At 71.4% G+C, this 56737-nt stretch carries 51 protein-coding genes (2 of these 51 running past the window's edge); 29 read left to right on the plus strand and 22 right to left on the minus strand.

What is annotated here, in order from left to right; genetic code table 11:
• From hisF to OG574_RS33220, 3 genes are all read left to right on the plus strand, one after another.
• On the plus strand, positions 1-143 hold the end of the coding sequence (gene hisF, locus OG574_RS33210) for an imidazole glycerol phosphate synthase subunit HisF (RefSeq protein ID WP_100592253.1). 613 nt of this gene lie to the left of the window's left edge; 143 of the gene's 756 nt are visible here — the last part of the coding sequence; its start codon lies beyond the left edge, outside the window; it ends in the stop codon at positions 141-143.
• Between the two features lie 165 nt (positions 144-308).
• Entirely contained in the window at positions 309-896 is a 588-nt protein-coding gene (locus OG574_RS33215) for an ArsR/SmtB family transcription factor (protein WP_326776196.1), read from the plus strand.
• Between the two features lie 14 nt (positions 897-910).
• Positions 911-2158: an MFS transporter gene (locus OG574_RS33220; protein ID WP_326776197.1), complete on the plus strand. Its 1248-nt coding sequence runs from the start codon at positions 911-913 to the stop codon at positions 2156-2158.
• 7 nt (positions 2159-2165) lie between these two features.
• Here OG574_RS33220 and OG574_RS33225 read toward each other — a convergent pair whose 3' ends face one another.
• Positions 2166-2801, minus strand: a complete 636-nt coding sequence (locus OG574_RS33225; RefSeq protein ID WP_326776198.1) for a TIGR03085 family metal-binding protein — start codon at positions 2799-2801, stop codon at positions 2166-2168.
• A 138-nt stretch (positions 2802-2939) separates the two neighbouring features.
• Here OG574_RS33225 and hisI point away from each other — a divergent pair, with 138 nt between their 5' ends.
• The 11 genes from hisI to lgt all read left to right on the plus strand — a co-directional run bounded on the left by hisI (position 2940) and on the right by lgt (position 11814).
• Positions 2940-3314 carry a phosphoribosyl-AMP cyclohydrolase gene (hisI, locus tag OG574_RS33230; RefSeq protein ID WP_100592257.1) on the plus strand — a complete coding sequence of 125 codons (375 nt, stop codon included), beginning with the start codon at positions 2940-2942 and terminating at the stop codon, positions 3312-3314.
• A gap of 75 nt (positions 3315-3389) precedes the next feature.
• The gene (locus OG574_RS33235) at positions 3390-4871 is read left to right on the plus strand and encodes an anthranilate synthase component I (RefSeq protein ID WP_326776199.1); all 1482 of its coding nucleotides are present in this window, start codon (positions 3390-3392) and stop codon (positions 4869-4871) included.
• 22 nt (positions 4872-4893) lie between these two features.
• A complete protein-coding gene (locus OG574_RS33240) occupies positions 4894-5550 on the plus strand; it encodes a TIGR02234 family membrane protein (RefSeq protein WP_326776200.1) in 657 nt (218 codons plus the stop codon).
• 141 nt (positions 5551-5691) lie between these two features.
• On the plus strand, positions 5692-5934 hold the full coding sequence (locus OG574_RS33245; protein ID WP_100592260.1) for an HGxxPAAW family protein: 243 nt from the start codon (positions 5692-5694) through the stop codon (positions 5932-5934).
• Between the two features lie 93 nt (positions 5935-6027).
• Positions 6028-6498, plus strand: a complete 471-nt coding sequence (locus OG574_RS33250) for a DUF2752 domain-containing protein (RefSeq protein WP_326776201.1) — start codon at positions 6028-6030, stop codon at positions 6496-6498.
• A 145-nt stretch (positions 6499-6643) separates the two neighbouring features.
• Positions 6644-7453: an indole-3-glycerol phosphate synthase TrpC gene (trpC, locus tag OG574_RS33255; RefSeq protein WP_326776202.1), complete on the plus strand. Its 810-nt coding sequence runs from the start codon at positions 6644-6646 to the stop codon at positions 7451-7453.
• Positions 7454-7462: 9 nt separating this feature from the next.
• A complete protein-coding gene (trpM, locus tag OG574_RS52790) occupies positions 7463-7609 on the plus strand; it encodes a tryptophan biosynthesis modulator TrpM (RefSeq protein ID WP_199841672.1) in 147 nt (48 codons plus the stop codon).
• A 141-nt stretch (positions 7610-7750) separates the two neighbouring features.
• Complete coding sequence (gene trpB, locus OG574_RS33260) at positions 7751-9040, plus strand: tryptophan synthase subunit beta (RefSeq protein WP_326776203.1); 1290 nt, start codon at positions 7751-7753, stop codon at positions 9038-9040.
• Positions 9037-9852, plus strand: coding sequence for a tryptophan synthase subunit alpha (gene trpA, locus OG574_RS33265; protein WP_326776204.1), 816 nt, complete (start codon positions 9037-9039; stop codon positions 9850-9852). The genes trpB and trpA overlap by 4 nt, the downstream gene beginning before the upstream one ends.
• A 93-nt stretch (positions 9853-9945) precedes the next feature.
• Complete coding sequence (locus tag OG574_RS33270; protein WP_326776205.1) at positions 9946-10725, plus strand: DsbA family protein; 780 nt, start codon at positions 9946-9948, stop codon at positions 10723-10725.
• A gap of 90 nt (positions 10726-10815) precedes the next feature.
• Positions 10816-11814, plus strand: a complete 999-nt coding sequence (gene lgt, locus OG574_RS33275; RefSeq protein ID WP_326776206.1) for a prolipoprotein diacylglyceryl transferase — start codon at positions 10816-10818, stop codon at positions 11812-11814.
• Positions 11815-11888: 74 nt separating this feature from the next.
• Here lgt and OG574_RS33280 read toward each other — a convergent pair whose 3' ends face one another.
• The 7 genes from OG574_RS33280 to OG574_RS33310 form a co-directional block, all read right to left on the minus strand.
• Positions 11889-12725, minus strand: a complete 837-nt coding sequence (locus OG574_RS33280) for an HpcH/HpaI aldolase/citrate lyase family protein (RefSeq protein WP_326776207.1) — start codon at positions 12723-12725, stop codon at positions 11889-11891.
• Positions 12722-13930: a CaiB/BaiF CoA transferase family protein gene (locus tag OG574_RS33285; RefSeq protein WP_326776208.1), complete on the minus strand. Its 1209-nt coding sequence runs from the start codon at positions 13928-13930 to the stop codon at positions 12722-12724. The genes OG574_RS33280 and OG574_RS33285 overlap by 4 nt, the downstream gene beginning before the upstream one ends.
• On the minus strand, positions 13927-15342 hold the full coding sequence (locus OG574_RS33290; RefSeq protein ID WP_326776209.1) for an ADP-ribosylglycohydrolase family protein: 1416 nt from the start codon (positions 15340-15342) through the stop codon (positions 13927-13929). The genes OG574_RS33285 and OG574_RS33290 overlap by 4 nt, the downstream gene beginning before the upstream one ends.
• Complete coding sequence (locus tag OG574_RS33295) at positions 15342-16538, minus strand: ADP-ribosylglycohydrolase family protein (protein ID WP_326776210.1); 1197 nt, start codon at positions 16536-16538, stop codon at positions 15342-15344. The genes OG574_RS33290 and OG574_RS33295 overlap by 1 nt, the downstream gene beginning before the upstream one ends.
• The gene (locus OG574_RS33300; RefSeq protein WP_326776211.1) at positions 16535-17734 is read right to left on the minus strand and encodes an ADP-ribosylglycohydrolase family protein; all 1200 of its coding nucleotides are present in this window, start codon (positions 17732-17734) and stop codon (positions 16535-16537) included. The genes OG574_RS33295 and OG574_RS33300 overlap by 4 nt, the downstream gene beginning before the upstream one ends.
• A gap of 246 nt (positions 17735-17980) precedes the next feature.
• A complete protein-coding gene (locus OG574_RS33305) occupies positions 17981-19090 on the minus strand; it encodes an ADP-ribosylglycohydrolase family protein (RefSeq protein WP_326776212.1) in 1110 nt (369 codons plus the stop codon).
• 34 nt (positions 19091-19124) lie between these two features.
• On the minus strand, positions 19125-20162 hold the full coding sequence (locus OG574_RS33310) for a LacI family DNA-binding transcriptional regulator (protein WP_326776213.1): 1038 nt from the start codon (positions 20160-20162) through the stop codon (positions 19125-19127).
• A gap of 273 nt (positions 20163-20435) precedes the next feature.
• Between OG574_RS33310 and OG574_RS33315 the strand changes: the two genes are divergently transcribed.
• The 3 genes from OG574_RS33315 to OG574_RS33325 all read left to right on the plus strand — a co-directional run bounded on the left by OG574_RS33315 (position 20436) and on the right by OG574_RS33325 (position 27562).
• Positions 20436-21167, plus strand: coding sequence for a VIT1/CCC1 transporter family protein (locus OG574_RS33315; RefSeq protein ID WP_326776214.1), 732 nt, complete (start codon positions 20436-20438; stop codon positions 21165-21167).
• Positions 21168-21513: 346 nt separating this feature from the next.
• Positions 21514-26109, plus strand: a complete 4596-nt coding sequence (gene gltB, locus OG574_RS33320) for a glutamate synthase large subunit (RefSeq protein WP_326776215.1) — start codon at positions 21514-21516, stop codon at positions 26107-26109.
• The gene (locus tag OG574_RS33325) at positions 26102-27562 is read left to right on the plus strand and encodes a glutamate synthase subunit beta (RefSeq protein WP_326776216.1); all 1461 of its coding nucleotides are present in this window, start codon (positions 26102-26104) and stop codon (positions 27560-27562) included. The genes gltB and OG574_RS33325 overlap by 8 nt, the downstream gene beginning before the upstream one ends.
• A gap of 149 nt (positions 27563-27711) precedes the next feature.
• Here the strand turns inward: OG574_RS33325 and OG574_RS33330 are convergent, their stop codons facing one another.
• The 5 genes from OG574_RS33330 to OG574_RS33350 form a co-directional block, all read right to left on the minus strand.
• Positions 27712-28716 carry a hypothetical protein gene (locus tag OG574_RS33330; RefSeq protein WP_326776217.1) on the minus strand — a complete coding sequence of 335 codons (1005 nt, stop codon included), beginning with the start codon at positions 28714-28716 and terminating at the stop codon, positions 27712-27714.
• 309 nt (positions 28717-29025) lie between these two features.
• Positions 29026-29523 carry a hypothetical protein gene (locus tag OG574_RS33335; protein WP_326776218.1) on the minus strand — a complete coding sequence of 166 codons (498 nt, stop codon included), beginning with the start codon at positions 29521-29523 and terminating at the stop codon, positions 29026-29028.
• A 117-nt stretch (positions 29524-29640) separates the two neighbouring features.
• Positions 29641-30633, minus strand: coding sequence for a hypothetical protein (locus OG574_RS33340; RefSeq protein ID WP_326776219.1), 993 nt, complete (start codon positions 30631-30633; stop codon positions 29641-29643).
• 77 nt (positions 30634-30710) lie between these two features.
• Positions 30711-35459 (minus strand): RHS repeat-associated core domain-containing protein, encoded by a 4749-nt coding sequence (locus tag OG574_RS33345; protein ID WP_326776220.1) that lies wholly within the window; start codon positions 35457-35459, stop codon positions 30711-30713.
• A gap of 175 nt (positions 35460-35634) precedes the next feature.
• Complete coding sequence (locus tag OG574_RS33350; RefSeq protein WP_326776221.1) at positions 35635-36540, minus strand: chitosanase; 906 nt, start codon at positions 36538-36540, stop codon at positions 35635-35637.
• Positions 36541-36716: 176 nt separating this feature from the next.
• Here OG574_RS33350 and OG574_RS33355 point away from each other — a divergent pair, with 176 nt between their 5' ends.
• On the plus strand, positions 36717-36959 hold the full coding sequence (locus tag OG574_RS33355; RefSeq protein ID WP_326776222.1) for a hypothetical protein: 243 nt from the start codon (positions 36717-36719) through the stop codon (positions 36957-36959).
• A gap of 80 nt (positions 36960-37039) precedes the next feature.
• A complete protein-coding gene (locus OG574_RS33360) occupies positions 37040-38149 on the plus strand; it encodes a hypothetical protein (RefSeq protein ID WP_326776223.1) in 1110 nt (369 codons plus the stop codon).
• 12 nt (positions 38150-38161) lie between these two features.
• On the opposite strand, the gene OG574_RS33365 is transcribed toward OG574_RS33360, so the two are convergent.
• The 4 genes from OG574_RS33365 to OG574_RS33380 all read right to left on the minus strand — a co-directional run bounded on the left by OG574_RS33365 (position 38162) and on the right by OG574_RS33380 (position 41955).
• Complete coding sequence (locus tag OG574_RS33365) at positions 38162-39076, minus strand: rhomboid family intramembrane serine protease (protein ID WP_326776224.1); 915 nt, start codon at positions 39074-39076, stop codon at positions 38162-38164.
• A gap of 73 nt (positions 39077-39149) precedes the next feature.
• Complete coding sequence (locus OG574_RS33370; RefSeq protein ID WP_326776225.1) at positions 39150-40100, minus strand: alpha/beta hydrolase; 951 nt, start codon at positions 40098-40100, stop codon at positions 39150-39152.
• Positions 40097-40825: a glucose 1-dehydrogenase gene (locus OG574_RS33375; RefSeq protein WP_326776226.1), complete on the minus strand. Its 729-nt coding sequence runs from the start codon at positions 40823-40825 to the stop codon at positions 40097-40099. Before OG574_RS33375 ends, OG574_RS33370 begins: the two co-directional genes overlap by 4 nt.
• Positions 40822-41955: an LLM class flavin-dependent oxidoreductase gene (locus OG574_RS33380; RefSeq protein ID WP_326776227.1), complete on the minus strand. Its 1134-nt coding sequence runs from the start codon at positions 41953-41955 to the stop codon at positions 40822-40824. The genes OG574_RS33375 and OG574_RS33380 overlap by 4 nt, the downstream gene beginning before the upstream one ends.
• An 88-nt stretch (positions 41956-42043) precedes the next feature.
• Here OG574_RS33380 and OG574_RS33385 point away from each other — a divergent pair, with 88 nt between their 5' ends.
• On the plus strand, positions 42044-42649 hold the full coding sequence (locus OG574_RS33385) for a PadR family transcriptional regulator (protein WP_100592279.1): 606 nt from the start codon (positions 42044-42046) through the stop codon (positions 42647-42649).
• Here the strand turns inward: OG574_RS33385 and OG574_RS33390 are convergent.
• Entirely contained in the window at positions 42574-43125 is a 552-nt protein-coding gene (locus OG574_RS33390; RefSeq protein ID WP_326776228.1) for a flavin reductase family protein, read from the minus strand. The genes OG574_RS33385 and OG574_RS33390 overlap by 76 nt on opposite strands.
• Before the next feature lie 109 nt (positions 43126-43234).
• Here OG574_RS33390 and OG574_RS33395 point away from each other — a divergent pair, with 109 nt between their 5' ends.
• Genes OG574_RS33395 through OG574_RS33405 form a run of 3 tightly spaced genes read left to right on the plus strand, consistent with a single transcriptional unit; the run spans position 43235 to position 46465 of the window.
• Entirely contained in the window at positions 43235-44818 is a 1584-nt protein-coding gene (locus OG574_RS33395; protein WP_326776229.1) for a FadD3 family acyl-CoA ligase, read from the plus strand.
• Positions 44815-45855: an acyl-CoA dehydrogenase family protein gene (locus OG574_RS33400; RefSeq protein ID WP_326776230.1), complete on the plus strand. Its 1041-nt coding sequence runs from the start codon at positions 44815-44817 to the stop codon at positions 45853-45855. Before OG574_RS33395 ends, OG574_RS33400 begins: the two co-directional genes overlap by 4 nt.
• Before the next feature lie 43 nt (positions 45856-45898).
• Positions 45899-46465, plus strand: a complete 567-nt coding sequence (locus OG574_RS33405; protein WP_326776231.1) for a HutD/Ves family protein — start codon at positions 45899-45901, stop codon at positions 46463-46465.
• 472 nt (positions 46466-46937) lie between these two features.
• Here OG574_RS33405 and OG574_RS33410 read toward each other — a convergent pair whose 3' ends face one another.
• From OG574_RS33410 to OG574_RS33420, 3 genes are read right to left on the minus strand one after another with little or no spacing between them, the layout of a single operon-like run.
• Entirely contained in the window at positions 46938-47912 is a 975-nt protein-coding gene (locus OG574_RS33410) for an acyl-CoA dehydrogenase family protein (protein ID WP_326776232.1), read from the minus strand.
• Positions 47912-49057, minus strand: a complete 1146-nt coding sequence (locus tag OG574_RS33415; protein WP_326776233.1) for an acyl-CoA dehydrogenase family protein — start codon at positions 49055-49057, stop codon at positions 47912-47914. The genes OG574_RS33410 and OG574_RS33415 overlap by 1 nt, the downstream gene beginning before the upstream one ends.
• Positions 49057-49950 carry an enoyl-CoA hydratase gene (locus OG574_RS33420; RefSeq protein WP_326776234.1) on the minus strand — a complete coding sequence of 298 codons (894 nt, stop codon included), beginning with the start codon at positions 49948-49950 and terminating at the stop codon, positions 49057-49059. Before OG574_RS33420 ends, OG574_RS33415 begins: the two co-directional genes overlap by 1 nt.
• A 47-nt stretch (positions 49951-49997) precedes the next feature.
• Between OG574_RS33420 and OG574_RS33425 the strand changes: the two genes are divergently transcribed.
• The 6 genes from OG574_RS33425 (at position 49998) to OG574_RS33450 (ending at position 56081) form a co-directional block, all read left to right on the plus strand.
• Entirely contained in the window at positions 49998-51140 is a 1143-nt protein-coding gene (locus OG574_RS33425; RefSeq protein ID WP_326776235.1) for an acyl-CoA dehydrogenase family protein, read from the plus strand.
• A complete protein-coding gene (locus OG574_RS33430) occupies positions 51137-51922 on the plus strand; it encodes an SDR family oxidoreductase (protein ID WP_326776236.1) in 786 nt (261 codons plus the stop codon). Before OG574_RS33425 ends, OG574_RS33430 begins: the two co-directional genes overlap by 4 nt.
• Before the next feature lie 36 nt (positions 51923-51958).
• Positions 51959-52579: a TetR/AcrR family transcriptional regulator gene (locus OG574_RS33435; protein ID WP_100592289.1), complete on the plus strand. Its 621-nt coding sequence runs from the start codon at positions 51959-51961 to the stop codon at positions 52577-52579.
• Between the two features lie 13 nt (positions 52580-52592).
• Positions 52593-53750 (plus strand): acetyl-CoA C-acetyltransferase, encoded by a 1158-nt coding sequence (locus OG574_RS33440; RefSeq protein ID WP_326776237.1) that lies wholly within the window; start codon positions 52593-52595, stop codon positions 53748-53750.
• Positions 53751-53949: 199 nt separating this feature from the next.
• Complete coding sequence (locus OG574_RS33445; RefSeq protein ID WP_042152846.1) at positions 53950-54153, plus strand: cold-shock protein; 204 nt, start codon at positions 53950-53952, stop codon at positions 54151-54153.
• Between the two features lie 227 nt (positions 54154-54380).
• Positions 54381-56081 carry a DEAD/DEAH box helicase gene (locus OG574_RS33450; protein WP_326776238.1) on the plus strand — a complete coding sequence of 567 codons (1701 nt, stop codon included), beginning with the start codon at positions 54381-54383 and terminating at the stop codon, positions 56079-56081.
• 93 nt (positions 56082-56174) lie between these two features.
• Here OG574_RS33450 and OG574_RS33455 read toward each other — a convergent pair whose 3' ends face one another.
• Positions 56175-56737 carry the 3' portion of a tyrosine-protein phosphatase gene (locus tag OG574_RS33455; protein ID WP_326776239.1) on the minus strand. Its footprint extends 349 nt past the window's final position, so the window shows 563 of its 912 coding nt (coding positions 350-912); its start codon lies off the right edge, out of view; it ends in the stop codon at positions 56175-56177.

Consider the following 56737-nt stretch of genomic DNA (forward strand, 5'->3'; position numbering starts at 1 on the left):
GCGCGGGGCGCCTCGAACACTTTCCGCCGGCGATCGCCGCGGGCGCCGACGCGGTGCTCGCCGCGTCCGTCTTCCACTTCGGCGATCTGCGGATCGGCGAGGTCAAGGAGACACTGCGCGAGGCGGGACACCCCGTCCGCTGACACCGGAGCGCGCACTCTCAGGCCCCGGCCGCCCACAAGGGCGGCCGGGGCCTTTTGTCCGGCCTGACGCGCGGCCCGATGCGCGGGATTGGCCTGGCCCTGATGCGCAGGATCAATTGCGCAATTTATCTTGCGCAATATTTCTTTCGTATCTAGCCTCATGCCATGACCGACAAGCAGACCCGCCGCATCACCGACCTCGGCACCCTCAAGGCGCTCGCCCACCCGCTGCGCTCGCAGCTGTACCGCGCCCTGGTCGTCGCCCGCACGGCGACCGCGTCGCAGCTCGCCGAGCAGGTCGACGGGGCTGTCTCCCTGGTCAGCTACCACCTGCGCAAGCTCGCGGACGCCGGGCTCATCGAAGAGGCGCCCGGGGCGCAGCGCGACGGCCGCGAGCGCTGGTGGAGGCCCGCGTCCGAAGGCGTCAGCATCCACGAGGCGGACTTCGGCGACGCCCCCGAGAAGGCCGCGGCACACCAGGCTGCCACCCGGCTCTTCTACGAACAGCGCAGCGAGCTCTACCGCCACTACCTCGACGAGCGCACCACCTGGGCCCCCGAGTGGCGCGCCGCGTCCTCGGACTCAGAGGCCCTGATGCCTCTGACCGCGGCCGAACTGACCGAGCTGACAGGCGAGTTGCTCACCGTCATCAGGAAGTACGACGAGCAGGGCCGCGCCGCACAGGCCGCGGGCGACACCGAAGGGCGCGAGAACGTCGCGCTGCACGTGTACGGCTTCCCGTTCCGCGCCTGAGAGGACCACCTCCCATGACTGTGACCGCGCCCCTCACCGGCACACCCGCCCCCGGCACGCCCGCCCACCGCGACGGCAACGTGCTGCGCTGGCTCGGGGCGTACGCCTCCTCGATGATCGGCGACAACATCTACTACGTCGCCCTGTCCTGGGCGGCCGTCCAGTCGGGCAGCCCCTCGCAGGCCGGGCTCGTCATGGCGGTGAGCGCGGCACCCCGGGCCCTGCTGATGCTCGGCGGGGGAGTGATCGCCGACCGGCTCGGGCCGCGCCGCATCGTCATCGCCAGCGACGCCGTGCGCAGCGCCGCGGTGCTCGGCGTCGCCGGGCTCTTCCTCGCGACCCGACCGGGCCTGTGGCCGCTCACCTTCCTCGGCCTGGTCTTCGGCATCGTCGACGCCCTCTTCCTGCCGGCCGTCGGCGCACTGCCCGCCCGCGTCACCGGACGCGACCAGCTCGCCCGGGTCCAGGGCATGCGCGGACTCGCGGTCCGCCTCGCCAACGTCGTGGGCGCGCCCCTGGGCGGTCTCGGCGTCGCACTCGGCGGCCCCGCGGCGGCGTTCGGCGCGGCCGGACTGCTGTTCGCGATCTCGCTGCCGCTCCTGATGTCCCTGCGCATCCGGGACCTGCCCGACACGGGCGGCAAGAGCGGCGCCCCGGCGAGGAACGGCCTCGCGGACGGCCTGCGTCACATCCGCCGCCACAGCGTCCTCGCCCCGCTGGTCGTCGTCATCGGCCTCAGCGACCTCGGCTTCGTCGGCCCCCTGAACGTCGGCCTGACCCTCCTCGCCGACCAGCGCGGCTGGGGCGCCTCAGGGATGGGCTCGGTGCTCGCCGGGTTCGGTGTCGGCGCGGGCGCGGCCTCGCTGCTCCTCGCCGTCCGCGGCCGGGTGCCGCGCGCGGGTCTCGTCCTCGCCGCGACCATGGGAGGCGGCGCCGTCGCCATCGGCGCGCTCGCCTTCGTACCGCACCTCGCCGCCGCGGTCGCCGTCGCGCTGGCCATCGGGCTGCTCGCCGGTCTCAGCGGCGCCCTGTGCGGAGCGCTCACGCAGACCCACGCGGACCCGGCCTACATCGGCCGGGTCACCGCCGTCACGAGCCTGTCCAGCCTCGGCCTCGTCCCGCTCACCATGCCGCTGACCGGCGCGGCCGTCGGCCTGTGGGGCACCGGTCCCGTCTTCGTGGCCAGCGCTGCGATCTGCGCCCTCGCCGGCGTCTACGGCCTGTGCCGCGCGCCCCTGCGCCGCGCCGAACTCCCGGCCTGAACGCGCGTCAGATGCCCAGCTGCTTCGCCTCGTGCAGCTTGCCGATCGCGTCCTTCTCGCCCTCCGTCTCCACCCGCGCCGCGTCCTGCCGGCCGAAGGCGAACATCAGCAGCTCGGAGGGCTCACCGGTCACCGTCACCACGGGCGTGCCCTTGTGCGCCACCGCCGTGCGGCCGTCCGGGCGGCGCAGGACCAGGCCGACCGGCGACTTGCGGCCGATCACACGGGCCATCCGCTCGAGGCGCGACCACAGCACGTCCGCGAAGACCGGGTCGAGCTCGCGCGGCGTCCAGTCCGGCTGCGCGCGGCGCACGTCCTCCGTGTGGACGAAGAACTCGACCGCGTTCGACGCCTCGTCGATCTGCTTGAGGGAGAACGGCGAGAAGCGCGGCGGGCCCGTCCTGATCAGCTGGATCAGCTCGTCGAAGGGCTTCTCGGCGAACTCGGCCTGCACCCGCTCCAGGCGCTGCGCCAGCTGCTTGATCACGATCCCGCCCGCGGCGTCCGCACGGCGCTCGCGCACCACGACATGGGCCGCGAGGTCACGGGCGGTCCAGCCTTCGCACAGGGTCGGGGCGTCGGGGCCCGACGCCTCCAACAGGTCGGCGAGAAGAAGTCGTTCACGCTTCGCATGGGTCGACATACAGCCAGCGTACGACCGCCCGACCGGTCCGCCCACCCGTCACCCGGCACCACCCCTCCATGTGGCGCTCCGCCCCGCTGCTCTCAATCAGTGGACGCCCGCCCGAAGAGGCACGCGCGGCGCGGCACAATGGTCCGTATGACCAGCACGCCCCCGCCCAGCAGCCTCGACCCCGCCGTCGCCGCCCGCCTCAAGCGCAGCGCCGACGGCCTGGTCCCCGCGATCGCCCAGCAGTACGACACCGGCGAGGTGCTCATGCTCGGCTGGATGGACGACGAGGCGCTGCACCGCACGCTGACGACCGGCCGCTGCACGTACTGGTCCCGCAGCCGCCAGGAGTACTGGGTCAAGGGCGACACCTCCGGCCACTTCCAGCACGTGAAGTCGGTCGCCCTCGACTGCGACGCGGACACCCTCCTGGTGAAGGTGGACCAGGTCGGCGCGGCCTGCCACACCGGCGACCGCACCTGCTTCGACGCGGGCGAGCTGACGGTGACCGGCACGGGCGCCTGAGACCACTGCCGCGCCGCCCGTTCCACGGACCGGGCGGCGCACCCGACCCGCCCGGACACGCCCTAAGCTCTTCCTATGGATCTCGAGACCTTCCGCAAGCTCGCGACCGACCGCCGAGTGATCCCCGTCAGCCGCAAGCTCCTCGCGGACGGCGACACCCCCGTCGGTCTGTACCGCAAGCTGGCCGGTGAACGCCCCGGCACGTTCCTCCTGGAATCCGCGGAGAACGGCCGCTCGTGGTCCCGCTACTCCTTCGTCGGCGTCCGTTCCGCCGGCACCCTCACCACCCGCGACGGCCAGGCGCACTGGCTCGGCACCCCGCCCGTCGGCGTCCCCACCCACGGCGACCCGCTCGCCGCCCTGCGCGCCACCGTCGAGACCCTCCACACCCCCCGCTACGAGGGCCTGCCCCCGTTCACCGGCGGCATGGTCGGCTACCTCGGCTACGACATCGTGCGCCGCCTGGAGAAGATCGGCCCCGGCGAGCGCGACGACCTGAAGCTCCCCGAGCTGACGATGCTGCTCACCAGCGACCTCGCCGTGCTCGACCACTGGGACGGTTCGGTCCTGCTGATCGCCAACGCGATCAACCACAACGACCTCGACACCGGCGTCGACGAGGCGTACGCGGACGCCGTGGCCCGCCTCGACGCGATGGAGGCCGACCTCTCCCGGCCCGTCGTCCAGGCCCCCGCCTCGCTCCCCCCGTCCGAACTCCCTCAGTTCACCGCTCTGTGGGGCGGCACGGACTACCAGGAGGCCGTCGAGGACATCAAGGAGCGCATCAGGGCGGGCGAGGCCTTCCAGGTCGTGCCCTCGCAGCGCTTCGAGACGCCGTGCACGGCCAGCGCACTCGACGTCTACCGGGTCCTGCGCGCCACCAACCCGTCGCCGTACATGTACCTCTTCCGCTTCGACGGGTTCGACGTGGTCGGCTCGTCGCCGGAGGCCCTCGTCAAGGTCGAGGACGGGCGCGCCATGGTGCACCCCATCGCCGGGACCCGGCCGCGCGGTGCCACGCCCCAGGAGGACCAGGCGCTCGCCGACGAGCTCATGGCCGACCCCAAGGAGCGCGCCGAGCACCTGATGCTCGTCGACCTCGGTCGCAACGACCTCGGCCGAGTCTGCGAGCCGGGCTCCGTCGAGGTCGTCGACTTCATGTCCGTCGAGCGGTACTCGCACGTCATGCACATCGTGTCGACCGTCACCGGCCGGGTCGCCCCGGGCACCACCGCCTTCGACGTCCTCACCGCCTGCTTCCCCGCGGGCACCCTCTCGGGCGCGCCCAAGCCGCGCGCGATGCAGATCATCGACGAGCTCGAACCCTCCCGGCGCGGCCTGTACGGCGGATGTGTCGGATATCTCGACTTCGCCGGGGGCTCCGACACGGCCATCGCCATCCGCACCGCGCTCCTGCGTGACGGCACCGCATATGTGCAGGCCGGAGCGGGTGTCGTCGCCGACTCCGATCCCGTGGCCGAGGACACCGAGTGCCGCAACAAGGCGGCGGCGGTGCTGCGCGCCGTGCACACGGCCAACCGGATGCACGGCGCCTGACGCCGTGGGGGATAGTGGGGAGGTGACTTCCGCAGTGCCATCCCCCCGAACCGAAGCCGGGACCGCCTCCTCGGAGACGGCCGCCGCGCGCAACGGCCGCCGCAGCCTCGCCGCAGCGCTTCTGTTCGGCGCCCTCGGCGCGGCGGTGGCCCTGCTCTCCTCGCGGCAGGAGTGGGCCTCCGGGTCCGCGACCGTGCCCGGCGGCAGCTTCCCGCTCACCGCCAAGGGCAGCGACGTCACCGGAGTGCCCGCGGCCCTCGCCATAGTGGGGCTCGCGGCCCTCGTCGCCGTCTTCGCGGTCCGCCGCGCAGGGCGCATGCTCGTCGCCGGGCTCCTCGCGCTCAGCGGCGCGGGCGCCGTCGTCGCCGCCGTCCTCGGCGCGACCGACAGCGCCGCCCTCGACGAGAAGGCCGCAGAGGTCTCCGGCAACACCGCCGCCACCATCGGCTCCCTCGGTCACACCGTTTGGCCGTACGTCGGTGCCGCGGGCGGCGCGCTCATCCTCCTGGCCGGTCTGCTCGCCCTGCGCTTCGGCCGGTCCTGGCCATCGATGGGCGGACGCTACGAGCGAGACGGCACCCCGCGGCCCCGCAAGGCGGCCCGACCCGTCGATCCCGAGCGCCCCGAGGAGCTGTGGAAGGCCCTCGACCGGGGCGAGGACCCCACACACGAGGCATAGCGGGGCCCCGGACCCCGAGTGCCGCCCATGCCCGCGAGTGCGGGACAATGGGCAAGAGCGTCCGGCTCACCACCCAGCGCGGTGCCACGCGCGGGGTACGGGGCCACGCATCAGCCACGCATTGAGCAACGAGGAGCAACCATGGCGGACAGCAGCCACGGACACACCCCGGCCGCCTGGACCGGTGTCATCATCGCCTTCATCGGTTTCTGCGTCGCGGGCGCCTTCATGGTGATGGGCGACCCCGTCGGCTTCTGGGCGGGCATGGCCCTGCTCGCCGTCGCCGCGGTCGTCGGCGGCGCCATGAGCGCCGCGGGTCTCGGCAAGCCGAAGCCGCAGTCGCTGCCGGCCGTCTCGCCCGAGGTCGTCGCCGCGGAGGCCTGAGCCTCATCCACGTCGCGAGAGGCGGCCCGGCACCTGGTGCCGGGCCGCCTCTCGTGTGTTCCGCGCCGCCGACGGGCGGACCCGGCAGCCCCGATGCACAATTCACGGGTGAACGCCGAAACGGACACCTCCGCGGCCACCCTGACCAGCGGCGCCGGCAGCGTCGGCGCCTCACTGCGGCGACTGGCCGTCCCTCTCGGTGTCCTCGCCGCGGTCGGCGCGGGCTTCGCGTATGTCGGGTCCGTCGACCCGAACGAGCCGGGCCACTACCCCGCCTGCCCGCTGCTCCACTACACGGGGATCTACTGCCCCGGCTGTGGCGGCCTGCGCAGCGCCCACGCGCTCGTGCACGGCGATCTCACGGCCGCTCTCGGGGACAACGCGCTCGCCGTCGCGGGCTGTGCCGTCTTCGCTGTCCTGTGGGTGGTATGGGCCGTACGGGTGGGACTGGGACGGCCGGTGCGGATCGATCTCGGACGCCCCCAGCTGTGGGCCGTGGGCGCCGTGGTCCTTGTCTTCACGGTTGTCCGGAACCTGCCTCTAGGTGGCTGGCTCCATCCTTGATCAACAGTATTTGTCCAGGTAGTGGGACCGGCGTCAACCGGATGCGGAGCCTTCGCCCTCCTCCGGATATCATCGCTGTGAACAGTGGATTGCTCGCTGGGCAATCAGCTTCCACCGCTCCACCGTCAGGAAGGGGGCCGCTCGCGTGAGTGTGCTCGACGAGATCATCGACGGAGTCCGTGCCGACCTCGCGGAGCGGCAGGCGCACGTCAGCCTCGACGAGCTCAAGGAGCGCGCGGCCAAGGCACCCGCCGCCAAGGACGGAGTGGCCGCCCTGCGCGGTGACGGCGTCAAGGTGATCTGCGAGGTCAAGCGCTCGAGCCCGTCCAAGGGCGCGCTCGCCGCGATCGCCGACCCGGCCGGCCTCGCCGCCGACTACGAGGCGGGCGGCGCCGCCGTCATCTCCGTACTGACCGAGCAGCGCCGCTTCGGCGGTTCGCTCGCCGACCTGGAGGCCGTGCGCGCCAAGGTCGACATCCCGATCCTGCGCAAGGACTTCATCGTCACCTCGTACCAGCTGTGGGAGGCCAGGGCGTACGGCGCCGACCTCGCGCTGCTGATCGTGGCCGCCCTGGACCAGCCCGCCCTCGAGTCGCTCATCGAGCGCGCGGAGTCCATCGGGCTCACGCCGATCGTCGAGGTGCACGACGAGGACGAGGTCGAGCGCGCCGTGGACGCTGGCGCCCGCATCATCGGCGTGAACGCGCGCAACCTCAAGACCCTCAAGGTCGACCGCGACACGTTCCAGCAGGTCGCCCCGGAGATCCCCGACCACATCGTCAAGATCGCCGAGTCGGGCGTGCGCGGCCCGCACGACCTGATCGCGTACGCCAACGCGGGCGCGGACGCCGTCCTCGTGGGCGAGTCCCTCGTGACCGGCCGCGACCCGCGCACCGCGGTCTCCGACCTCGTTGCCGCAGGCGCCCACCCGGCGCTGCGCCACGGCAGGAGCTGACCCTCCCCGATGCCCATTGCCGCCCGCCTCGCACCCGGCTGCCGCCCCCGCGGCTGCCGGGCGCCGGCGCGGCGGGTGCACGGGCGCCGGGTGCGTTATGTCATCGGCGACGAGCCGGGTCAGGTCAACGGCATGCGATGGTGCGGGCGCGACTAGCGCCCACCGAGGCCCCCGACGCCGGCACCCGGCACCGGGGGTTGTGCCCACCCGTCCCGCCGTGCGGGACGCCTGCCCACGACGGGCAGGGGCAGTGCCCGACCCCATCGCACTCGTCAGACCCAGACAGACAGGTCACCCATGTCCAGCAGCGAGTTCTTCATTCCCGACCCCGAGGGCCAAGTCCCCACCGTCGAGGGGTACTTCGGCGCGTTCGGCGGCAAGTTCATCCCGGAGGCGCTCGTCGCCGCCGTCGACGAGGTCGCCGTCGAGTACGACAAGGCCAAGAACGACCCGGCCTTCGCCGCCGAGCTCGACGACCTGCTCGTCAACTACACGGGCCGGCCCAGCTCCCTCACCGAGGTGCCCCGGTTCGCCGAGCACGCCGGTGGCGTCCGGATGTTCCTCAAGCGCGAGGATCTCAACCACACCGGCTCGCACAAGATCAACAACGTGCTCGGCCAGGCGCTCCTCACCAAGCGCATGGGCAAGACCCGCGTCATCGCCGAGACCGGCGCGGGCCAGCACGGCGTGGCGACCGCCACCGCCTGCGCGCTCTTCGGCCTCGAGTGCACCATCTACATGGGCGAGATCGACACCGAGCGCCAGGCGCTCAACGTGGCGCGCATGCGGATGCTCGGCGCCGAGGTCGTCGCCGTGAAGTCCGGCAGCCGCACCCTCAAGGACGCCATCAACGAGGCGTTCCGCGACTGGGTGGCCAACGTCGACCGCACGCATTACCTCTTCGGGACCGTAGCGGGACCCCACCCCTTCCCGGCGATGGTCCGCGACTTCCACCGCGTCATCGGCGTCGAGGCCCGCCGCCAGATCCTGGAGCGCGCAGGACGCCTGCCCGACGCGGCCGTGGCCTGCGTCGGCGGCGGCTCGAACGCCATCGGCCTCTTCCACGCCTTCATCCCCGACGCAGGCGTGCGCCTCATCGGCTGCGAGCCGGCCGGTCACGGCCTCGAGACCGGCGAGCACGCCGCGACGCTGACCGCGGGCGAGCCCGGCATCCTGCACGGCTCACGGTCGTACGTCCTCCAGGACGACGAGGGCCAGATCACCGAGCCGTACTCGATCTCGGCGGGCCTCGACTACCCGGGCATCGGCCCCGAGCACGCCTTCCTCAAGGACAGCGGCCGCGCCGAGTACCGCGCGGTCACCGACGACGCCGCCATGCAGGCCCTGCGCCTGCTCTCGCGCACCGAGGGCATCATCCCGGCCATCGAGAGCGCCCATGCGCTCGCCGGCGCCATCGAGGCCGGCAAGGAGCTCGGCAAGGACGGGCTGATGATCGTCAACCTGTCCGGGCGCGGCGACAAGGACATGGACACGGCCGCCCGCTACTTCGGCCTGTACGACACCGACGCCGCCGTCGCGGCGGACGCGGCCGGGACCGGCGCGGAGATCGAGGGAGACGCCAAGTGAGCGGCAACATCCAGCTGTTGAACGACACCCTCGCCGCCGCGCGCGCCGAGGGCCGCTCCGCCCTCATCGCCTATCTCCCGGCCGGGTTCCCGACCGTGGACGGCGGCATCGAGGCCATCAAGGCCGTCTTCGACGGAGGCGCCGACGTCGTGGAGGTCGGGCTGCCGCACAGCGACCCGGTCCTCGACGGTCCCGTCATCCAGACCGCGGACGACATCGCGCTGCGCGGCGGCGTCCGGATCGCCGACGTGATGCGCACGGTCCGTGAGGCCCACGAGGCGACCGGCAAGCCGGTCCTCGTCATGACGTACTGGAACCCCATCGACCGGTACGGCATCGAGCGGTTCACCGCCGAGCTGGCCGAGGCGGGCGGCGCGGGCTGCATCCTGCCCGACCTGCCCGTCCAGGAGTCGGGGACCTGGAGGGAGCACGCGGACAAGCACGGCCTCGGGACCGTCTTCGTCGTCGCCCCCAGCAGCAAGGACGAGCGCCTCGCGACGATCACCGCCGCGGGCTCCGGCTTCGTGTACGCCGCCTCCCTGATGGGCGTCACCGGCACCCGCGAGTCCGTCGGCAACCAGGCCCAGGACCTCGTGCGCCGCACCAAGGCCACCACCGACCTGCCGGTCTGCGTCGGCCTGGGCGTCTCGAACGCGAAGCAGGCGGCCGAGGTCGCCGGGTTCGCCGACGGGGTCATCGTCGGCTCGGCGTTCGTGAAGCTGATGCTGGACGCCGACGACGAGGCCGCCGGTCTCGCCGCCGTGCGGGCGCTCGCGGCGGATCTCGCGGACGGGGTGCGCGCCAAGGCGTGACCCGTCGCGTCGTCACCCATCGTGTCGTAACCCGTATGGGTGGACCTGGGGCCGGGGAGGCACGCTGGTGCCTCCCCGGTTCGTTTGGCGGGTGTGAGCGAGAAGAACCGTGACGGAAAGCGCACCGCCCGTGACCGGCTGGCGGAGGAGCGCGAGAAGCAGAGAGCCAAGGACAGGCGCCGCAGGGGCGTGATCGTGGGGGGCGCCGTCGTGGGCGTCCTCGCGCTGGCCGCCGTGATCGGGGTGATCGCGGCGAATTCCGGCGACGACAAGAGCGACGCCTCGGGGCCCGTCGTGGCCCCCCAGGGCGCGGTCGGCAAGGACAGCCTCGCGATCCCGGTCGGCAAGGACAGCGCGAAGTCGACGCTCACGGTGTGGGAGGACTTCCGCTGCCCAGCGTGCAAGGCCTTCGAGGACGCCTACCGCACGACGATCCACGAGCTGACCGACTCCGGGCAGCTCAAGGTCGAGTACCACTTGGCCACACTCATCGACAAGAACATGGGCGGCAGTGGCTCCCTGCGCGCGGCGAACGCGGCGGCGTGCGCCCAGGACGCCGGGAAGTTCCCCCCGTACCATGACGTCCTCTACGAGAACCAGCCGCCGGAGACCGACGACGCCTTCGCGGACAACGGCAAGCTGATCGAGCTCGCCGGCAAGGTCGGCGGCCTCGTGACGCCGGACTTCAAGAAGTGCGTCGACGACGGCAGCCATGACAGCTGGGTCAAGAAGTCGGACCAGGCGTTCCAGGCCGGCGGCTTCCAGGGCACGCCGACAGTGCTCCTGAACGGGAAGAACGTGTTCGGCGACCAGGCCAACCCGCTGACCCCCGCGAAGCTGAAGCAGATGGTGCAGGCGGCCGACAAGTCGTAGGAGCGGCAGGAGACGCGGGGGTCTCGTTATGGACCCGTAGCCGGGCTGATTGCCGCCGCCACGGCCCGGCACGGTAGCGTCGACATCGCCATGAATCTTGCCTTCATCCCCAGCCCGTCACACGGAGTGGTCTATCTCGGACCCATTCCGCTGCGCGGCTACGCGTTCTGCATCATCATCGGCGTCTTCGTGGCCGTCTGGCTCGGCAACAAGCGCTGGATCGCCCGCGGCGGGCGGTCCGGCACCGTGGCCGACATCGCGGTCTGGGCCGTGCCGTTCGGCCTCGTCGGCGGCCGGCTCTACCACGTGATCACGGACTACGAGCTGTACTTCAGCGAGGGCCGCGACTGGGTGGACGCCTTCAAGATCTGGGAGGGCGGCCTCGGGATCTGGGGTGCCATCGCGCTCGGCGCGGTGGGCGCGTGGATCGGGTGCCGCAGGCGCGGCATCCCGCTCCCGGCCTACGCCGACGCCATCGCACCCGGCATCGCCGTCGCGCAGGCCATCGGCCGCTGGGGCAACTGGTTCAACCAGGAGCTGTACGGCAAGCCCACCGACCTGCCGTGGGCCCTGAAGATCACGTCGTCGACGGACGGGCGCGTGCCGGGCACGTACCACCCGACCTTCCTGTACGAGTCCCTGTGGTGCATCGGTGTCGCGCTGCTCGTCATCTGGGCGGACCGCCGCTTCAAGCTCGGCCACGGGCGCGCCTTCGCGCTCTATGTCGCCGCGTACTGCGTGGGCCGCTTCTGGATCGAGTACATGCGCGTCGACGACGCGCACCACATCCTCGGCCTGCGGCTCAACGACTGGACCGCGATGGGTGTCTTCCTGCTCGCGGTGATCTACATCGTGATCTCGACGAAGATCCGCCCTGGGCGCGAGGCGGTCGTGGAACCGGGCACCGGTGACGATGCCGAGGACAAGGCTGAGGACAAGGGCGACGACGCCGATCCCCAGGACAAGGCCGAAGGCGAGGCCGAGTCCAAGGAGAAGGAGCCGGCCGCGTCCGAGGACGAGGCCGAGGAGCAGTCCGACAAGGATGAGGCCAACGGCGAGTCAGGGGCGACCAAGGCCGGGAAGAGCTAGCTGAGCCTCACCACCCGTACGTCGACGGGGGCGCCGGATCGCATCGATCCGGCGCCCCCGTCGCTCTGTCCCGGTCAGCCCCCGCGGCGGCGCGACGCCAGCGCAAGGACCCGGCGCGCGTCCGAGACGATCGCCGCGTCGACGAAGCGGCCGTCGGGCAGGGCCAGGGCCCCCGCCTCCGTGGAGGCGGCGCCGACGACCTCCGCCGCCGCGTCGACCTCCGCCGCCGTCGGCAGGAACGTCGCCTCGATGACGGGAAGCTGGCGGGGGTGGATCGCCATGCGGCCGAAGAAGCCGAGCGCACGGCCCTGTGAGCACGAGCGGGCCAGGCCCACCGTGTCGCGGATGTCCGGATAGACGGACTGCGGCGGCGGGGGCAGCGCAGCGGCGCGCGCGGCAACCACCGCCCGCCCCCGTGGCCACGCCAGACCCTCGCCGTTCGCCAGGCCGAGCTCCGCCCGCAGATCCGACTCGCCCAGCGCGATGCCGCGTACGCCGGGATGCCGGGCGATCTCGTACGCGTGCTCGACGCCGAGCGCCGACTCCAGGAGGGCGTACAGGGGCGGCACCTCGACCGACCAGTCCGATACGCGGTCCAGGTCGGCGGGGCCGTGGACCTTGGGGAGGCGCAGGGCGCCGAGGCCGGGGAGCGGGGTGAGACGTCTGACCTCGGACTCGGCGCGCGGCGAGTTCAGCGCGTTGACCCTCACGTGCACCGGCACCGGGTGCTTCTCGGCGAGGAGCTCGGCGGTCGCGTCGAGGGCGTACGCCTTGCGGTCGGGGGCGACCGCGTCCTCCAGGTCGATCAGGACCACGTCGGCGCCCGAGTCGAGCGCCTTCGCCACGACCTCCGGCCGGTCTCCCGGGGCGTAGAGCCAGGTCAGGAAGGTCTCGTAGGACTGGGCGGTCACAGCGCGCCCGCTTCGCGGAGGGTGGTGATCTCCGAGGGGGTCAGACCGAGGCCCGTGAGGATCTCGTCCGTGTCGGCGCCGTGGGGGCGGCCGGCCCACCTGATCGCGCCGGGGGTCTCGGAGAGGCGGAACAGTACGTTCTGCATCTTGACGGTGCCCAGCTCGGGGTCGGGCACCTCGGTGATCGAGTCGAGCGCCCGGTACTGCTCGTCCTCCATCACGTCGCGGATGTCGAAGACGGGGGCGATGGCGGCCTCCGCCTTCTCGAAGGCGGCGAGGACGTCGTCCCGCGAGTGCCGGGCGATCCATGAACCGACCGCCGCGTCGAGTTCGTCGGCGTGCCCCGCGCGGCCCGAACCCGTCGCGAACCACGCCTTGTCGATCAGCTCGGGGCGGCCGACCAGGCGCATCACGCGCTCGGCGATCGACTGGGCGGACGTGGAGACGGCCACCCACTTGTCGTCGCTCGTGCGGTACGTGTTGCGCGGGGCGTTGTTCGTGGAGCGGTTCCCCGTGCGCGGCTGTACGTAGCCGAGCTGGTCGTACCAGATGGGCTGCGGGCCGATGACCGTCAGCATCGGCTCGATGATTGCCATGTCGACGACCTGGCCCCGGCCGGTCCGCTCGCGGCCCTGGAGCGCGGCCATCACCGCGTACGACGTGGAGAGCGCGGCGATCGAGTCCGCGAGGCCGAACGGGGGAAGCGTCGGGGGGCCGTCGGGCTCGCCCGTGAGCGCCGCGAAGCCACTCATCGCCTCGGCGAGCGTGCCGAAGCCGGGGCGGCGCGAGTACGGTCCGAACTGGCCGAAGCCGGTGACGCGGGTGAGCACCAGGCGCGGGTTGGCGGCGCTCAGCTCCTCCCAGCCGAGGTTCCACTTCTCCAGGGTGCCGGGGCGGAAGTTCTCGATCAGGACGTCGGCGTCCGCGACCAGCTTGAGGAGGATCTCGCGCCCGCCCCGCGTGGAGAGGTCGAGCGTGATGTTCCGCTTGTTGCGGCCGAGGAGCTTCCACCACAGGCCGACGCCGTCCTTCGACGGACCGTGGCCACGGGACGGGTCCGGTTTACGGGGGTGCTCGACCTTGATCACGTCGGCGCCGAAGTCGCCCAGCATGGTGGCGGCGAGGGGGCCGGCGAAGAGGGTGGCGAGGTCGAGTACGCGTAGGCCTTGCAGGGGGGCGGGGGTGTTGGACGCAGGGGATTTCATGTGCGGGCCTCCAGAGTGAGCCTGGCCAGTTCGTCGAAGCCGATCCCGTCGAAGTCGGCGACCGAGGTCGACAGACGGTTCTTGAGCGGGGCGGTCCAGCGGTCGTCGATCGCGTCGGCGGAGCCGGCGAGGAGTCCGGCGATCGAACCGGCCGTCGCGCCGTTGGAGTCGGTGTCCCAACCACCCGACACCGCACGGCAGATGGACCCCGTGAAGTCGCCGTCGGCGTGGGTGAGCGCGGCGGCGAGCAGCGCCGCGTTGGGCAGGACGTGCACCCAGTGGTGGTCGTGGGCGTAACGGGCGTGGAGCGTGTCGACGACTGATGCGAAGCCCGCCGGGGTGCCGGTGGGTTCGGCGCGGGCCGTCTCGATGCCGAAGCGGATCGCTTGGGCGTAGCGGGAGTCGGGCGGGATCACGGAGAGGGCTGCGTCGAGGGTGGCTTGGACGGTGGGGGCCGTGCCTGAAGGTGCTGACGCGTGGGCGATGGCCGCCGCTACGAACATCTCGCCGTAGACGCCGTTCGCCGTGTGCGTCAACGTCGCGTCCCTGTGCGCCAGTTCGGCTGCTCCGGCGGGGTCGCCCGGGTTCGTCCAGCCGAAGATGTCCGCGCGGATCTGGGCGCCGATCCACTCCCGGAACGGGTTGTGATGCACGGCCGTGTCCGGGGGCTCGATGCCGTCCAGGAGATTGCGGTACGCGACGCGCTCCGCGGTGAACGTGCGGCCCGCCGGCAACTCGTCGAGCCAGAGCTGCGCCACGTCCGCGGTGGTGAAGTCGGCGCCGTGGCGCTGGAGCAGGAGCAGACCGAGGAGCGGGTAGTTGAGGTCGTCGTCCTCGGGCATGCCGTCGATGTTCTCGGCGAGGGAGGTGGGGCGGGAGCGGCGGTTCCAGGGGTAGCGCTCCGCCACGTCCTGCGGGAGGTTCCGGTGCGTGAACCAGGTGTTCAGGGGCCAGTTGGACGTGGATTTCGCGATGGCCCGGATGCCGCGCAGGGGGAGTTTCTCGACGGGTTTGCCGAGGAGGCAGCCGACGGCTCTGCCCAGCCAGGATGCGTGCAGGCCTTTCGCTTCGGAGGTCTCTGGGGGTGCTGCTCCCAGACTCCCGCGTTCCTTGTCCTCAAGCGTCGGACGGGCTGGGCGGGGGGTCAGCTGTCTGATTTCCGGCAAGGATGTCGGCTCAAGTGCCCTCAACGGGCTCTGTGTCGAAGCCAGTTCGTCCAGGAGCTGCTGTGCCAGGGATCGTAGCTTCGGGTCCTGGGGCGGTGGTGACGCTCCCGCGCGCTCGGGGGGCGGGTGGCCTCCTGCCTCGCGCCAGCGGCGCTCCACCCCGCTTGCGTTCCGGCCCTCCTGTGCCGCCTGGCGCAGCTCGTGGCCGAGCAGGTCCTCGGGCTGGACCCAGGTGAGGCGCAGCATCACGACACCGCGGTGGCGGTGAGTTCTGCGAACGCCGCCTCGTGGGACCGGCGGCGGGTCATGTCCTTGGCGAAGACCTCACGCGTGACCCGGGCCAGTGAGGCCGCCGGCGTGTACAGGTCGAGCCTGCTCGCGCGGGCCACCTCCCCGCTCCACTCCCGCGGCACCGCCGGCTCCCCGTACAGCGCGCCCACGATCGCTCCGCTCATCGTCGCGATCGAGTCGCAGTCCCGGCCGTAGTTGACCGCACCGAGGACCGTCTGGCGGAAGTCGCCCCGGCCGACCAGGAGCATCCCGAGCGCGATCGGCAGCTCCTCGATCGCGTGGAGGCGGGACGGGCGGCGCGCCCCGAGCGACGGCTTGCGGTACTCCGGGCCCACCGTGTCGAAGGGTGTGATCGCCTCGCGCAGCGGTCCCAGCGCGTCCTCGAAGTCCGTGTAGCCGCACGCCACTTCGCATACCGCTTCGATCGCCGACCTCGTGCCGTCCTTCGCGAGGGCCAGGGCGTCCTCCACCACCGACTCCGGTGTCGCGCCCGGCCTGAACGCCGCGGCCACCGCTGCCGCGAAGACGCCCGCCGCCTCCCTGCCGTACGACGACTGGTGCGCGCCCGCCACGTCCAGCGCCTCCTCGTACGCCCTGGCCGGGTTGCCCGCGTTCACCGCTCCGACCGGAGCCATGTACATCGCCGCGCCGCAGTTCACGATGTTGCCCACGCCCGCCTCGCGCGGGTCCACATGGCCGTAGTGGATGCGCGCCACGATCCACTTCTCCGCCAGGAAGATCCGTTGCAGCGGGAGCGCCTCCGCCTCCAGCTCCGGGATCCAGCGCGTGTTGGTGATCAGGTCGGGGACGAGGTGGTCCGCGACCGCGTACGCGTCCAGGTGGTCCCGTACGTTCTCGTAGACCCTGATCAGCGCGTGCGTCATCAAGGTGTCGTCCGTGACGTGACCGTCGCCCTTGTGGTACGGGGCGATCGGGCGCGCCGTGCGCCAGTCGTCCTTGTGGAACGGCTCCACGATGCCGCGGACCCGGCCGCCGTGGCGCTCCGCGATCGCCTCCGGCGTCCAGCCCTCCACGGGGCCGCCCAGCGCGTCGCCCACCGCCGCGCCCACGAGGGCCCCTGTGGTGCGGTCCTCCAGGGAGAAGGGGGTTGAGATTGAGTTTTGAGTGCGGGCTGTTGTGGGGGTTGTCATCGGGCGCCTTTCGGTGTGGTTGCCCTGGTCAGGTCTGCTGCGATGGCTACGAGGTCCGTTCCCGCCAGGCGCGGCAGCGCGCAGCCCGCGAGCCTGCGGCAGGCGTTCCGCCAGCTCGCCGGGAGCGTGTCGGCTCCGCCGATCGCGCCCGTCAGTGCGCCCGCCAGCGCCGGGGCCGAGTCCGCCACCCGCGAGAGGCACGCCGCCGTGGGCACCGCCTCCGTCACGTCGCCGCCGGCCGCGGTCGCCACGGCCAGGGCCACCGGGACCGTCTCCGCTGCCGCGATGCCGTAGCTGTAGACGTGGTCGACGATCTCGTGCTCCAGGACCGGGACCAGCGCGAACGCGTTTCCCGGCAGGCCCGGGCGGGCCGCGGCCGCCCTTCGTGCCAGGTCCACCGCGTGCAGCGCGTTGCGGCGGATCTCGGTTCCCTCGGGCAGCTGGGCCAGCGCTGCGTCCACGCAGGCGTCGACCGGGGCGCCGCCCAGCGCTGCCGCTACGGCTGCCGCCATCGCTCTCGCGCCGTGGACTCCGTCGCCGTCCTGGGTGTAGCGGGCGTCGAACTCCGCCAGTTCCGCGGCCGGTTCGGGGTCGCCCGGGTGGACCACGGCCAGTACCGCGGCGCGTACACAGGCCGCGTCGTCGAAGTAGTGCGGGTTGTCGTGTCCCGTGGCCGGAGGGCTCAGACCCGCCGCCAGGTTGCCCAGGCCCGCTCGTACGGAGATGCGTGCCCGCATTGGCATGCGCGCCGACTCGATCTCGTCCGCTCGGGCCGTTGCTTCGGCCACCTCGGCGGCGAGGGTGTTCCAGGCGAGGGCCAGTGCCGTGCGTACGTGTTCGTCCGGGGGGACGTTCGTGCTGTGGGCTCCCGCCTTGGTGGCGTTCAGGATCGACGCCGCTGTGAACGCCGCCCATTCGGCGTCGTCCGACGGGCCCAGGCGCAGGGGTTCCGGGGGTTGGTTCAGCGCGATCGGTACGGGGAGTGTCGTCGTCGCGTTCTGTTCCGCGAACGTGTCCAGTTCTCGGGTCAGGCGGCGGGTCCAGTCGGGGAGGCGGGCCGCGCGGTGTCTGCCTGAGGGCCAGCCTGCGGCGTCGCCTGCGGCGATGCCCAGTAGCAGTCCCTCGATCCGGTGGGGGGTGGTGGGGGTTCCGGTGGTGCGGGGGGTTGTCCGGGTGGTGACGGTTGGTGGCGTCATGGTGTGCTGGCCTCTCTGGGGGCGGGTGCCGGCTTGTTCCGGGCTCCTGCTCGCGCCGGTGGTGGGTGCGGGGCCGGGCCGGTATGTCTGTCCTCGCTTGGATGGTTCGGCGTCGGATTTCGTCGGCGTCAGTTGTGTGTGCCGGCTCCGGGCGGACATACCGGCCCGGCCCCTTTCGCTCGGGCGCCAGTGCGGCTGCTCGGGGGCCGGGGTCCCCCTGTGCTTGTACGTGGATGGGTGCGGGGGTCACGGTGTGGTCCCCTTCGGGGGTTTGGGCGGGAGGGGTGGCGTGGGGGTCAAGGTGTCGGCGATGTCCAGGATGTGACGTCCCTTCATCGACGGGAGGCAGTTGCCTCGGACCGGGCCGATGGTCGTCGCCCAGTCGGCGGGGATCGCTCGTTCGCCGCGCAGTGCGCCGGCCAGGGCGCCCGCCACCGCGGCCGTCGTGTCCGCGTCGCGGCCCATGTTCACCGCCATCAGGACCGACTCCCTGAACTCGCCCCGGGCCGCCGCGAACGCTCCGAAGGCCAGGCCCACCGCCTCCGGGGCCAGGTCCGGCCAGGGGTAGCCGCCGATCACCACGGCCCGGCGTACCTCTCGTTCCATGGAGAGTTGCGTCCCCTCGGCGTCGCGGCGGGCGCAGCGGGCCGCAGCCACCGCGCGGTGCAGGGAGCGTGCTGTCCAGGAGTCCTCGGGGACCACGGACAGGGCCGCCTGGACGACTGCGTCCGGGTTGTGGCTCACCATCGCCGCCGCGACCCCGGCCGCCACCGCCCGGCCTCCGTGGATGCCCTCCCCGTCGTGCGACACCGTGCCGTCCACCGCTACGAGGCGTGCCGCCTCCGCCGGGCGGCCCGCCGCGTACACCCCGAACGGGGCCGCCCGCATGGCCAGTCCGTCGCTCCACGCGTGGCGGTGCTGCGCCGAGATGGGTGCCGCCAGGCCCCGGCGCAGGTTCTCCAGAGTTCCTCTCTCGCTGAAGCCCGCACCTCGGAACGGGCCCTCGTCGCGGTCGGCGATCCATGTGTGCCAGGCCGCCTCGACATGTCCCACGGTGAGCGCCGAACCGTGCTCCGCCAGTAGGAGGCCGGAGAAGATCGCGTACTCGGTGTCGTCCGTGCCCGCCGGGTCCGGCGAGACGAACCCCTCGATACGGCCCCATCGCTCGCGGATCTGGGACGGCTTCATGTTCTCTGCGGGCGCGCCGAGCGCGTCGCCCACCGCGAGGCCGAGCAGCGCTCCGCGGGCCCGGTCCCGCAGGGAGATCGTGGCCGGCGGCTGGCGGTGCGGGACCGTGCCGAGCCTTCGCGGACCGTCCGCGCCCGCCGGCGGGTCGGGGTCGAGGCTGACGCTCATGGCGTGTTCGGGCTCTGCGAGGTGCGGTTGGCGCTCATGTGGACCTCGTGTTCTCGGTCGGTGCTGTGGATGCGCGGACCACCAGGCGGGGTGGGGCCGTGGCCGTGGTGCCGCGAGGCGTCGGGGCCGTGCCGTCCAGGCGTTCCACCAGGAGTTCGGCCGCTCGCCGCCCGCGTTCTGTCGAGCCCAGGTCGACGCTGGTCAGCGGGGGCCAGACCGACTGGGCGAGCACGCTGTCGTCCATCCCCGCGACCGCTACGTCCTGCGGTATGCGCAGGCCCCGCGAGTGCAGCGCGCGGGCCGCGCCGAGCGCCAGCTGGTCGTTGGCGCAGAAGACGGCGTCGGGGCGCCGGGCGAGCAGTTCCGCGGCAGCCAGGGCCCCCGCCTCGATGCCGAACCCGGTCTCGACGACCAGCGTGTCGTCGTATACGAGTCCGCACTCGGCGAGAGCCGCGCGGTAGCCCTCCTCGCGGTTGCGGCCGGGGACCGTGTCGGAGGGGCCGTTGATGAACGCGATGCGTCGGCAGCCGGTGTCGTGCAGATGGCGTACGGCCAGGGCCGCGCCCGTCACCGAGTCGGCGCGGACGCTGTCCACGGGCACCCCGGACGGCAGGGAACCCATGACCACGACGGGGCCCGCCGCGCAGGTCAGCGCCTCGATGTGGTCGTCGGTGATGCGGATGGGGCAGATGATCAGGCCGTCGCTGGTGCGGTCGCCGAGGCTGCGCAGGACGGCCAGTTCGTCGTCGACGACCGCGTCCGTGGAGTGCAGGAGCAGGCGGTAGCCGTGGTTCTTGGTGACGCCCTGGACGGCGCGGACCATCGCCACGTAGGCCGGATTGCCGATGTCCGGCAGCGCGAACGTGAGCTGCCGGGTCCGGCCGTCCTTGAGGGAGCGGGCCACGGCGTTGGGTACGTAGCCGAGCTCCGACGCGGCGCGCTCCACCCGTTCGACGGTCTCCCGCCGCGCGCCCAGACCGTTGAGGACGCGGGAGACCGAGGCGATGGAGACCCCGGCCCGCCGCGCGATCGACACGATCGTCGGCTGGCCGCCGCCCGGCACCGGAGACATGGGTTCGCTCCTCACCGCATGTGGAAACGTTTACAGGTGTTGCGGCGATGTTTCCCCCGTCCGTCAACGCTCCGATCATGTGATCCATCTCTCGGGTGACGGCGAGGGCCGTTCGAGCGGGTGGGCAAAGCGGTCGAAAGCCCTGGTAAGTACGGCCTTCCTTGCTGGCGGGGGCCCGATTCCGTGCGTACTTTCGAAGCTGTTGAGGGGGGAGTCCGGGCCCGCGGGAACGCCGCGCGGCATCGGCTCCGTACGAGAGGAGCACTGGGCGGAATGGCCATCATCGAGACCGAAGCGACGCTGCACGACGCGCACCGCGACAACCACACGCACCGCGATGTCAACGGTGGCTGGCTGCGCCCCGCGGTGTTCGGCGCGATGGACGGGCTCGTCTCGAACCTGGCCCTGATGACCGGTGTCGCGGGCGGCGCCGTGTCGCAGCAGACGATCATCATCACCGGGCTCTCCGGCCTGGCCGCCGGCGCCTTCTCCATGGCCGCCGGCGAGTACACCTCCGTCGCCTCCCAGCGCGAGCTGGTCGAGGCCGAACTCGACGTCGAGCGACGGGAGTTGAGGAAGCACCCCGCGGACGAGGAGCGGGAGCTCGCCGACCTCTACATGTCGCGCGGCGTGGAGCCCGACCTCGCCCGCGAAGTCGCGCGCCAGCTCTCGAAGGACCCCGAGCAGGCTCTTGAGATCCACGCGCGCGAGGAGCTGGGCATCGACCCGGGCGACCTGCCGTCGCCGACGGTCGCCGCCGTCTCCTCCTTCGGGTCCTTCGCGCTCGGCGCCCTGCTTCCGCTGCTGCCCTATCTGCTGGGTGCGAGCGCCCTGTGGCCCGCGGTCCTGCTCGCGCTCATCGGCCTCTTCGCCTGTGGGGCGATCGTGGCCAAGGTGACGGCGCGGTCCTGGTGGTTCAGCGGGGTGCGCCAGCTGGCTCTCGGTGGTGCCGCGGCGGGTGTGACGTATCTCCTGGGCAGCCTGTTCGGTACGGCCGTAGGATGACGCCCCAGTGATGGCTATACGGGTCTCTGTATAAGTAGCCGTTACTTGGCGGTTTCGATTGCTTAACGGCGGGGCATGAGCCGTAAGCGCTGCGGGCAACGACGCCCGCCTCGCTCATGGACCCGCGGACATCGATCTGCCCGTGAAGGTCGCTATTTCCGCCGCTGTTCCGTCATCGGGAGCGGCACCGCCACCGCCACCGCGGTGTCCGCATGTTGGAACGGAGTATCCGGTTCCCGAGAACCGCTCCATCATGTAACTTGTACGAAATTTGCACCCCAGCAGAGGGCCAACGTCGTCCCTCGGCAGATGTCATATGCCAAGCAAAACGACGACGGGAGAGCCGATGCGCACGCCGCGCCAGCCGTCCCAGCACTCCATGAACCAGCCGTTCATGGATGCTCGCCCTGCAGCCCAGGGCATGTACGACCCCCGCAACGAGCACGACGCCTGCGGCGTCGGCTTCGTGGCCACCCTCACCGGCGAGGCGAGCCACGCGCTGGTCGAACAGGCGCTCACGGTTCTGCGCAACCTGGAGCACCGAGGTGCCACCGGTTCCGAGCCCGACTCGGGTGACGGAGCGGGCATCCTGTCCCAGGTCCCGGACGCCTTCCTGCGTGCCGCGGTCTCCTTCGATCTGCCCGAGGCCGGCGCGTACGCGGTCGGCATCGCCTTCCTGCCCGTCGACGAGGCCGACAACGCCGCCGCCGTCTCACAGACCGAGACGATCGCCGCCGCGGAGGGCCTCACCGTCCTCGGCTGGCGCGAGGTGCCGGTCGCCCCGCAGCTCCTCGGTGCCACCGCCCGCTCGACGATGCCGGCCTTCCGCCAGATCTTCGTCTCGGACGCCGACGGCACCGCGAAGGACATCGCGCTCGACCGCAAGGCCTTCATCCTGCGCAAGCGCGCCGAGCGCGAGGCCGGCGTGTACTTCCCGTCGCTCTCCGCCCGCACCATCGTCTACAAGGGCATGCTGACCACCGGCCAGCTCGAGCCCTTCTTCCCCGACCTGTCGGACCGCCGATTCGCATCTGCGATCGCTCTCGTCCACTCGCGGTTCTCCACGAACACCTTCCCGAGCTGGCCGCTCGCGCACCCGTACCGCTTCGTGGCGCACAACGGTGAGATCAACACGGTCAAGGGCAACCGGAACTGGATGAAGGCGCGCGAGTCGCAGCTCGCCTCCGATCTGTTCGGCGCCGAGGAACTGTCGCGGATCTTCCCCGTCTGCACGCCCGACGCCTCGGACTCGGCCTCCTTCGACGAGGTGCTCGAACTGCTGCACCTCGGCGGCCGCTCCCTGCCGCACAGCGTCCTGATGATGATCCCGGAGGCCTGGGAGAACCACGCCTCCATGGCGGCCGACCGCCGCGCCTTCTACCAGTTCCACTCCGCGATGATGGAGCCCTGGGACGGCCCGGCGTGCGTGACCTTCACGGACGGTACGCAGGTGGGTGCCGTTCTCGACCGCAACGGTCTGCGCCCCGGCCGCTACTGGGTCACCGACGAGGGCCTCGTCGTCCTCGGCTCCGAGGTCGGTGTCCTCGACATCGACCCCGCGAAGGTCGTCCGCAAGGGCCGCCTCCAGCCCGGCAAGATGTTCCTCGTCGACACCGCCGAGCACCGCATCATCGAGGACGACGAGATCAAGGCCGGCCTGGCCGCCGAGCAGCCGTACGCCGAGTGGCTGGAGGCCGGTGAGATCGAGCTCGAGGACCTCCCCGAGCGCGAGCACATCGTCCACACCCACGCCTCGGTCACCCGCCGCCAGCAGACCTTCGGCTACACCGAGGAAGAGCTGCGCGTCATCCTCACGCCGATGGCCAAGACCGGCGGTGAGCCGCTCGGCTCCATGGGCACGGACTCGCCGATCGCGGCGCTCTCCGCCCGCCCGCGGCTGATCTTCGACTACTTCACCCAGCTGTTCGCGCAGGTCACGAACCCGCCGCTGGACGCCATCCGCGAGGAGCTCGTCACCTCGCTGCGCTCCTCGCTGGGCCCGCAGGGCAACCTGCTGGAGCCGACCGCGGCCTCCTGTCGTTCGGTCACCCTGCCCTTCCCGGTGATCGACAACGACGAGCTGGCCAAGCTCATACACATCAATGCCGACGGCGACATGCCCGGCATGAAGGCCGCGACCCTGTCCGGCCTGTACCGGGTCTCCGGCGGCGGCGACGCGCTCGCCGCCCGCATCGAGGAGATCTGCGCCGAGGCCGACGCCGCCATAGAGGCCGGCGCCCGCCTGATCGTGCTCTCTGACCGGCACTCCGACGCCGAGCACGCGCCGATCCCGTCGCTGCTGCTCACCGCGGCCGTCCACCACCACCTCATCCGTACGAAGCAGCGCACCGAGGTGGGTCTGCTCGTCGAGGCGGGCGATGTGCGCGAGGTCCACCACGTGGCCCTCCTCATCGGCTTCGGCGCCGCGGCCGTCAACCCGTACCTGGCGATGGAGTCCGTCGAGGACCTGGTCCGCGCCGGTACGTTCCTGCCCGGCATCGAGGCCGAGCAGGCCATCCGCAACCTGATCTACGCGCTCGGCAAGGGCGTCCTGAAGGTCATGTCCAAGATGGGCATCTCGACCGTCGCCTCCTACCGCGGCGCCCAGGTCTTCGAGGCCGTCGGCCTCGACGAGGCCTTCGTCGAGGAGTACTTCAACGGCACGGCGACGAAGATCGGCGGCGCCGGTCTCGACGTCATCGCTCAGGAGGTGGCCGCCCGTCACGCGAAGGCGTACCCGGCGAGCGGCATCGCGCCCGCGCACCGCGCCCTCGACATCGGCGGCGAGTACCAGTGGCGCCGCGAGGGCGAGCCGCACCTGTTCGACCCGGAGACGGTCTTCCGCCTCCAGCACGCCACGCGCAACCGGCGCTACGACATCTTCAAGAAGTACACGGGCCGCGTGAACGAGCAGTCGGAGCGTCTGATGACGCTGCGAGGCCTCTTCGGCTTCAAGAGCGGCCGCGAAGCGATCTCCATCGACGAGGTCGAGCCGGCCAGTGAGATCGTCAGGCGGTTCTCGACCGGCGCCATGTCGTACGGCTCCATCTCCAAGGAGGCGCACGAGACCCTCGCCATCGCCATGAACCAGCTGGGCGCCAAGTCCAACACCGGTGAGGGCGGCGAGGACGCGGACCGGCTGTACGACCCGGCGCGCCGCTCCAGCATCAAGCAGGTCGCCTCCGGCCGCTTCGGTGTCACGAGCGAGTACCTGGTCAACGCGGACGACATCCAGATCAAGATGGCGCAGGGCGCCAAGCCCGGCGAGGGCGGCCAGCTGCCCGGCCACAAGGTCTACCCGTGGGTCGCCAAGACGCGTCACTCGACGCCGGGCGTCGGGCTCATCTCGCCGCCGCCGCACCACGACATCTACTCCATCGAGGACCTGGCCCAGCTGATCCACGACCTGAAGAACGCGAACCCGCAGGCGCGGATTCACGTGAAGCTGGTCTCCGAGGTCGGCGTCGGCACGGTCGCCGCGGGTGTCTCCAAGGCCCACGCCGACGTGGTGCTCATCTCCGGCCACGACGGCGGTACGGGCGCATCCCCGCTCACCTCCCTCAAGCACGCCGGCGGTCCCTGGGAGCTCGGTCTCGCCGAGACCCAGCAGACCCTGCTGCTCAACGGCCTGCGCGACCGCATCGTCGTCCAGACCGACGGCCAGCTCAAGACCGGCCGCGACGTCGTCATCGCCGCGCTGCTCGGCGCCGAGGAGTTCGGTTTCGCGACCGCGCCGCTCGTCGTCTCCGGCTGCGTCATGATGCGCGTCTGCCACCTGGACACCTGCCCGGTCGGCATCGCCACGCAGAACCCCGTCCTGCGCGAGCGGTTCTCCGGCAAGGCCGAATTCGTCGTGAACTTCTTCGAGTTCATCGCCGAAGAGGTCCGCGAGATCCTCGCCGAGCTCGGCTTCCGCACCATCGAGGAGGCCGTCGGCCACGCCGAACTCCTCGACACCGAGCGGGCCGTGGACCACTGGAAGGCCCAGGGCCTCGACCTCGAGCCCCTCTTCTACGTCCCCGAGCTGCCCGAGGGCGCCGTGCGCCACCAGGTGATCACTCAGGACCACGGCCTGGAGAAGGCCCTGGACAACGAGCTGATCAAGCTGGCCGCCGACGCGCTCGACGCGAACGCGCAGGCCGACGCCCAGCCGGTCCGCGCCCAGGTCGCGATCCGCAACATCAACCGCACGGTCGGCACCATGCTCGGCCACGAGGTGACGAAGAAGTTCGGTGGCGCGGGCCTGCCCGACGACACCATCGACATCACCTTCACCGGCTCCGCGGGCCAGTCGTTCGGCGCGTTCGTGCCGCGCGGTGTGACCCTGCGCCTGGAGGGCGACGCCAACGACTACGTCGGCAAGGGCCTGTCCGGCGGCCGCATCGTGGTCCGCCCGGACCGCGGCGCCGACCACCTCGCCGAGTACTCCACGATCGCGGGCAACACGATCGCGTACGGCGCGACGGGCGGCGAGCTGTTCCTGCGCGGCCGCACCGGCGAGCGCTTCTGCGTCCGCAACTCGGGTGCGACGGTCGTCTCGGAAGGCGTGGGCGACCACGGCTGCGAGTACATGACCGGTGGCCACGCGGTCGTCCTCGGCGAGACCGGACGCAACTTCGCGGCCGGCATGTCGGGCGGTGTCGCGTACGTCGTCGACCTGGACCTCAACAACGTAAATGGCTTGTCCCAGGCCGCAGTTGAGGCCCTCGACGACACCGACAAGCAGTGGCTGCACGACGTCGTGCGCCGCCACGCGGAGGAGACCGGCTCGACGGTCGCCGAGAAGCTCCTCGCGGAGTGGCCGGCGGCGGTGGACCGCTTCAGCAAGATCATCCCCAGCACGTACAAGGCAGTGCTCGCCGCCAAGGACGCCGCCGAGCGAGCCGGACTCTCCGAGTCCGAGACCACCGAGAAGATGATGGAGGCGGCGACCAATGGCTGATCCCAAGGGCTTTCTCAACCATGGCCGCGAGGTCGCCAAGACCCGTCCGGTCGGCGAGCGCGTGCGGGACTGGAACGAGGTCTACGTTCCCGGCTCCCTGCTCCCCATCATCAGCAAGCAGGCCGGCCGCTGCATGGACTGCGGCATCCCGTTCTGCCACAACGGCTGCCCGCTCGGGAACCTGATCCCCGAGTGGAACGACTACGCGTACCGCGAGGACTGGTCGGCGGCGCAGGAGCGGCTGCACGCCACCAACAACTTCCCGGAGTTCACCGGCCGCCTCTGCCCGGCGCCCTGTGAGTCGGCGTGCGTGCTCGGCATCAACCAGCCGGCCGTCACCATCAAGAACGTCGAGGTCTCGATCATCGACCAGGCGTGGGACCGCGGCGATGTCGCGCCCCAGGCCCCGGAGCGCCTCTCCGGCAAGACCGTCGCCGTCATCGGCTCGGGCCCGGCGGGCCTCGCCGCCGCCCAGCAGCTGACGCGGGCCGGCCACACGGTCGCCGTCTACGAGCGCGCCGACCGCATCGGCGGCCTGCTCCGCTACGGCATCCCCGAGTTCAAGATGGAGAAGCGCCACATCAACCGCCGCATCGAGCAGATGCGCGCGGAGGGCACCAAGTTCCGTACGGGCGTGGAGATCGGCCGCGACATCGACGCCGCGAAGCTGCGCAAGCGCTACGACGCCGTGGTCATCGCCGCCGGTGCCACAACCGCCCGCGACCTGCCGGTCCCGGGACGTGAACTCAAGGGCGTCTACCAGGCGATGGAGTACCTGCCCCTGGCCAACAAGGTCCAGGAGGGCGACTACGTCACCACGCCCGTCTCCGCCGAGGGCAAGCACGTCGTCGTCATCGGCGGCGGCGACACCGGCGCGGACTGCGTGGGCACCGCCCACCGCCAGGGCGCGGCCTCGGTCACGCAGCTGGAGATCATGCCGCGCCCCGGTGAGGACCGGAACGCGGGCCAGCCCTGGCCGACGTTCCCCATGCTCTACAAGGTGACGTCCGCGCACGAGGAGGGCGGCGAGCGGGTCTACTCCGTCTCGACCACCCACTTCGAGGGCGACGAGGACGGCAACGTCCAGTTCCTGCACCTCGCCGAGGTGGAGTTCATCGACGGCAAGCTGACGCCGAAGCCGGGCACGGAGCGAAAGATCCCCGCCCAGCTCGTCACGCTCGCCATGGGCTTCACGGGCACGGACCAGGACAACGGCCTCGTCTCCCAGTTCGCCCTGGACCTCGACGCGCGCGGCAACGTGGCGCGCGACGACGAGTTCCAGACCAACGTCCCCGGCGTCTTCGTCGCCGGTGACGCCGGCCGCGGCCAGTCACTCATCGTGTGGGCCATCGCGGAGGGCCGCTCGGCCGCCCGCGGGGTCGACCGCTTCCTGACCGGTGCCAGCGAACTGCCGGCCCCGATCCGCCCGACGGACCGCTCCCTGACGGTCTGACCGACGTGACGGCGGCCTGACGGCGGCCCCTCAAAAGACGTCCCGTACAACGGCGTACGGAACTGAGCGCGACGCTCGCCCCACTGTCCCCGACCGGACGACTGGGCGGGCGTCGCGGTGCGTCTGCCCTCTGCCGCGCCGCGGGTCACTCACTGCGTGACGAGCCGGAGCGGATGGTGCGGGTCGCGGGGGCACACGGCGATGGTCAGGCGGCCGCGGCCGGGGGAGACGCGGGTCGGGGTGTTGGCGCCCCGGGCATCACTGTCCTGCCGGTCCTCGTACGGGATCCAGCTGGTCGTGCTGGGATTCCACTCGGTGGCGGCCGCGGTCAGGAGCGGGAAGAGGTCCGCGTCGCAGGCGGCGCAGTTCAGGCGGGTCGGCCCCGTGAGGTTCCAGGCGATGTGACCGCCGACCTTCCAGCCGGGGGCCGTCGACAGGTCCGACACGTAGACTTCGTCCTCGTCCTCCTCCTCGCCGTCGGGCGCGGCCCAGCGCTCGATGCGCTCCTGCAGCCCGGGGCCGAGCTCCTCGAACCACGGGTACTCGGTGACCACTTCGGGGTGCAGGACGCACGCACTCGGGACGAGCTCCTCGCGGCCCACGACCTCGGGCACCGGCTGCTCGGAGAGCGGCTCGGTGACGTCCGCGGCATGACGCCGTCGGAGGTGGACGTGCGGCTCGTGGCGGGACTCGCCGTGCCGCTCGTAGCCGCACCAGAACACCTGGAGCAGATCGCCCTCTTCGGGGAACGGGAGTCCGGGGACGTCACGGCGGTGGAGCTGGGCGACGGCGAGCAGCGGGATCGGGTCGCTGTCGGTCAGGTCCGGGGCGTGCCGGCCACGCTTGGAACCGGCGAGTTCGGCGCGCTCCTCGGCGTTCGGGCCGGACCGCGGATCGCGCCGCCAGGCCCGGTCCAGGATCTCCCGCTCGCGCAGGACATCGGCGTAGCGGTAGCCGCTGGACCGCTTGTGCGGGATCGTGCAGACCGGCCACGGCTCTCCTGCGGGCCACAGCATCGGACCGCCGACCGAGCTGTCGTGCACCGTGGGGGTGCCGGGCCGTGGATGCAGCCGGGTCGCCGAGCGTCGCAGCGCACCCAGCTCGGGGAAGAGCGCTTCGACGTCGACAGGGCGGGGCGGGGTGGTGCGCGGCATGGGTCAGGGCTCCCGGGCATCGGGTGTCGGTCACAGACGGTCGGCGAGGGCGGAGGGGACTCTATCCGCTCGGGATCCGCTCAGGGTTTCCAGCCGGGGTTTGCGGTGCGTACCCCCGAGGCCTGACAGCCCGTCAAAATCCCCCCGTACAAAGGAGTACGGCACCGAGCGCGACGCTCGCCCCACTGTCCCCGACCGGACGACTGGGCGGGCGTCGCGGTGCGTCTGCCGCCAATCCGCCAGGTCGCGCACGGGCAGAGAGACGTCGTCCCTTTCCCGGCTGGGCGGGCGTACGAATCAGAGACCCGCTCAACCGCGATTCTCGTAGCGGTAGTTGTAGTACTCCTTGCCGCCGACCAGGACCGAGGTGACACAACGCGGCAGGCCGTCGGCGTCCCGCTCGACCTCCTGCGAGGTCTGCCGGGTGAAGCCGAGGGACACCCCGGGGATCACCGGGTACTCGGGCTGCGACGTGTCGACCGTCCAGCCCCGCTCTGCGGCGCGCGTGAAGAGGCTCTGGGCGGGGGTGGTGAACACCTCGTCCCCATCGAGCAGGACGCGGGTGCTGGACGTGCGGCCTTCGCCGGGCCACCACAGCTCGATCGCGGTGACGGCGGTGCCGCCCTCTACCAGGGCCTGTACACCGACGTGGTCGAGGGTCCAGGAAGCCTTCGCCGAGTTCCGGCTGGGACGGCGCAGCACGCGGGACTCGCCCCAGTTGTCGGGCGCCGCGGCGAGCGCTTCGTCGAGCGTCATGCCCAGCAGGATCGGCGCGACTCCGCGCGGCGGGTCGAGTACCAGATCCATCGGTTACCTCTTGCCTCTCGTTCGCCGGGTGGCCGTGCGGCGCAGCGCGTTCAACTCGGGGAAGAGGCCTTCGACATCGACGGGCGGGGTCTCACGAGGCGTGGGCCAGGGCCCCGGTCACTGGGTGACGAGGCCGAGCGGATGGTGCACGTCAAGGGGACACACGGCGATGGTCAGTCGGCCACGGCCGGGGGACACCCGGGTAGGAATGTTGGCGCGCCTGACATTGCGGTCCTGCTGATCCTCGTAGGGGATCCAACTGGTGGTGGCCGGGTCCCATTCGCGCCGGTCCGCGGTGAGGAGCGGGATGAGTTCTGTTCCGCAGGCGGAGCAGTTCAGGGGGGCCGGGCCGGTGAGGTTCCAGGCGATGTAGCCGCTGATCTTCCAGCCGGGGGCCGTGGACAGATCGGAGATGTACTGCGGGCCCTCGTCCTCCTCCGGTCCCTCCCACGCGTCGATGCGGTCCTGCAGAGACGGGTCCAGGACCTCGAGGTAGGGGTGCTCGACGATCTCCTCGGGGTGCAGCACGCAGGGGGACGGCACAAGTTCCTCACGGCCGACGACCTCGGGCGCCGGCTGCTCGGTCAGCGGCGTGCCGATGTCCACCGACCGGTGCCGGCGGAGTTGTACGTGGAGTTCGTGGCCGGTCTCTCCGTGCAGTTCGAATCCGCACCAGAAGACCTGGAGCAGGTCTCCTTCGTCCGTGTCGGGCAGGCCGGGGACGTCGCGGCCGTACAGCTGGGCCACGGCGATCATCGGTACGGGATCCGTGTCGGCGAGGTGCGGGGCGTGCGGGCCGGCCTGGACACTGTCGATGAACTCGGATTCCCAGGCGGTCGGCCCGGCCGGGTCGCGCTGCCGTGCCTGTTCCAGGATCTCCCGTTTGCGCAGCACGTCGGCGTAGCGGAAACCGCTGCCACGCTCGTGCGGGACGGTGCACATCGGCCAGGGCTCGTCGGCGGGCCACAGGAGCGGCCCGCCGACCGAACTGTCACCTGCCGTGGGGATGCCACGACGCGGGTGGAGCCGCGTGGCGAAACGGCGCAGGGCGACCAGCTCGGGGAAGGCTGCTTCTACGTCGACGGGGCGGGGCGGGGTGGTGCGGGGCATCGGCCAGGACTCCCGGGGATCGGGGGCGGGTTCGGACGCGGGTTCGGTGTCGGGGGTCGGAGGGGGACTCTACCCACTCAGGGATTCCACCCGGGGATGGCGGTGCGCACCCCGCCCGCAGGGTTGTCGAGCGAGTCGACCAGTGAGAACCCCTTGTTGCCGTACGCCGCGTACTCGAAGCGGATGGGGACGGGATTGGTCCCCGCGTAGATCGGGGTGATGTCGTACTGGATGACCTCGTCCTTGTCGTCCACGGCCCGGTAGATCTTGTCCTCGATCAGATCCCGCTGGTAGGGCGAGTTGGTGGGGTTGTTCGTCTGGGTCACGAGGTTGTGCTTGGCCGCGTGCCCCACACCCGCGCCGCCGAGACGGTTGGCCAGGAGATGGCCGCGGGCCTCGTTGAACGCCGTCCCGTGACCGCGCCAGCCGGGCGGCTTGGACTTGCCCGCCTCCGTACCCGAGTCCAGCATCTCCGGCCGGATGCAGGCGGACACGCCGGTCGGGCGGCCGAGGTGGTCCAGTGGCCTGTAGCGGATGCTCCCGCCGTGGCCGTTGCTGCCCTGGGTCCACTCGTAGTGGTCCTTGCGGCACGGCGCGAGGCCGACCGGGTCGTAGAGGTCCAGCGGGTTGCTGACGTACGCGACCGGGTTGGGCGCCGGCATCAGGCCGAGCGGGTCCGGGCTGACGTACCGCGCCGTCTCTGGGTCGTAGTGCCGGAAGTAGTTGTAGTGGAGCCCGGTCTCGGGATCCGCGTACTGGCCGGGATAGCGCAGCGGCGTGTGCGCGGCGGCGTCGGGATTGACGGCGGTGGTGCCCCAGACCGTGGTGCGGGATCGCCAGGCGATCGTGCCGTTCTCGTCGACGAGCTCGGTCGGGGTGCCGACGAGGTCCGAGACGATGGCGAAGAAGCGGGTGTCGACCTCGTCGTCGGACAGCCGCTTGCGCTCGTACTGGACCAGCGGCCGGAAGCCGTCGTGGTCCCACGTGAGCGTGGTGCCGGTGGCGGTGTCCACCTGCTCGGTCAGGCGGGTGCCGTCCCACGTGAAGAGGGTCTCGTCGAGCACCGAACCCGTGTTGTCCAGACGGTACTTGGCGGTGCGACGGCCCAGCGGGTCGTACCGGTAGTGCCAGGTGGCGCCGTCCGGTGTGGTGCATGAGGTCAGGCGGTCCTCGGCGTCCCAGCTGTAGCGCCAGACGTCGGGCTTGCGGGACAGGCGCTTCTTGACGCGCTCGACGAGACGTCCGGCGTCGTCGTAGCGGTAGTGGGTGTGTCCGGCGCGGGTGACGCGGGTGCCGGTGTAGTCGCGTTCGCCACGCGCGCCCGGGTCCGCGGCGCGGTCCGGCCAGTGGGCGGTGACCTGGTTGCCGGACGCGTCGTACGCGTAGTTCTCCGGCCCGGCGGGGCCCGCCGCGTCCAGGGGCCGGCCGATCGGGTCGAGGGTGTACGTGGTGCCGCGTCCCGTGACGGCCTCGTGGACGCCGGTGAGATGACTGTCGGCCCGATAGGTGTAACTGCGTGCGCGGATGCGACGGCCGGGCCCAACGGTGAGGTTCTGCCCGCTGAGCCGGTCTCCCGCGTCCCAGTCCGACGTGAGGCTCAGTGTTCCGTCCACGGTGCGTTCGGTCTCGCGGCCGAGGAGGTCGTGGCCGAAGGCCAGGGCATGCCGGCCGTCCACGGTGAGGGCGGTGCGGTTGCCGACCGGGTCCCACCCCAGCTCGGTCAGCGCACCGGTGGGGGTGGTGCGCGAAGTGCGGCGGCCCGCCCGGTCGTAGCCGAGACGCAGGGTGGCGCCGTCCACGGTCTGGGTCAGCAGGTGTCCGGCGACATCGTAGGTGAACTCCAGGCCGCACTGCGGACTTTGGGCCGCGGTGAGGCGGGATGCTTCGTCGTACGAGAACGACGTACGCGTGTCCCCCACGGTTTTCGCGGCGAGCCTGCCGTTCGCGTCGAACTCGTAGCCGACGGTCTGCCCGGCCGCGTTGGTGCGGGTGGTGAGATGCCCGGCGGCATCGTAGGCGCAACGGCTGGTGCGGCCGTCGAAGTCGGTCTCGGTGAGCACCCGGCCGACGGCGTCGAAGGTGTAGGTCCACGCCAGCCCGGCCGGATTGACCACCTGGGTGAGGCGTTGCTCCGTGTCGTGGACGAAGGTATGCGTGCTGCCGTCCGGCGTGGTGCGGGCGGAGAGCAGGTCGAACGGGCCGAAGGCGGAGGCGGTGACGCCGCCGAGCTGATCGGTGTGCCGGACGCAGTTGCCCTCGCCGTCCCACTCCCACGCCTCGTGGCTTCCGTCGGGGGCGGTGCGCGTGCGGAGCCTGCCCTCGGCGTCCCAGGCCATACGGCTGGTGCGGCCGAGCGCGTCGGTCAGTTCGACGGGCTGTCCGAAAGAGTCCCGGCGGCAGACGGTGCGGGCACCGCGCGCGTCCTGAACCGCGACCGGGAGCCCTGCCGCGTCATGGGACATGCGCAGGGTGGTGCCGAGCGGGTCGGTGATGCTCTCCAGCGCGCCGGTCGCGTCGTGGGTGAAGCGGTGGACGGCGCCGTCCGGCCCGACGACCGCAGTGCGATTGCCCCGCTCGTCGTACTCCTGGTGGGTCACGGCACCGTCTGGAGCGATGATGGAGACCGGCATGCGCAGGGCGTCGTAGCCGAGGCGCGTGACGGTCCCGTCGGGGGCCGTCAGTGCGGTCACGTTCCCGTCCGCGTCGCGCTCCCAGCGAGTGGTGCGCCCGAGCGGATCGGTGTGGGACATGAGGCGGTCCTGGCTGTCCCACTGCTGGGTGGTCGTGTGGCCGAGGGGGTCGGTGATGGCGATGACCTGGCCGTGGTGGTTGGCCCGGTAGACCGTGGCGTGCCCGAGGGAGTCGGTGTAGGTGACCGTGCTGGTGCCGTCCGGCTCCACATCGCCGTATGAGATACGGGAGTTGAGGATGCCGTCGGTGCCCCGGGTCTCGACGACCCGGCCGCCGGCGTCGTACGCGTAGTCGAAGGCGGTGTCGTTGGAGTCCCGCCAGCCGGTGACACGGTGGACGCCGTCGTAGCCGAAGCGGGTCGCAGCACCGACGGCGTTGCAGATCTCGACGAGGTCACCCGCCTCGTCGTACCGGAAGGTGCGCAGCGTCACGGGCCGGCCGTCGTCGAGCACCGACAGGGCGGTGACCTGGCCCTGTTCGGCCTCGGAGTCGACGAGGACGCGGTATCCGCCGCTGTGCGTGACGCTGAGCGGGACGTCGTGTTCGTCGCGCTCCACGGTGACGGTGTTGCCGTTGCGGTCCTCGATGCCGACCAGCCACCACATGTCATCCCGGGCGGCGGCGGCTTCGAAGTGGCGGGTGAGGCCGGTGTACGGATCCTGCACCGTCAGCACGTAGCTGCTGTCGCGCGTGACATACGTGAGGGGCAGCCGCTCCCCGGCGGCCGGACCGACCCGGTCGCCGGGCAGATCGGGCAGCCGGGGATACGCCAGAGCCGAGCCGTCCTCCCGGTGCCACCAGAATCCGCCCAACGCCTCGTCCTGCTCCAGGCGTTCGTCGAGCGTGCAGGCCCAGGACGGGCCGAAGGAGCGGCCCCCGTCGTATCCGGACAGGTGCGTGCGACACAGGATCAGCGGCAGTACGCCGGGCAGTGCCACATCGGTCTGGGCGAGGATCATCTGCCCGTTGGCCATGTCGATCGGGTCGCCGCACGTCTCCTTGTTCTGCAACGAGCGTGCCCTCTGGGACAGTTCGGAAGACGCCAGCTTCAGCTTGTCCTGCAGGCCCTTTGCGCGGCCGTCATCCACGCCGGGGCCGCCGCTCTTGCCGTCGCCCTGCTTGCCGGCGTCGATGGCGTCGACCCTGTTCCGTACGTCATGGTCCTTGCCCTTGTGGATACGAGAGGTGGCCTTGACCCGGTCGGGAACGGTCTCGGTCACATGCTTGGCGATCTTGGTGAGGGCTTTGTCCGTGCCCTTGAGCGCGCCGTGCAGCACGCTGTCGAACGCCTGGGTGAACGGGTCGCGGCCCTTGCTGCGGCCGAACGCGCCGCGGGCCCGGCCCAGCGGGTCGGAGGCGGCCGTCTTGAGGTCGCCACCGTGCCGGGAGACCTTGCCCGCGCCGTCCTCGAACTCGATGTGATCGATCTTGGTGGCCTTCTGCGGGCCGGCGCCGGAACCTTCGGAGTTGCCCCCGGCAGAGGCGAGTTGCATCCCGCCGTGCCCGTCCTTGCCGTGCCCCGCGCCGCCGCCGCCGCTGCTGCCGTCGGCCGGCGGTATGGAGAACGCGCCTTCGGCCAGGTCGAGGACCATGTCCTCGACCATCGCCTCCAGCTTGGCGTTGACCGGCTCGGTCAGCTTGGCGATCACCTCGTCGACGATCCGCTCCACGGCCTCGTCGAGGATGCGCTTGACCGCCTGCCGCATCGCCGCGATCTCGGCTGCGCCGAGCACGGCCGACAGGCCACCGGTGACCCACGCGAGTCCGATGGAGAGGCCCACCGACCCTGCCATGATGGCGAGTTCGGCCTCGGCCTTGCGTTTCATCCCCTCGATGATGACCGCGAGCCCGTCACAGGCGTCCGCGAACAGCCGGGCAAGCTCCGGGAGCTTCTCCAGGTGACTGCCCTTCACCTTTGCCCAGTGTTTCTCCATCGCGTCGACGGCCCAGCCCTCGGATGAGGAAAGGAGACGGCTGAACGCCTTGTGCGCGTCGCCCCCGTGACCCTCGAACTTCTCCGCGAACTCCCGCATGGCGTCGGCCATTTCGCGGTAGTCGTCCTCGTCCACGTTCGGGAAGTTGATGCCGATGAAATCCAGGACCTCGTCCAGCCAGCCCGGAATCGTGTAACCCATCCCCGTTTGCCTTCCCCCGTGGCGCTCGGCAGCCTGTGCATGCCTAACTCATACGCATGTTCGAGGGTAGTTGGTGGGGGTGACGCCTGTGTAGGTGGTGCCGGTCGGGGCATGTGGAACCGGGACTTGAGTGGGCGTCATATGCGTCTGTGTCGTGGTCCCACCCCTTCGGCGGTTACGGCACCCGGTACGTCTCCCCGTACACCTTCCACACCAGCGGTGTCTTCAGGGTCAGGTTGCCGTCGTAGAGGAACTGCCGCTGGGCCGTGTCGATGCGGGTCGTGTCGCGGTCCGGCTTCTTCGCCTTCATCGCCGTGCGGCGCACGTCGAGGAAGATGTCGAGGTACGCCTTCTCCTTGCCGCCCTGCGCCGGGGTGTCCGCCTCCCGCATGGCCTTCTCGCGCAGGCCGTAGAAGCCGCTCGGGCCGGTGCCGGGGCCGTGCAGGACCATCGCGTCGTAGTAGATGAACTGGCCGAGCGTGCCCAGGCCGTCGAGCTTGGCGAGGCGGACGGCCGGGTCGAAGTAGACGCGGTCGCGCTCGGAGTTCTGGGCGGCGCGGAAGGCGGGGTCGGACGCCTCCTTCTTCCACGCCGCGGTGAAGCCGGGGTCGAGGCCCTCGTGGGAGTCCGTGCCGTCGACCTTGCGCAGGGCGGGCAGATAGCGGGCGAGGCCGTTGTCCGGGTGGGCCTTCGTGTACCGCTCGACGAGGGTGAGAAGGTCGTGCGTGCCGGTGCAGAAGCCGATGATCCCGGCCGTGTAGCCCTGCCCGTCCTCGATGTCCTCGATGTAGCCGTACTGGCCGCGCCAGTCGAGCGTCGAGTTCTCCGCGCTGGCCACGATCTGCTGGGCGAGCTCCTTCTTCGCGGGCGCGGAGAGGCCCGGCGGCAGATCGGCGATGGCGTCGTCGTCGGCCTTCTTCTCCGCGGCGGCCTTGGCCGCCTCGGCGTCCCCGCCGGAGCGCTGCGACGAGGACGTGCGGTGCGAGCCGCCCTTGCCGTCGTCGTGTCCGGGCGTGAAGAGGAACACCGCGACCGTGGCGACCGGAGCCACGGCCAGGAGTATGCAGCCGGCGCGTTTCATGCGGCTCAGATTACGTGGCGCACACATCCGCCCCGGCGCTCACCGGTATTGACTAAAAGTCAGTTCGGCCCCAGTCTCGGGACGAGCCGAGCGTGAACCGAGCGCGAGCCGAGCGCGGACCAAGTGCGGATCAGGTGCGAGCCGGACGTGAACCGCGCGCTGACCGGGAGGTCGCTGTGAGCAACGAAGCACGGGCACAGCTGAGTACCGAAGCGAGTGCCGAACTCGGTGCCGAACTGGGGGATCAACCCCCGGAGGCCTTCGGCGAGTTGACTGAATCGCAGACCCTGCTCCTGGCCGCCGCCCTGCGCCGCGAGCGCGAGAGCCGCGCCGCCGGACTCGGTGAGGCCGCCGAGGAGGCGCTGAAGCTGGTCCCCGCCCTCGCCCGCGGACCTGTCCGCCGCATCCTCTTCCGCTAGGGCCCTTCGTTCGGATCACGCCGGGTTCGCAGGCCTGATCCAAATGAAAGGCCCAAGGCCTCTTGATAGGAGACGTGCACATGGCTGTCACGGACAAGCTGCGGGGCCGGGCCGAGGTCCTCAAGATCGCGAGGCTGCTCGACGCCGAGCCCGAGAGCCTCGGCTTCCTGCTGGAGCTGCCGCCGGACGACGTGCGCCGCTTCCACGAGCAGACGGTCGCCGCCCTGTTCGACCGGATGCCCGACATGCTGGACCGGATCGCGGCGGCCACCAAGCTGGTGCCCGCCGGGGTCGCCGCCGCGATCTCGCAGAAGGCGCTCGGGCCGCGCCTGGCCGCCGCGGTCGCCGGGCGCCTCGACCCCCAGCGCGCCGCCGACATCATCGAGAAGCTTCCCGTACCGTTCACCGCCGAGTCGTGCGCGCACCTCGACCCGCGCCGCATCCCCGGCATCGTGGACCGGCTCGACGAGAACCTCGTCGTCCGGATCGCGGTGGCGCTCGCCGAGCGCGGCGACCATCTGACGATGGGCCGCTTCGTCGGCCATCTGCGGGACGCGGCGCTGACCCGGATCCTGCCGCAGGTCGACGACGCGGCCGTGCTGCGCACCGGTTTCGCCATCGACCGGCCCGAACGCACCGGCCGTATCGTCGAGTTGATGGGGGAGGAGCGGCTGGCGCAGGTCATCGCGTCCGCCGCGACCGAGGAGCTGTGGCCCCAGGCGCTGGCCGTGGCCGGGATGGTGACCGGGGAACAGCGGGGCCGGATCGCCTCGCTCACGGCCGCGCAGCCCGTCGATCGGCTCGACTCGCTGGTCGCCACGGTCGCCGACCAGGACCTGTGGGAGTCCCTGCTCCCGCTGGTGGCGCTGCTCGGTGAGGACGAGCGCAGGGCGGTCGCGGCACTGCCGTCACTGCGGGGCGACGGTGCCATTGAGGGTGTCGTACGGGCCGTGGTGGCGACGGGGCTGTGGGCGGAGTTCCTGCCGCTGGCGGAGATCCTGCCGGACGAGTCCCGCCGGGAGGTCGCCGCGGCGGCCGGCGCGCTGCCCGCGCCGGAACTCGACGCGCTGGCCCGCGAGGTGGACAAGCAGGACCTGTGGGACCTGGTCCTGCCCCTGGTGGAACTGATGGACGACGCCGGCAAGGAACGGATCCTCGAACTGCCGGCGTTCCAGGAGCAGGCGCAGTGACAACCCGTCCCTCTACGGCTGCTTGAGGAGCGTCAGCGCCACAAGGAGTACGAGCAGCGCCGCGCACGCCGAGCCCTGCACCAGGGTGCGGCGGGCGCGGGGCGCGTAGGCGAGGGCGAGGGTGGCCGCGCCGCCCGTGAGCAGGCCGCCCAAGTGGCCTTGCCAGGAGGCGAATCCGGCCGAGATCAGCATCCACAGCAGGAAGTAGGCCATGAACCGGTTGACGCCGCTCATGTCCGCGCCCAGACGCCGCGCCATCACGTAGTACGCGGCGCCGAGCCCGAAGATCGCGCCCGACGCACCGACCGTGAGGGTGCCCGGGGCGATCAGGTAGACGAGCACGGAGCTGCCGAACGCGGACAGGAAATAGACGCCGAGATAGCGGACGCGGCCCAGCTGCGTCTCGACGACACGGCCGAGGTTCCACAGCGAGTACATGTTGAACAGGATGTGCAGGATCCCGAAGACGCCCTCGGTGGCCGGCATGTGGAGGAACGCGCCGGTGATCATCCGGTACCACTCGCCCGCCACCACCCCCTCCGCGTGGAAGTCGGCCGGGAACCCGTCCTGGTACACGTAATGCCCGCCGTCAGGGCCGACGAGCCCCGCGCCCAGCATCCCGAACCGGTCCACCACGGCCGGGCGCACCAGCTCGGCGAGGTAGGCCACGATGTTCAGGCCCATCAGGACGTACGTGACGAGCGGGACGGCCGAGACCCGTCCGCCGAAGACCGTGCGGGCCTGGCGGACCGAGCGGACGCCCTCCTTCACGCAGTCGGGGCAGTGGTGGCCGACGGCCGCCGACCGCATGCAGTCGGGGCAGATGGGCCGCTCGCAGCGGGTGCAGCTGACGTAGGTCTCCACCTTGGGATGGCGGTAGCAGGTGGTGACCGCGGGGGTCGTGGCGGGCTGGGACTCGGCTTCCACGGCCGGCTCCTCTGTGGTTCGGGGAGGGGGACAGAGCCGGTGGGGACGGCGGCGAACAAAATAGCGAACGCCGTCAGGCCGCGGTGCCCGGGGTGTGGGTCAGCCAGGCGGCGGCCCGCGCGAGCGCCGCGTCCGCCTCGGGCAGGAACCCGGCCGCGCCCAGGAACCCGTGGAACATCCCCGGATACAGCGCCACCTCCGCCCGCACTCCCGCCCGCGCGAGCCGCCGCGCGTACGCGAGCCCCTCGTCACGCAGCGGGTCGCAGTCCGCGAGGAGCACGAGGGCGGGCGGCAGACCGTCGAGTTCGGGCGCGAGCCCGGGGGACGCGGCGACGGGATCGCCACCGGCGCCGAGGTACTGCTCCCAGTACCAGCGCATATGAGCCGTCGTGTGGAAGAACCCCCGCTCGAACGCCACCGGGGACTCGCCGCCGAGCCGGTGGTCGAGCACGGGGTACAGCAGCAACTGGCCCGCGACCTTTGGACCCTCGGGGTCGCTCAGCGCCCGCAGGGCCACGGCCGCGGCCAGGTTGCCGCCGCTGGAGTCCCCGGCGACGAACAGCCGGTCCGGGTCGCACCCCAGCTCCCGCGCGTGCGCGGCGGCCCACCGCGCGGCGGCGTACGCGTCGTGGGAGGCGGCGGGGAAGGGGTGCTCGGGCGCGCGTCGATAGTCGACGGAAACCACCAACGCGCCGGTCAGTGCGGCGAGTTGACGGCACAGCCCGTCGTGCGTGTCGAGGTCGCAGAGCACCCATCCGCCGCCGTGCAGGAACACCACGAGCGGGCGCGGGCCGTCGGCCTCGGGCTCGTAGATCCGTACGGGCACGGGCGCGTCGAGGCCCTGCGCCGGCACAAGGCGCTCGGTGACCGACCGCATCGGCACGGACGGCTTCCCGAGCCCCGCCCGCGCGGCGGCCCGCAGGGCGCCCGCGTCGAGGGGGCCGTCGGCCGGGTCGGGGAACGCGGCCGACATGGCGTCGCACAGGGTGCGCGCCGGCGGGGTGAGGGGATCGTGCGTCGTCATCCGGCCGTCGACCCCCCGTCCACCGTGAACTCCGTGCCGGTGATGTACGAGGAGGCGTCCGACGCCAGGAACAGGACCAGCTCACCGACCTCCTCGGGGCGTCCCAACCGGCCCAGCGGCAGATGCGACCAGTCCTTGCCCGAGACCCCGGCGATCATCGGGGTGTCGATGGCGCCCGGGTGCACCGAGTTGACGCGGATCCCGTACCCCGCCAGGTCGAGCGCCGATGACCGGGTCAGGCCACGCAGGCCGAACTTCGTGGAGCCGTAAGCCGCGTGCCCGGGTATGCCGATGAGACCCGCGGTCGACGAGACGTTGACAACCGATCCGCCGCCCGCCTCCTTCATCGCGGGCACCACGGCCTGGATGCCGAGGAACGGGCCGAGGAGATTGACGCGGATCAGCTGCTCGAAGTTCTCCAGCGTCTCCCGCTCCACCGACGCGGTGCGCCACAGCGCCGCGTTGTTGACCAGTGCGTCGATCCGCCCGAAGGCGCCGAGCGTGGCATCGACGACCTCGCCCCAGCTGTCCGGGTCCGACACGTCGTGCCGTACGAACAGCCCCTGCCCGCCGAGCGACTTGGCGACCTCGACGCCCTCTTCCTCCCGCATGTCCGTGACCACGACCCGCGCGCCGGCCGCCGCGGCGAGAGCGGCCTCCGCCGCGCCCTGCCCGCGCCCCGCGCCCGTGATGACGACGACCTTGCCGTCCAGTGAGACCGTCACTTCGCCTCCAGCGTCCGGAAGTGCGGGATGACCTTCTCGCCCCACTGGCGGATGGTCTCCATGCACGCCTCCTGCGGGACCGTGCCCATCTGGATCAGGCACATCACCTCGTCCACGCCGATCTCGCGGAGCTGCTCGACGTAACTGATCGCGGTGTCCGCGGAGCCGTAGGCGTGCTCCGCGTTGTAGGTGCCGGTGTCGACCGGGCGGGCCGGGATGTTCGCCTCGTGGAGCTTGGCGACGAGCTCCTCGCGGTCCCTGGCCATCGCGGCCACGTGGGTCGCCGCGTCATCGGACTCCGCGTAGGAGGTGGGCGCGGGGGCGTTCCCGTACCAGTGCGCGATCGACTCGGCGAAGAAGCGCTGGCCGCGCGTGCCGAGGCGCAGGGCGAGGTCCGCGTCGTCGAGGACGACCGTCGGACAGAGCGCCGAGAGGTGGTCGTTGACCTCGGTCGACACGAAGCGCTCGCCGGTGCGGGTCGCGATGGCCTCGTCGTAGACCTTGCGCATCGTACGGACGTCGTCGGCGCCGGCGAAACCCATCACCAGGGCCCCGATGCCGAGTTCGGCCGCGAGCTTGAGCGTGTCGTGCTTGGAGCAGGCCATGAAGAGCGGCGGGTGCGGGGTCTGCACCGGGCGGGGCAGGATCGCGCCGGGCCCGATGTCGATCGAGCCGTGCCACTCGAACTGCTCCTCGCGCCACGCCGAGGAGAAGATCCGCAGGGCCTCCTCCATCTGCGGATACGTGTCCTCGGGGCGGACCCCGTACATCCGCATCTCCTGCTTGGTCGCGCCGCGCCCGGCGCCGATGTCGACGCGGCCGCCGGTGAGCGAGTCGAGCATCGCGGCGCGCTCGGCGACGCGGACGGGGTGCTGGTAGCCGAAGGGCATCGTGACGACGCCGTGCCCGATGCGGATCCGGGACGTCCTGGCCGCGACCCAGGTCAGGAAGATCTCGGACGCGCTCATGTGCGCGTACTGGGTGAGGGAGTGGTGCTCGACCGCCCAGATGCGGTCGAAGCCCATCTCCTCGGCGAAGACGGCCTGTTCGACGCAGTCCCTGAGGACCTGGCGCTCGTTCTCTGGCGTCGGGTCGGCGAGCTGGGCCTCGAAGATCATGGAGAACTTCACGGGGATCCTCCCGAGTGATGTGTTTCTAATAGAAATACTTCTAGCAGGTATACGTAGGCCGGGGGAAGGGGCTACGTAGACTGCGTGCGTGGTGAAGAAGAAGGCGGTAGACGACACGGCGGGCGCGGAGCGCCCCGCACTCCCGGCGACCAGCTGGGCGGTGCTCGGGCTGCTCTCCTTCGGCGAGGAGCTGTCCGGCTACGACCTGAAGAAGTGGTCGGACTGGTCCCTGCGCTTCTTCTACTGGAGCCCGTCGTTCAGTCAGATCTACAGCGAGCTCAAGCGCCTGGAGAAGGCCGGTTACGCGACCTCGCGGATGGTCGCGCAGGAGACCGGTACGCGCGACAAGCGGGTCTATCGGATCACCGACGAGGGCATGGAGGCGGTGCGGACCTGGGCGCGCGAGGCGCCCGTGGACCCGCCCGTCCTCAAGCACGGGCCCATGCTGCGGCTCTGGCTCGGGCATCTGCTCGAAGCCGAACAGATGCGTGAAGTGCTCGCGCGGCACCGTGAGTTCGCCGAGACGATGCGGCTGCGCGCGGAGGAGGACGTGGAGGGCGCGAAGGCCAGCGAGGCCTGGAGCTATCCGGCGCTCACGCTCAAGTGGGCCGAGCGGTACTACGCGTCCGAGCGTGACCTCGCCGACGCCATGCTCGCGGACATCGAGGAGCTGGAGCGCGGCAAGCGCCCGTAGGTGCGCCGGAAGTAGAGCAGCGGCCCTGCGTCGCGGTGCGCGGTCAGTGAGGTGACCCGGCCGAGCGCGATGGCGTGGTCGCCGCCGTCGAGCACGTCGGCGAGCTCGCACTCGATCGTGGCGAGCGCTCCGTCGAGCAGGGGCGCGCCGTTGCCGCCCGGCCGCCAGGGCGTGCCCGCGAACTTGTCGCCGCCCGTCACCGCGAAGCGCCGGCACAGCTCGCGCTGGTCCTCGGCGAGGACGTTGACCGCGAACCGACCCGCCGCCCTGATCCGCGGCCAGGTCGTCGAGGTGTGTGCCGGGCAGAAGCAGACCAGGGGCGGGTCGAGCGAGACCGACGAGAACGACTGCACGGCCATGCCCGCGGGGCAGCCGTCGCCGTCGAGCGCGGTGATGACCGCGACGCCCGTACAGAAACCGGCGAGGGCGGACTTCAGGTCCTCGGCCGAGGTGGCGGGGTGGGTGGGGATCGGCATGTGAGGCCTCCAAGGAATGTACCTACTAGGTATATGCCTAACCGAAACACCTGTGATTGGATACCGGCCACGCTCGCACGTCAAGTACCCCTGATCACAGGGAGGGTTCGTGACCAGCACCACCCCACCGCGCACGCTCGCCCAGCTCCCCGAGTACGCCGCCGCCGCGTACGGCGACCGGGAGGCACTCGCCGACGGCGAGGTCCGCTGGACCTTCAGCCGGCTGCGCGACGAGATCGCCGCGTCCTCGCGCGCCGCCGTCGCACACGGCATACGCCCCGGCACCCGGGTCGCGATCTGGGCCGCCAACAGCCGCCAGTGGATCCTCGCCGCACTCGGCGCGGTCGGCGCCGGGGCGGTCCTCGTCCCGGTCAACACACGCTACAAGGCGGCCGAGGCGGCCGACATCATCCGCCGAAGCGGTGCCGAGATCCTTTACACAGAACGCGGCTTCCTGGGCACCGACTACGTCCACACCTTGACGGCCAGCGGAGAAGACCTGGGCGCCCTGCACTCCATGGTCGTCCTCCGCGGCGAGGCGCAAGACGACGCCATCGCCTGGGACGCGTACCTGAAGGCGGGCGAGGGTGTCACGGACACCGAACGCCTGGCCCGCGCCGCCACCGTGGGCCCCGACGACCTCAGCGACATCCTCTACACCTCCGGCACCACCGGCCGCCCCAAGGGCGTGATGACCACGCACGGACAGACGGTCCGTCTCTACGAGGAGTGGTCGCGCCAGGTCACGTTGCGCACCGGAGACCGCTACCTCCTGGTGAACCCGTTCTTCCACACGTTCGGCTACAAGGCGGGCGTCATCGCCTGCCTGCTGCGCGGCGTCACGATGCTGCCGGAGGAGGTCTACGACACGGACCGCGTCCTGGAGCGCATCGCCACCGAACGAGTCACCTGCCTGATGGGCCCGCCCACGATCTTCCACGGCCTGATCCACCACCCTCGCCGACATGAGACCGACCTCGGAGCGCTACGACTCGCGGGAACGGGCGCCGCAACCATCCCAACGGAACTGGTAGAACTCATCCGCACCGAACTCGGCGCCCCCGACGTGTTCACGGCGTACGGGCTGACCGAGTCGGGAGGCGTCGTCTCCGTCTGCCCCACGGACGCCGACGCGTGGACCGTCGCGCACACGGTGGGCCGCGCGCTGCCCGGCACCGCGATCCGGATCGCCTCACCGCTGGGCGACGAACTGCCCGCAGGCGAACCGGGCGAGGTACAGGTGCGCGGCTACCACGTGATGCGCGGCTACCTGGACGACGAAACGGCAACCCAAGAGGCAGTCCCCCAAGACGGCTGGCTCCGCACGGGCGACATCGGCAAGCTCGACGACCGTGGCTTCCTCACCATCACGGACCGGCTCAAGGACATGTATGTGGTGGGCGGCTTCAACGCGTACCCGGCCGAGGTGGAGAACACCCTGCTCGGCCACGAACAGATAGTGGACGCCGCCGTAGTGGGCGCTCCGGACGAACGACTCGGCGAGGTGGGCGTCGCCTTCATCGTCGTATCCGGACCCGTAGACGCAAAGAAGCTCACCGCGTGGACGCGTGAGCGCCTGGCCAACTTCAAGGTCCCGCGCCGCTTCGTCACAGTCCCGGAGCTCCCGCGCAACGCGGGCGGCAAGCTCCTCAAAGGCGAGCTGCGCCGTACGGCAAGAGGAGAGACCACATGAAATTCACACGGGAACAGAACGACCTGAGGTCAGCCGTAAGGGCGGTGCTGACCCAGCACGAGGGCGCGACGGCCTGGGTCCCGCTCACGGAGGCCGTCGGCGCGGCAGGCCTAGGGGTGCCGGAGGAGTACGGCGGCGTCGGCGGCGGCACGCTGGAAACATACGTGGTCATGGAGGAACTGGGCCGGACACTCAGCCCGGTCCCGTACCTGGCCTCAACCATCTTGGCCACGCAGGCATTGGTCGCCTCCGGCAACGCGAGGGCCTGCGCCGAACTGCTCCCCAGGCTGTCCGACGGCACCGCAGTAGGAGCGCTGGCCTGGGCGGAAAACGGCAGCTGGGAGCCAAAGGCGCTGAGCGCCCGAGTCCGAGCGGGCCGACTGACAGGTGTAAAGGAACATGTCCTGACAGGCCCCGGACACCCGGACACCCTCCTGGTACTGGCCCAAGGCGAAGAAGGCCCCGCCCTCCACCAAGTCACCTGTGCAGACGGCGAGTTCACGCCCCTCCCCACCATGGACGAGACGCGTCCCCAGGCCCGCATCACTTTCGACGGGACCCCGGACGTCGAGCTCCTGGCCGCAGACGGAGGACGAATCCTGTCCCGCGTACGGGATCTCGCCTGCACAGCGCTGGCGGCCGAACAGATGGGCGCCGCAACCCAGGCGCTCGTGGACACCATCGAGTACGCCAAGAACCGAGTGCAGTTCGGACGGCCCATCGGCTCGTTCCAGGCGGTGAAGCACCGCATAGCCGACCTGCACGTCGAACTGGAGGCCGCACGCTCACTCGCCCAAGCCGCCGCACACTCCAACGCGGCACCCCACCTGGCGGCAGCCGCGAAGGCCGCCTCCTCCCAGGCGTACACGAACATCGCCGGCGAGATGATCCAGCTGCACGGCGGCATAGGCATCACCTGGGAACACCAGGCGCACCGCCATCTGAAACGAGCGCACTCCGCCCGCCTGCTCTTCGGCGCCCCGGCCGAACACAGACAACGCCTCGCCGCCGGCTTGGACCTCACCCCAGTGACGTAACCTCGGCACTTTCGCCACACCCCAGCACCATCGGAGCCGCCCCATGCCCGGGACCACTGACAACGGCGTACGGCTGCTGCCCGCAGCGGAGCGAACCGCCGCGGCCTGGAAGAACGGCGGCGGGGTCACCCGCAACATCGCGGCGTCGCCGCCGGACGCGGGGACGGACGACTTCGTGTGGCGGGTGAGCCTTGCGGACGTAGCGGGCGACGGCCCGTTCTCCGCGTTCCCCGACGTCGACCGGACCCTGACGATGGTCGAGGGCGCCGGCATGGAACTGACGGTCGGCGACGACCACAGAACCGTGGACGAGCGCTACGTGCCACAGGACTTCCGAGGCGACGTCCCGACCGACTGCCGCCTCATCGACGGCCCGGTCGTGAACTTCAACGTCATGTGGCGCAGAGGAGCCGGCACGCCCCCCGCGGTGGCAGTGGTCCGAGGCCGCCTCACCATCACCGGCAAGGCCCTGGTCGTAGCGCTGGACGGCGAGGGCGCGAACGTCGGAGGACATGAGCTCGCCCGCTACGACGCCGCGCTGGTGACCTCGTCCACTGCTGCCGGCGCACTGCACGCCAGGGGACGCACGGCCGTAGTCACCTTCCCCTGAGCGCCCCAACCCCGCGACGGAACGGACCACGGCGATCAGCCGCGTACGAAACGGCCGTGGGCGAGAGGAAGCCCCACCGGCCCGTAGCCGCCCCCCCGACGGGAGGGGACGTGGCGGGATGTGCGCGCGGAGCCACGTGCGGGAGCGCTCGGGCCCACGTTCCGATGCCCAGAACCCATAGAACAGCGAGCACGTACATCCCGGCGCGGCCCCGCACCCACGAACGGCGAGGCGTCGCAGGCACGGCGCCGCACCCTGAACGGCGAGTCGCAGCAGGCACGGCGCCGCACCACGCGGGGCATCCCGCGTGCGTCGACGAGTACGGCGGCCGCCTGATCTTCCAGCGCGGTCCCTGAACGGCGAGGCGTCGCAGGCACGGCGCCGCCCCCTGAACGGCGAGTGCCCCCACGACCGAGGCCGCGAGGCGCACCGAACCAGAACTGAACCGACCCGCCCCTCCCTCAGAGCGCAGTCAGCCGCCAACCCCCTCCGCCAGCACCCGAGCCCGGCAATCCGCAGGTGCCCCCCACGCGTCCCGCAGCGGCCGGGCCTTGCGCAGCCACAGCGACAGGTCCAGCTCCTGCGTGTACCCGATGGCCCCATGCAGCTGGAGGGCAGCCCGCGCCGCCGCGTAAGAAGCCTCACCCGCCGCAACCTTCGCCGCGGCGATGTCCCCGGGTGCCATCGAGAGCGCCGCCCCGAACACCAGCGGCCGCGCGAACTCCAGCCCCGTGAGCGCGTCCGCGAGCCGGTGCTTCACGGCCTGGAAGGAGCCGATGGGGGAGCCGAACTGGGTGCGCTGCGTGGCGTATTCGACGGTCCGGTGCAGCAGGGAGAGGCCCACACCGAGCGACTGCGCGGCGGTGAGGAACGCGGCGAGATCCACGGCCCGGGCGGCAGCGTCCCGCACATCCGGCCCGCGCGCGAGCAGCGTCCCACCCTCCACAGACGGCGCGTAGAGCCGGCGCGCAGGATCGGCGGAGGGCAAGAGAGGCCCGTGGCCGGAGGCAAGCCGCAGCTCATCGCCACAGACGACGAAGACGGCGTCGGCGGAGTCCGCATCCAGGACGTAAGAACCATCCACACCGAGGGACGCCACCACATCCCCCGAGGCGATCCCGGGAAGCCACTCCTTGGCAACATCAGGCAGGCAGTCCAGAAGCCGAGCCACGGCGGCGGTCTCCACCACGGGTCCGGGCACCCCGAACCGCCCCAACTCCGTAAAGGAAACGGCCAGTTCAACCGGCAGGAGCCCCGCCCCGCCATACGCCTCCGGAACAGCGAGCGCGAAGACACCTGTCCCGCCCAGCCGCGACCACAGCGCCCGCCCGGGCCCGTGATCGCCGGACGACCAGGCGCGGATCACCTCAGGGGTGTCCGCGGCGGTCAGAAGCCGGTCGAGCGTGCGCCCGAACTCGGCCTGCTCCGCGTCGAGGAGGAACCTCATCAGCGCCGTCCCTTCGGCAGGCCGAGCAGCCGCTCGGCGATGATGTCGCGCTGGATCTCATTGGTGCCCGCATAAATGGGCCCGGCGAGCGAGAAGACATACCCCTCACCCCACCCACCGCGGTCATCGGCCAACTCGCCGTCGGAGCCGAGCAGATCGAGCGCGGTCTCATGCAGAGCGATGTCGTACTCCGACCAGAACACCTTGTTCAGACTGGACTCGGCCCCGATCGTCTGACCGGCGGCGAACCGCGATGCGTTGGCGTACGTGAACAGCTGATACGCCCGCGCCCCGATCAAGGCATCGGCAACGCGATCGCGGATCCCGGCATCCTCCCCCCGCTCCCCCCACAGCCGTACGAGCCGATCGGCGGCAGCAAGGAAGCGCCCGGGCGACCGGAGCGTGAGCCCCCGCTCGTTCCCCGTAGTCGACATAGCGATACGCCACCCGTTGCCCGGCTCGCCGATGACGTCTTCGTCAGGCACGAAGACCCGGTCGAGGAACAGCTCGGCGAACGCCGGTTTCCCGTCGAGCCGCCCGATGGGCCGCACGGTCACCCCGGGCGCCCGCAGGTCGAACATCAGGTAGGTCAGCCCCTGATGGGGCTTGGGCGCGTCAGGATCCGTACGGAAGATCCCGAAGGCCCGGTCGGCGAAGGCGGCCCGCGATGACCAGGTCTTCTGCCCGGACAGCAGCCAGCCCCCCTCCGTGCGCACGGCCCTGGACTTGAGGGACGCCAGGTCGGACCCGGCCTCCGGCTCGGACCAGGCCTGCGCCCAGATCGTCTCGCCGCTCGCCACGGAGGGCAGCACCCGGGCCCGCTGCTCAGGTGTGCCGTGGTCGAAGAGGGTCGGCGCAAGCAGGTTGATGCCGTTCTGCGAGACACGCCCAGGGGCGCCCGAGGCGTAGTACTCCTCCTCGAAGAGCAGCCACGAAAAGATGTCGGCGCCCCGCCCCCCGTACTCCTCGGGCCAGGACACCACCGACCAGCGCCCGGCGTGAAGCTGCGCCTCCCACGCGCGATGCGCGGCGAACCCTTCCCCGGTCTCAAGTGAAGGCAGCGGCTCGCCCGGAACATGCCCGGCGAGCCACGCACGGGCCTCGGCGCGGAACGCGTCCTCGGCGGGCGTGAAGTCGAGGTCCATCAGGCGTTCGCCTCCTTCATCGCGCGTACGTCCATGCCGCCGAGGGAGTCCTTCGCGGTCTCCGCGTTGTGCGCGTGGGCGAGGTGGTGCAGGCCGAACACGGAGTCCATGCCGGCGTGCAGGCCCTGAAGGTCCTCGGCCTGGTTCACCGCCCGCTTGGTGAGGGCGAGCCCGAGCCGCGGCATCTCGGCGACGCGCAGCGCCAACTCATCGGCCGCCCCCGCCAGTTCGCCGCGCGGGACGACGCGGTTGACCATCCCCACCTCGTACGCCCGCCGGGCGGTCATCCGGTCGCCGGTGAACAGGAACTCCTTGGCGACGCGAGGCGGCATCACCCACGGGTGCGCGAAGTACTCGACGCCGGGGATCCCCATGCGCACGACGGGATCGGCGAAGAACGCGTCGTCGGAGGCCACGATCAGGTCGCAGACCCAGGCGAGCATGAGCCCGCCCGCCACACACGCCCCGTGGACCGAGGCGATCACCGGCTTCGGCAGCTCGCGCCAGCGCCGGCACATGCCCAGGTACACCTCCGACTCGCGGGCGAACCGCGATTCGGCGCCCTGCTTGTCGGAGTGGTCCCACCAGAGCCCGGCCCGCCGCTCGAAGGGCAGATGCGCGTCCCGCTCGGGGGTGCCGATGTCGTGCCCCGCGGAGAAGTGGTCACCCGCGCCGGCGAGGACCACGGCCTTGACGTCGGGGTCGTCGGCCGCGCGGTAGAAAGCCGCGTCCAGGGCGTAGGTCATCGCCGAGTTCTGCGCGTTGCGGTATCGCGGACGGTTCATCGTCACGTACGCGACCGGGCCGCGGCGCTCGTACAGGACGGGCTCGGTCGGGGCGGGCTCGGGGCCGTCCTGCGAGACGCGCTCGGGGCTGTCGTGGGCTGCGGGCATCGGAAACATCCTTCCCTAACAAGTGTTTGGTAGGTTAACGTACGTCCATGAGCAGCGTCGAGGAGTTTCGCGCCGAGATCCGGGCCTGGCTCGCGGACCATCTCGTGGGGGAGTTCGCCGAGTTGAGGGGCCGCGGCGGGCCGGGCCGTGAGCACGAGGCGTTCGAGGGGCGGCTCGCCTGGGAGCGGCACATGGCGGCGCACGGGTGGACCTGTGTCGGCTGGCCCGTCGAGCACGGCGGCCGCGGCGCGAGTCTCGAGGAGCAGATCGCGTTCCACGAGGAGTACGCGCTCGCGGACGCGCCCGCCCGGGTCAACCACATAGGGGAGCAGCTCCTCGGCCCGACGCTCATCGCCTTCGGCACCGAGGAGCAGAAGAAGCGGTTCCTGCCGCCGGTCGTCGCGGTCGAGGAGCTGTGGTGCCAGGGCTACAGCGAGCCGGACGCGGGCTCCGACCTGGCGAACGTCCGCACGAGAGGCGCCCTTTCACCCGACGGGTCGCAGTGGGTCGTGGACGGGCAGAAGATCTGGACCTCGCTCGCCCATGAGGCCCAGTGGTGCTTCGTCGTGGCCCGCACCGAATCCGGCTCGCGACGGCACGCGGGCCTGTCCTACCTCCTCGTACCCCTGGACCAGCCGGGCGTCGAGGTGCGCCCCATCGTGCAGCTCACGGGCACCAGCGAGTTCAACGAGGTGTTCTTCGACGGCGCCCGCACCGACGCGTCCCACGTCGTCGGCGAGCCCGGCGACGGCTGGCGGATCGCGATGGCCACCCTCGGCTTCGAGCGCGGCGTCTCCACCCTTGGCCAGCAGGTCGGGTTCCGCCGCGAATGGGACGGCCTCGCGGCGCTGGCCAGGAGGAACGGCGCGATCGCCGACCCCCTGATTCGCGACCGGCTCGTCCAGGCCTGGATCGACCTGGAAGCCATGGCGGCCTCCGCGCGGCGCGGCGTCGACCCCTCCGTCGGCAAGCTCCACTGGGCGGCCTGGCACCGCGGCCTCGGCGAGCTCGCCATGGACGTGTGCGGTGCCGCGTCCACGATCGCCGCCGGCGAGCCGTACGAACTCGACGACTGGCAGCGGCTGTTCCTCTTCTCCCGCGCCGACACCATCTACGCCGGATCCGACGAGATCCAGAAGAACATCGTCGCCGAGCGCCTGCTCGGCCTGCCCAAGGAGGCGCGGGTATGAGCGCGAAGCCCGAGTACGTGCCGGGCCACGGCCTGCTGAAGGGGCGGACGGCCGTCATCACGGCGGCCGCCGGAGCCGGGATCGGCGGGGCGACGGCACGCAAGTTCCTCGAAGAGGGCGCCCGCGTCGTCATCAGTGACGCGCACGCCCGCAGGCTCAAGGAGAGCGAGCAGGCGCTCGCCGACGAGTTCGGCGCGGGGAACGTCGCCTCACTGCCCTGCGACGTCACCGACGAGGAACAGGTCGGCGCCCTGTTCGCGCTGGCCGCCGAAACGCACGGCGGCCTCGACATCGTGGTCAACAACGCGGGTCTCGGCGGCACTTCGGACCTCGTCGACATGACCGACGACCAGTGGACGCGCGTCCTCGACGTCACGCTGAACGGCACGTTCCGGTGCACGAGAGCCGCCCTGCGCTCCTTCCGCGACACCGGCCGCCACGGCGTCGTCGTGAACAACGCGTCCGTCGTCGGCTGGCGCGCCCAGGCCGGACAGGCCCACTACGCCGCCGCGAAGGCGGGCGTCATGGCCCTCACCCGCTGCGCCGCGATCGAGGCCGCCGAGTACGGAGTCCGGGTCAACGCGGTCTCGCCCAGCCTCGCCATGCACCCCCACCTCGTGAAGGTCACCTCCGCCGAACTCCTCGCCGAACTCACCGAGAAGGAAGCCTTCGGCCGGTACGCCGAACCCTGGGAGATCGCCAACGTGATCGTGTTCCTGGCGTCCGGCTACTCCTCGTACATGACGGGCGAGATCGTCTCCGTCAGCAGCCAGCATGCGTAGCGCCGCGGGCGCGCCGGTGAGGACGACAATGGACCCGTGCCTACCAAGAAGAAGCCCCAGGTGACCGCCTCGCCCGAGCGCCGCCGCGAACTCCTCGACACCGCGGCCGAGGTCTTCGCCGCCCAGGGGTACAACGCCACCACCGTCCGCAAGATCGCCGACCACGCGGGCATGCTCGCGGGCAGCCTCTACTACCACTTCGACTCCAAGGAGTCGATGCTCGAAGAGATCCTGCGGACCTTCCTCGACGAGCTGTGGCACGGATACGACTCCGTCCTCGACTCCCGGCTCGGCCCCAGGGAAACCCTGGAGGCCCTCGTCACCGAGTCCTTCCGCGAGATCGACCGGCACCGCGCCGCCGTCGCCATCTACCAGAAGGAGTCCAAGCACCTCGCCGTCCAGGAGCGCTTCGAGTTCCTGGCCGCCTCCCAGCGCAAGTTCGAGAAGGCGTGGCTCTCCACCCTGGAGCGCGGCGTCGCCGCCGAGGTGTTCCGCGCCGACCTCGACATCCGGCTCACCTACCGGTTCGTCCGCGACACCGTCTGGGTCGCCGCGTCCTGGTACCGCCCCGGCGGACAGCACAGCCCCGAGGAGATCGCCCGCCAGTACCTCTCGATGGTCCTGGACGGCATCGCCGTACGCGCCACCCAACCCTGAAGGGAAACCCGTCATGGCCGAGGCCTACATAGTCGAAGCGGTCCGCACCCCCGTAGGACGGCGCAAGGGAGGCCTCGCCGCCGCCCACCCCGCCGACCTCGGCGCGCACGTCCTGAAGGAGCTCGTCGCCCGCTCCGGGATCGACCCCGCCGCCGTCGAGGACGTCGTCTTCGGCTGCCTCGACACGGTGGGCCCGCAGGCCGGTGACATCGCGCGGACGGCCTGGCTCGCCGCCGGCCTCCCCGAGGAGGTCCCCGGCGTGACCATCGACCGCCAGTGCGGTTCGTCACAGCAGGCCGTGCACTTCGCGGCGCAGGGCGTCCTCTCCGGCACCCAGGACCTCGTCGTCGCCGGCGGCACCCAGAACATGACGCAGATCCCCATCGCCTTCGCCTCCCGCCAGGCCGCCGAGCCCCTCGGCCTCACCGACGGCCCGTTCGCGGGCAGCGAGGGCTGGCGCGCCCGCTACGGCGACCAGCCGGTGAACCAGTTCCACGGCGCCGAGCTCATCGCCCGCAAGTGGGGCATCACCCGCCGTGACCAGGAGGAGTGGGCCCTGCGCTCCCACGAGCGCGCGATCCGCGCCATCGACGAGGGCCGCTTCGCCCGTGAGACCTCCGCCTACGGGGACGTCACCGTCGACGAGGGCCCCCGCCGCGACACCACCCTGGAGAAGATGGCGGGCCTCAAGCCCGTCGTCGAAGGCGGCACGATCACCGCGGCCTGTTCCTCGCAGGTCTCCGACGGCGCCGCCGCGCTGCTCCTCGCCTCGGAGCGCGCCGTACGCGAGCACGGCCTGACCCCGCGCGCCCGCGTCCATCACCTCTCCGTACGCGGCGAGGACCCCATCCGCATGCTCTCCGCGCCGATCCCCGCGACCGCGTACGCGCTGAAGAAGACCGGCATGTCCATGGACGACATCGACCTCGTCGAGATCAACGAGGCCTTCGCCCCCGTGGTCCTCGCCTGGCTCAAGGAGACGGGCACGGACCCGGAGAAGGTGAACGTGAACGGAGGAGCGATCGCGCTGGGCCACCCCCTCGGCGCGACCGGCGCGAAGCTGATGACGACCCTGCTGCACGAGCTGGAGCGCACGGGCGGGCGCTACGGACTGCAGACGATGTGCGAAGGAGGGGGCCAGGCGAACGTCACGATCATCGAGCGTCTGTAGCCCCGTGAGGGTCGTGCTAAGGTCGATGACGTTGCAGTTTTGGTACCCATAGACTTTATGTGCGCCTGACGGGAATGTTCCTCAGGCGCATTATTGTTTTCCGGCCGGTCCTCCGGGCCAACTCCGGATGGGGCTCAATGGTGCGACTGGAGATTCGAAGGACTCGGATTTCCGTACCGCCCCAGTAAAGGAGATTGTTATGGCCACCGGAACCGTGAAGTGGTTCAACTCGGAAAAGGGCTTCGGCTTCATTGAGCAGGACGGCGGCGGCGCCGACGTCTTCGCCCACTACTCGAACATCGCCACCCAGGGCTTCCGTGAGCTCCAGGAGGGCCAGAAGGTGACGTTCGACGTCACGCAGGGCCAGAAGGGCCCCCAGGCGGAGAACATCCTCCCCGCCTGAAACACCGCTTGATCCCAGGATCACGCACCCCACGGCCGGGGTCCGCACCGCGAAGGTGCGGGCCCCGGCCCGTGCTGTCCCCAGGCCGGCGGCCCCGTGGGGCCTGTGGTCACATTCCCGTCCGCCTGGCGGCCCGCCCTCCAGGCGGACGGGAATGTGACGACAGGCTCTAGACGCGTCGATGGCCACCGGCTCCCGGCCGCCCAGGCCCAGGAAGGCATGCCCGCATGGCTAACCCCGCACGTCCGCCCCGCCCGACCCGCAACCGGTCCGCATCCGCTTCAGGAAACGCGGGTACCGGAAACGCCGGAAGGAATTCCCGGGGCGGAAGGTCCGGCGGAAAGGGCCGCGTTCCCGAGCGCCGGCCCACGCCGCCGCAGGAATTCACGATGCCGGAGAACACGACGCCCGCGCTGCCCGCGGCCGCGACGTTCGCCGAGCTCGACATGCCGGCCGGCCTTCTGAAGACGCTCACCGAGCAGGGCGTCACCGAGCCGTTCCCCATTCAGGGCGCCACCCTCCCCAACTCCCTCGCGGGGCGCGACCTCCTCGGCCGCGGCCGCACCGGCTCCGGCAAGACCCTCGCGTTCGGCCTGCCGATGCTCGCCCGCACGGCCGGCCTCAAGGCCGAGCCGCGCATGCCGCTGGCCCTCGTCCTCGTGCCGACCCGCGAGCTCGCCCAGCAGGTCACCGACGCCCTCACGCCGTACGCGGGCGCCGTCAGGCTCCGTCTCACCACCGTCGTCGGCGGCATGTCGATCTCTCGTCAGGCGTCCTCCCTGCGCCGCGGCGCGGACGTCGTCGTGGCGACGCCCGGCCGCCTCAAGGACCTCATCGAGCGCGGCGACTGCGACCTGTCCGAGGTGCGGATCACCGTCCTCGACGAGGCCGATCAGATGGCCGACATGGGCTTCATGCCGCAGGTCACGGCGCTCCTCAAGCAGGTCGCCCCGGGTGGCCAGACCATGCTGTTCTCGGCGACGCTCGACCGGAACGTCGACCGGCTCGTCCGGCAGTTCCTGACCGACCCGGTCGTCCACTCCGTGGACCCGTCGGCCGGCGCCGTCACCACGATGGAGCACCACGTCCTCCACGTGCTCGACGAGACCGACAAGAAGGCCGTCACCGCGCGCATCGCCGCCCGCGAAGGCCGCGTGATCCTCTTCGTCGACACCAAGCGGTCCGCCGACCGGCTCGCCAAGCGGCTCCTCGCCAGCGGAGTCCTCGCGGCGCCGCTGCACGGCGGACGCTCGCAGCCGCAGCGCAACCGCACCCTGGAACAGTTCAAGGACGGCCGGGTCACGGCCCTCGTCGCCACGAACGTCGCCGCCCGCGGCATACACGTCGACGACCTCGGCCTCGTCGTGAACGTCGACCCGCCGACCGAGCACAAGGACTACCTGCACCGCGGCGGCCGCACCGCCCGCGCCGGCGAGTCCGGCAGCGTCGTCACGCTGGTCCTGCCCGAGCAGAAGCGCGACGTCACGCGCCTCATGCGGGACGCGGGCATCCGCCCGGAGACCACCCAGGTCAAGTCCACCGACGAAGAGCTCGTCCGCATCACCGGCGCGCGGGAGCCCTCCGGCGTCCCCGCCGTCATCGAGGTCCCGGAGCCGACCGCTCCGGCCGCCTCCGGTGCCCGCAAGCCGCGGCGCAGCCGTGGCGGCAGCGGACGCGGCCAGGGCGGCGGCCAGGCAGGGCGTGCCCAGGGCGGGCGCGCGCAGGCCGGGCGCGGCGAAGGCGGCGGCCAGGGCGGCGGGCGCGGCCAGGCCGTCCAGGGAGGTCGCTCCCAGGGCGCCGGTGGCCGAGGCCAGGGCGGCCGTGGCCAGGGCGGTCCCGGGCAGGGCGGCGCCGGTCAGAGCGCCGGCGGGCGCGGCGGCCGGGCGCGGCGCGGTCCGCGTGACGCCGGGCGCGGCGCGGCCGCGTAAGCGGTACTCCAGCCGAGCGGCGGGGCGGTGGGACGAGGCGAACAGCCTCGCCCCACCGCCCCGCTTCGCGTTCGCGTCAGTCTCGCGTTCGCGTCAGTCGAGCAGCCGGTGGCGCAGGGCCGCGACGGTGTCCAGGTCGAGGCCGAGCCCCTGCGAGACGTACCGGCCCAGGCTTCCGTAGTCCGCCCGCGCCTGGCCGACGGCCGCCGACAGATACTCCGTGCGGACCTCCTGGAGGGGGATCAGCAGGTCCGGGTCGAGCATCATGCCGGACTGCTTCAGCCCGTCGCGCACCTTCGCGTCGTACGCGGCGCGGAAGGTGTTCGACGCCAAGTAGTCGTCCACGGCGGTCCGTTCGGGCACGCCGAGCAGGAGCAGCAGGACGTACGTCGTCCAGCCTGTGCGGTCCTTCCCCGACGTGCAGTGGTAAAGGAGCGCGCCCCGGCCGCCGGTGCCGTACGCGGCGTCGCGCAGTGTGGCCGCGAACCGCGCGCGGTTGTCCGCGTCCGACACGAACCGCGGATACACGCTCCGCATGAAGGCGGCCGCCCGGCCGCCGCCGAGCATCTCCTCCTGCCGCACGGGGTCCTTGGAACTGATGGCGGCCATCATCTGCGCGTACAGGCCGTTGTCCGATACCGGTCGCGAGTCCGGGG

The organism is Streptomyces sp. NBC_01445, from assembly GCF_035918235.1.
Taxonomy (GTDB): domain Bacteria; phylum Actinomycetota; class Actinomycetes; order Streptomycetales; family Streptomycetaceae; genus Streptomyces.

Excerpts from the sequence above, each read along its gene's own strand:
- OG574_RS33445 (WP_042152846.1), top strand. The coding sequence starts at position 53,950 with ATGGCCACCGGAACCGTGAAGTGGTTCAACTCGGAAAAGGGCTTCGGC.
- OG574_RS33245 (WP_100592260.1), top strand. The coding sequence starts at position 5,692 with ATGGCGGACAGCAGCCACGGACACACCCCGGCCGCCTGGACCGGTGTC.
- OG574_RS33250 (WP_326776201.1), top strand. The coding sequence starts at position 6,028 with ATGCACAATTCACGGGTGAACGCCGAAACGGACACCTCCGCGGCCACC.
- OG574_RS33390 (WP_326776228.1), bottom strand. The coding sequence starts at position 43,125 with ATGCCGATCCCCACCCACCCCGCCACCTCGGCCGAGGACCTGAAGTCC.
- OG574_RS33330 (WP_326776217.1), bottom strand. The coding sequence starts at position 28,716 with ATGCCGCGCACCACCCCGCCCCGCCCTGTCGACGTCGAAGCGCTCTTC.
- OG574_RS33420 (WP_326776234.1), bottom strand. The coding sequence starts at position 49,950 with ATGCCCGCAGCCCACGACAGCCCCGAGCGCGTCTCGCAGGACGGCCCC.
- OG574_RS33400 (WP_326776230.1), top strand. The coding sequence starts at position 44,815 with ATGAAATTCACACGGGAACAGAACGACCTGAGGTCAGCCGTAAGGGCG.
- OG574_RS33450 (WP_326776238.1), top strand. The coding sequence starts at position 54,381 with ATGGCTAACCCCGCACGTCCGCCCCGCCCGACCCGCAACCGGTCCGCA.
- OG574_RS33295 (WP_326776210.1), bottom strand. The coding sequence starts at position 16,538 with ATGACAACCCCCACAACAGCCCGCACTCAAAACTCAATCTCAACCCCC.
- OG574_RS33370 (WP_326776225.1), bottom strand. The coding sequence starts at position 40,100 with ATGACGACGCACGATCCCCTCACCCCGCCGGCGCGCACCCTGTGCGAC.
- OG574_RS33410 (WP_326776232.1), bottom strand. The coding sequence starts at position 47,912 with ATGAGGTTCCTCCTCGACGCGGAGCAGGCCGAGTTCGGGCGCACGCTC.
- OG574_RS33405 (WP_326776231.1), top strand. The coding sequence starts at position 45,899 with ATGCCCGGGACCACTGACAACGGCGTACGGCTGCTGCCCGCAGCGGAG.
- OG574_RS33430 (WP_326776236.1), top strand. The coding sequence starts at position 51,137 with ATGAGCGCGAAGCCCGAGTACGTGCCGGGCCACGGCCTGCTGAAGGGG.
- OG574_RS33440 (WP_326776237.1), top strand. The coding sequence starts at position 52,593 with ATGGCCGAGGCCTACATAGTCGAAGCGGTCCGCACCCCCGTAGGACGG.
- OG574_RS33335 (WP_326776218.1), bottom strand. The coding sequence starts at position 29,523 with ATGGATCTGGTACTCGACCCGCCGCGCGGAGTCGCGCCGATCCTGCTG.
- OG574_RS33340 (WP_326776219.1), bottom strand. The coding sequence starts at position 30,633 with ATGCCCCGCACCACCCCGCCCCGCCCCGTCGACGTAGAAGCAGCCTTC.
- OG574_RS33225 (WP_326776198.1), bottom strand. The coding sequence starts at position 2,801 with ATGTCGACCCATGCGAAGCGTGAACGACTTCTTCTCGCCGACCTGTTG.
- gltB (WP_326776215.1), top strand. The coding sequence starts at position 21,514 with ATGCGCACGCCGCGCCAGCCGTCCCAGCACTCCATGAACCAGCCGTTC.
- hisI (WP_100592257.1), top strand. The coding sequence starts at position 2,940 with ATGACCAGCACGCCCCCGCCCAGCAGCCTCGACCCCGCCGTCGCCGCC.
- lgt (WP_326776206.1), top strand. The coding sequence starts at position 10,816 with ATGAATCTTGCCTTCATCCCCAGCCCGTCACACGGAGTGGTCTATCTC.
- OG574_RS33215 (WP_326776196.1), top strand. The coding sequence starts at position 309 with ATGACCGACAAGCAGACCCGCCGCATCACCGACCTCGGCACCCTCAAG.
- OG574_RS33325 (WP_326776216.1), top strand. The coding sequence starts at position 26,102 with ATGGCTGATCCCAAGGGCTTTCTCAACCATGGCCGCGAGGTCGCCAAG.
- OG574_RS33310 (WP_326776213.1), bottom strand. The coding sequence starts at position 20,162 with ATGTCTCCGGTGCCGGGCGGCGGCCAGCCGACGATCGTGTCGATCGCG.
- OG574_RS33415 (WP_326776233.1), bottom strand. The coding sequence starts at position 49,057 with ATGGACCTCGACTTCACGCCCGCCGAGGACGCGTTCCGCGCCGAGGCC.
- OG574_RS33350 (WP_326776221.1), bottom strand. The coding sequence starts at position 36,540 with ATGAAACGCGCCGGCTGCATACTCCTGGCCGTGGCTCCGGTCGCCACG.
- OG574_RS33290 (WP_326776209.1), bottom strand. The coding sequence starts at position 15,342 with ATGCTGCGCCTCACCTGGGTCCAGCCCGAGGACCTGCTCGGCCACGAG.
- OG574_RS33235 (WP_326776199.1), top strand. The coding sequence starts at position 3,390 with ATGGATCTCGAGACCTTCCGCAAGCTCGCGACCGACCGCCGAGTGATC.
- trpM (WP_199841672.1), top strand. The coding sequence starts at position 7,463 with ATGCCCATTGCCGCCCGCCTCGCACCCGGCTGCCGCCCCCGCGGCTGC.
- OG574_RS33345 (WP_326776220.1), bottom strand. The coding sequence starts at position 35,459 with ATGGGTTACACGATTCCGGGCTGGCTGGACGAGGTCCTGGATTTCATC.
- OG574_RS33305 (WP_326776212.1), bottom strand. The coding sequence starts at position 19,090 with ATGAGCGTCAGCCTCGACCCCGACCCGCCGGCGGGCGCGGACGGTCCG.
- OG574_RS33315 (WP_326776214.1), top strand. The coding sequence starts at position 20,436 with ATGGCCATCATCGAGACCGAAGCGACGCTGCACGACGCGCACCGCGAC.
- OG574_RS33360 (WP_326776223.1), top strand. The coding sequence starts at position 37,040 with ATGGCTGTCACGGACAAGCTGCGGGGCCGGGCCGAGGTCCTCAAGATC.
- OG574_RS33425 (WP_326776235.1), top strand. The coding sequence starts at position 49,998 with ATGAGCAGCGTCGAGGAGTTTCGCGCCGAGATCCGGGCCTGGCTCGCG.
- OG574_RS33285 (WP_326776208.1), bottom strand. The coding sequence starts at position 13,930 with ATGAAATCCCCTGCGTCCAACACCCCCGCCCCCCTGCAAGGCCTACGC.
- trpB (WP_326776203.1), top strand. The coding sequence starts at position 7,751 with ATGTCCAGCAGCGAGTTCTTCATTCCCGACCCCGAGGGCCAAGTCCCC.
- OG574_RS33300 (WP_326776211.1), bottom strand. The coding sequence starts at position 17,734 with ATGACGCCACCAACCGTCACCACCCGGACAACCCCCCGCACCACCGGA.
- OG574_RS33220 (WP_326776197.1), top strand. The coding sequence starts at position 911 with ATGACTGTGACCGCGCCCCTCACCGGCACACCCGCCCCCGGCACGCCC.